This window comes from Mordavella massiliensis, assembly GCF_016901695.1.
In the GTDB taxonomy this organism is placed as follows: domain Bacteria; phylum Bacillota; class Clostridia; order Lachnospirales; family Lachnospiraceae; genus Claveliimonas; species Claveliimonas massiliensis_A.
The window spans coordinates 1-55,902 of the sequence record NZ_JACJKS010000014.1 but is presented as its reverse complement, the minus strand read 5'-3'; the positions used below and the strand labels follow the sequence as shown (position 1 = coordinate 55,902).

Sequence of the window (55,902 nt, the reverse complement as noted above, 5' to 3'; positions counted from 1 at the left end):
GGGCTGCTTTTTGTGGGGTATCTTTTTTCCTTGCCATAAAATAAACCTCCAAACTGGTAAGTCTATCTTACATCAGTTTGAAGGTTTACACAAACTTTGGGATACTCCCGTATCCCAGCCTATTAAAAAAGGGCAAAAGGAAACCAGAGGTTTTATTCCTCTGGCTCTTTTGCCTTACATAGACCGCTGACAGTTGCTTCAACTACGGATAGCTCTTTATCGTTTAGTTTGTCGAGTTCTGCGTCTAAGCGTCTGCGGACGGAACTTTTTTTGACCTCATTATCTGGGAATATGTATTCATCAACCGATACACCGAACATTGTTACAAGCTGAATAAACACCTCCAGACTTGGCTTTTGTCCCTCATTTTCAATCGCTTGAAGATGTCTTGGGTCATAATCTACAATACGAGCAAGCTCATCTCTGGTCATACCTTTAGCTGTTCGAACTTTCTTGATTGCCTGCCCTATCGGTGTAAAATCGAAGTCAAAATCGTTATTTCTTTCGTCCATAAGCTCACCACCTTGTACCGATATAATACTTCTATTATATTTTACAGAAATGAGAGTTCTTATTGAACGGTTTGAAATCTCTTGTTGTAGGATATAAAATCTCCGTTTGCAAGTGATTAAAGTTCATATTTACATAGTTGATATTGATAATTTGAATGGATATAATTTATAATACATACCACAAGTATAAAAATAACACACACAAACCGTATGGTTGGTGTGTTCAAAAACGCTCATAATATTGCTATAATATGAATGATACAGAGAAAGGGACTTAATGATGAAAATTAAATTAGCAGAAAACATAAAAAAATTACGCAAAAATCATTCTCTGACCCAAGAGCAATTTGCGGAAACATTGGGTGTCACAGTTGGTGCAGTTTATAAATGGGAGGCTGGATTATCTACACCAGAAATTAAGTTGATTGTGGAAATTGCAGATTTATTTGAAGTTTCTATAGATGCACTTTTGGGATATGAGCAACAAAAAGACAACATTGATACCCGAATTGAAAATATGAAACAATATATGTTAGAAAAGAATTTCAGAGAAGCTGAATTGGAAGCACAAAAAGCTCTGAAGAAATATCCTAATAATTTCGCCGTTGTATATTCAAGTGCATATATGTATCAACTCAAATTTATGGAAGAAAAAAGTGAAAATGCAATGGAACAATCTAATGAGCTATTTCATAAGTCAATTTCACTCTTATACCAAAATACCGAAAAGAGTATTAATGAAGCGTCAATTTTAAATCGTATAGCTGAAAATTATTTAATTGGTGGAAAAATAGAAAAAGCGTTGGAATGTTTAAAACAGAATAATATTTGTGGAATTAACAATAGCTTGATTGGTTTTATCTATGCGTATAAGTTAAAACAACCTCAAGAAGCAAAACCGTTTCTTATAAGGTCTTTTGTGGATATTATAAACGCTGTAATACACACCGTTGCAGGACTTGCATATATGTATGCAGAGTTAGATGATGAAGCGAGTATTGAAGCCACTTTGTGGTTAAACGATTTCTTGGACAGCATTAAGACAAATAATAATGATATAATCCTTACTGACAAAATAAAAGCTGCTGTTTTGGCACAATATGCAGTTTGGAACGCTGTTTTCGGGCATCTTGATGTGTCAAAAGAATATATCACTAAGGCTTATTTTTTGGCAAAGCAATTTGATACTGCACCAATATATAGTGTACAAGGTATTAAATTTTTTAAAGAAGAAAATATAAGTGCAACTGTATATGACGGTATAGGAAAGACAGCTATGGAAACCGTAGAAAAAATAATTTTTGACGAAGAAACAGAAGCAACGCCGTATAAATATATTCAGAATATTTGGAAGGATTTAAAAAAGGATGAACTCAGATAAAAAAGCCTTTGGTAATAATACAGAAAAAATGAATACATTGATTAGGAAGTTATGTAAAAAAAGCAAGGTTATTGGAGCTAATATCGCATTATTCAACAATGAAACAATACTGTACGATTACAACTATGGTTATGCAAATAAAGAAGATAACTTAAAAAGCACAAATGAAAGCTTATATATGATAGGTTCAAACACAAAACTTTTAACAGCACTTAGTATTTTCAAATTGTTAGAGAATGGTGAGCTTTCATTAGATGATGATATAAAGAAATATATTCCAGAGTTTGAAATTCAATCAACCTTTGAATACGAAAAAATCACTATTGAAAATCTATTGATGCACAGGTCGGGATTGATTGCAGATTTGTACAATTTAATATTAGACCCGTCCAGAGATTATCACGAAGTTATAGATGAATTAAAAAATACATATTTGACTTTCATTCCAGGGCAAGTGTTTTCGTATTCAAATGTCGGGTACACCTTGTTAGGAATTATAATAGAAAGAATATCTGGGCTAAAATACGCTGAGTATATAAAAAGAATAATAGCACAACCGCTTGGTATCAATATTCACTTTCTAAAATGTGATGACGAAAAGAAATCTTTTGCTTCGTGTATGTCCTTAAATTACACCAAATATGGAGAGCCTGTTGAAGAACTAACTACTACAATGTTACCAGCAGGGTCAAATACTTATATGTCTATAAATGACTTTGTTAAGTTAGGTCAGCTTTTTTTGAATAAAGATATAATTCTAAAAAAATCGACTTTTGAATTAATGGAAAAATTAAATGTTCCAGAACAAATTGATAATGATTTGTTTAATGTGGGATATGGCTTAATACACAATAATTATAATTTTGATAAAGCTGTTGGGAAAGTTTTGGGTCACGGTGGTGATACAATTTTTCATCATTCGGTTTTTAACTATATTCCAAGTTTGAATATTGGTATTGTTGCTGTTACAAACAGCGAACAGGGTGCAGCTCTATCAAAAACATTAGCATTAACTATTTTTACCGAGTATTTAAAATCTAAAGGATATGATACAAATTTCTCTGTTGAGCATAAACCTGCTAACATAAATTGCGAAAAATATATCGGAAAATATGTAACAGGAGTAGGTCTGTTAGAAATTGATAAAAACAACAAAGGAGAATTGATTTCGACTGTATCAAAATATCCTGTTAAGTTAATACCGTGCGAAGATGAATTTCTTCAGTGCTATCCTAATAAATGGATTTTAAAATTACCATCCGTTAAAAAAGCGATTAAAGGCATTAGAATAAAAGGTATCAACTATTTCAATAATGAAGTTTTAATTATTGAACAAACATCTTCAAACAACAAAACACTAAACATACTGGGGTGTAGGTATTCTGAAACGCTAATACCAAATACTTTTAAGAACGCCTGCGGTTATTATGAAGTTACCAATATAAAAAGAGAATATATAGACTGTAAAATTTTGTTGAGCGTTGAAGATGATATTTTAAAATTAGAATTTGGTTTGCGTGATTTAAAGATAGTATTTTGTTTAACAGTTATTGACGATAATACCGCTGTTACACAAGGCATAGGAAAATATGCAAAAGAAATAGTCCAAATAAGTAAAGACAAAGACGATGTTTATTTGGCTTATAACGGATTGAACTGTAAAAGAGTAAAGTAGGAAAATATTATGACGAATAAAACAGAATGGATACTTTGTCCCATTTGTAATAGTAAAACTCGTAACAAAATTAGAGATGATACAGTGTTGAAAAACTATCCTCTCTACTGCCCCAAATGCAAACAGGAAAGCTTAATTGAAGTAAGTAACCTAAAAATTACAGTCATCAAAGAGCCAGATGCGAAGACACAGAGCCGATGAACTTGTGAGATACCTCACAGCTCATCGGTTTTTTTCTTTAACATTGAATTGGTCGCACAGCCCACCAAATAAAAAAAACGGTGCTTTGGTGGGCGGATTTGTCACGCCCAGATGAAAAATTAACTGCCCTCTAAACCCGTTTAAGGTTTGGAGGGATTTTTATGTGTTGGTCAAACACGACCACCACGCTGCTTATCAGAAGCAGCGGATACATATAGAGTGTCACACAGGAATGAGGATAATCTGTTAAAAAAATCCTTGCCTGCTCGTGGCACTCTTATACTCTCAAAGTAGATGCCATATTTCTATATAATAGTATTTGTATTTCTTATTTCCGCAAAGGTTCGAGTACCTTTGCGGTTTTTTGTTTGTCGCTTTCTGTCGGAATACAGGATAAAGCGGTTTCTGGCGTTGGTTGCCGTAGCCCACCTCAATCTGAATTTTCTCAAAGAAATTCAGATTGGAGGTAAAGATTATGGCTTACAACAAAGCCAGAGAAGAAAAGAAATGGCGGCTCTGGAAAGAAGCCGAAGAAAAACAGTTGCGGAGTTTAGGGGTCAGCGAGGACACCATAGAACAGCTCCGTGTTCACGATTGGGCGATTTTCAATTCCGACAGGCGTTACTATCAGCGTATGCAGGAAACAGGTACATACCTTGATGAAGTCGCTACGGATACAACACCACCCGAAATAAAGACGGTTGATGATTTTCTGGATAATATCGAAAATCAACAGCTCTACCAAGTTTTGATTAAGGTGGACAGGCTTACTTTGCAGGCTGTTCTATTGCAGTTACAGGGGTATTCTGTTGCGGAGATTGCTTCGATGCTCGGTATGAAAGAATACACCGTTTACAAGCGATTAGGCAGGCTCAAAGAAAAAATTAAAAAACTTTTGGGATAGTGTCCAAAAAGGCACTTTCCCACGGGCTACAGGGTGAGAGGACAAACCTCTTACCCTGTTTTCCTTTGTGTGGCGAAACGGGGGGGCGTTCCTTGACAAGTGAATACCCATTCGCCAAATACATTCTCTTTGTGATTGTGATGAGCATAAGCGTGTGCAGCGATACGCCAAGACCTGCCCGACAAGCAGATTAGCGATGAAAGGTGGTGAGCGATAAATATCGACTGAAAATATCGGGTAGCTCCCGATTTCGCCATAACCCACAAAGAGGACAATGATACTCCCGTCCAGTCACAGTCCGAGCGTGATAAAACCGTCGCAGGCAATGAGGGCGGCTCTGTCAGACCGACAGTTGGGGTGGAACTCCCGTGGTGTCAGTTAGCTGCTGACCGTTTGGCGACTTCCCATAGCATTTCGGGGTGTCGAGGACAAATAGAGATGCTTCTATCATAAAGCCAAATACAAGGCGGTCTATTGAAACAGAGAATTGTTTATGCTCTCCCGACCTTAAAAACTTCCTTGTGTTTGGCTGATTACATAGGCAGAGCTTACCTGCTTATATCCAGATAGGAGGTCAAACTAATGGATAAAACAATTAAGCGTGGTGACATCTACTACGCAGACTTAAACCCTGTTGTCGGCTCGGAGCAAGGAGGAACACGACCTGTACTTGTTATCTCCAATGATATAGGAAACAAGCACAGTCCTACGGTCATTATTGCCGCCATAACAAGCCGTGTACGCAAAAAGAAGAAATTACCTACACACTTATATTTGGGGCAAATTGAGGGGCTTCCTGCGAACTCAATCATTCTCTTTGAGCAGTTACGCACGATTGATAAAAGCCGCTTGAAAGAACATCTCACACACCTTGATGAGCAGTATTTGAAATCGCTTGAATTTCCTCTCCTCATCAGTATCGGAGTTGAAAAAAGGAGGAGCTTATGAACTTTGGAGATATATATGCGTTAGTCTTAAAAGAATACCCAGACATTTTAACCGTTGATGAAATGAGCAAGGCTCTTGGTGTCAGCACAAAAACAGGTTATCAATTACTCCGTGAAAACAAAATAGAACACCTGAAGGTGGGCAGAGCGTACAAAGTACCAAAAGCCCATCTTCTTTCTTATTTGAGGTTAGGTCTGCGAAATGCGGAGAATTAAAGAATTTGCACATTCGACTTCTTTGGCTTAAATTGCTACAATGTATATGGTCAACAGCAGAAGTCGGTGCTACGCAAAGGAGGTTATATTTATGGTAGCAGGACATCTGCAAGAGAAAAAAGGCTATTTTTATATGGTTTTGAGCTATCCCGATGCTGCGGGAAAAAGAAAAACGAAATGGTTGCCGACAGGATTGCCTGTCAAGGGAAATAAAAAGAAAGCGGAAAAGATGCTGATGGAAACAAGGCAGACCTTTGTGCCTGAGTGCAAACCCATACAGGAAGATATGCTGTTTTCTGATTTTCTGCTTCAATGGTTGGAAATCGCAAAGCCGACCATCGCACTTACCACATACTCATCGTACTCAGGTATGGCAAAGAGCGTTATCATTCCGTATTTCAAGGAAAGAAAAATCACACTTTCCGAAATAAAGGCGACAGACATTCAGGCTTTTTATATGAAACAGTTGAAGCGAGTAAAAGCCAACACGGTTATCCACTACCATTCCGTTATCCATAGGGCTTTGAAATATGCCGTAAAGATTGACCTTATTTCTGTCAATCCTGCGGATAAAGTGGAACGACCTAAAGCTGATAAGTTTATCGGCAGCTTCTATGACAGCAACGAGGTACAGGCATTATTTGAAGCCGCCAAAGGAACGCTGATTGAAATACCGATTTTTCTTGGTGCGTTCTATGGATTGAGGCGAAGTGAAGCTCTGGGATTAAAATGGGACGCTATTGATTTTCAAAACAATACGATTACCATTAGACACACCGTTACTTCCTGCAACCTTGACGGCAAGCATATCCAGATAGCACAGGATACGACCAAAACCAAATCGAGTATGAGAACGCTGCCCCTTGTTCCTGCGTTCAAAGAGAAGCTGCTAAAGCTCAAGGAACAGCAGGAAGAATACAGGCGGGTATGCGGACGATGCTACAACAAAAAGTATTTGGAGTATATCTGCGTAGATGAGATGGGGACATTGATTTCTCCGCACTATCTCACAGCATCATTTCCAAAGCTGCTTGAAAAGAACAATTTGCGCCACATTCGTTTCCACGACCTGCGTCATAGTTGTGCTTCGCTGCTTCTTGCGAACGGTGTTCCTATGAAGCAGATACAGGAATGGCTCGGACACAGCGATTTTTCAACTACGGCAAATGTATATGCCCATTTGGATTACAATTCCAAGCTGTCATCGGCTGACGCAATGGTAAACGGTCTGAGTGGTGCATTAGAGGTTATTTCATAGCTTCTGCGGCGTATCGCTTTACTAAGGATACGCCAATTACATATCCAGAGTTCAAATCTCAGAAAATTTAGGAGAGAACTACCGATTTTCAGGAGAGAACTCACGGAAAAATCCCAAAGGTGCAGAAAAAAGAAAAAGCCTGCAAACGGCAAAAACCGCTTGCAGACTGAGTTTTCTGGCGGAGTGGGTGGGATTCGAACCCACGGTACCCGAAGGTACAACTGATTTCGAGTCAGTCCCGTTATGACCACTTCGATACCACTCCGTGTATTTATCTTCACATCAGCCCTCAAAAACACCTCGGAAAAAGGAGAGAACTGATGGAGAGAACTAAGGGATATTTACTTTTCAATGATAGCTGAAAAACCCCGTAAAATCAAGGTTTTTCAGAGGTGAGCTTCCAAAAAGGTCATTCGTTTTCGAGTCAGCCCCGTTACGGCCACTTCGGTACGTCTCCAGAAGATGCTGCTCCATGTCTTGCAGGAGAACAGCAACTGTAATTATAGCATGCTTTTCGGGAATAGGGAAGTTCTATTTTGACTTTTTGCGACGTCCGAAGAGGCCCCGCCTCTCCTTTCTCTCCTCCCGGCCGATGGCCAGAAGCTCGTCGTAGGCTTTCCGCATCTCCCGCTCCCTCTTTTCGCGGACCGGCTTGGGCGGGATGTTGGCGTACTTCGGGTAGTGCTCTTCCTCCTCCTCGGGAGCGGGCGCAGACGCCGGCTCAGGGAGACGGTATTTCTTGCGGCATGTATCGCACAGGCCGAACCTTGGGTCCTTTCTGCTGATTCTGAGTTCATTTCCACATCTGGGGCACTTCATGATTTTCCTCCTCATTCGATAAAGCTATGGCCATTGTACCACATTTCAGAAGAAATTTCACAAAAGAGACATGAAATCCTGCTATAATGAAGAAAAATCTATCCTCAGGAGGGATGCTTTGATGGAAAAAGTGAAGATACTGGTGGTCGATGATGAGAGCCGCATGCGCAAGCTGGTACGGGATTTCCTGGAGAGGGAAGGGTTTCAGGTGCTGGAGGCCGGCGACGGCATGGAGGCTATGGATATATTTTATGAGAACAGGGATCTGGCGCTCATCATACTGGACATCATGATGCCGAAGATGGACGGGTGGCAGGTGTGCCGGGAGGTGCGCCAGTCCTCCGAGGTGCCCATCATCATGCTCACGGCACGGGGCGAGGAGCGGGATGAGCTGCAGGGGTTCAGCCTGGGGGTGGACGAGTACATCTCCAAGCCGTTCAGCCCCAAGATCCTGGTGGCAAGGGTGGAGGCCATCCTGCGACGCACAAGCGACGCCCAGGGCGGTGAGAAGCTGGAGGCCGGCGGCATCGAGCTGGACAAGACGGCCCATATCGTGAAGCTGGACGGGGAGCCGGTGGAGCTCAGCTACAAGGAGTTTGAGCTTCTGGCCTACTTTATGGAGAACAGCGGCGTGGCCCTCTCCCGGGAGAAGATCCTCAATAATGTGTGGAATTACGACTATTTCGGCGATGCCAGGACGATCGACACCCATGTCAAGAAGCTGCGAAGCAAGCTGGGCGACAAGGGAAACTATATTAAGACCGTCTGGGGCATGGGCTACAAATTTGAGGTACAGGCATGAGACATTCGATCAAAAGACAGATGATCGCCGTGTTCATAGGGCTGATCGTGTGTATGCTCCTGCTGCTCCTGCTCTGCGTGGGATCCTGGCTGGAGCCCTACTACATCCGGGAGAAGGAGGAGAACTTCCGGGAGCTCTATGAGGAGATCGATGAGGTAGCCCGGAAGGGGAGCCTGACGGAGGATGAGATCGGGCAGATCAACCGCACGGCGGAGCGCTACAACTTCTACTACATCGTCTGGAACTTCGGCAGTGAGAAAGGCTTTTCCAACCTGCACGACAGCCAGATGCTCATGATGCAGCTCGCGGGGGTGCTCTTCAATAAGATCGACGGCCGCGTGATGGACCGCAACGACAGCTACCAGGTGGTGGAGTTCCGGGACAGCGGGCAGCAGGTGGACTACCTGGCCCTGTGGGGGACCGTGGGCGACGGGTACAATATTTTTATCCGCAGTCCTCTGGCCAGCATCCAGGAGACCCTTGTTTTGTTCTTCCGCTTTATCCTCATTGTCGGCCTTGCCATCATTGCGGGCGGCATTGTCTTTGTCCTGTACTTTTCCAGGCGGCTGACGCGGCCCCTGCAGGAGCTGGCGGCTTTGTCCGCGCGGATGGCGCATCTGGATTTTGACGCAAAGTACACGAGCGGCGGCAAGGGCGAGATCGGGATCCTGGGAGAGAACTTCAACGCTATGTCAGAGAAGCTGGAGAGCACCATCTCGGAGCTGAAGAACGCCAATTTCCGGCTGCAGCAGGATATCGAGAAGAAGGAGAAGATTGAGAAGATGCGCACGGATTTCATGGGCAACGTCTCCCATGAGCTGAAGACCCCCATCGCCCTCATACAGGGCTATGCGGAAGGGCTGAAGGAGGGAGTCAGCGACGATCCGGAGAGCCGGGAATTCTACTGCGACGTTATCATGGACGAGGCGGCGAAGATGAACCAGATGGTGAAGAACCTGATGACCCTCAACCAGCTGGAATTCGGGGATGAGAATGTGGAGTTCCAGCGCTTCGACCTGACGGAGCTGATCCGGGGCGTGCTCCAGAGCATGGAGATCCTGGCCCAGCAGAAGGAGGCGAAGGTGCAGTTCCCGGAGACGGAGCCTGTGTACGTGTGGGCGGATGAGTTCAAGGCCGAACAGGTGGTGCGCAACTATGTGAGCAATGCGTTCAATCATCTGGACGGGGACCGGGTGGTGGATGTGAAGATCCACGCCGCCGGGGACAAGGTGCGCGTGACGGTCTTCAATACCGGCCAGCCCATCCCGGAGGAGGACCTGCCCCACATTTGGGAGAAGTTTTATAAAGTGGACAAGGCCCACACGCGGGAATACGGGGGCAACGGCATCGGCCTGTCCATCGTCCGGGCCATCATGGAATCCTTCCACCAGCAGTACGGGGTGAAAAATTACGACAACGGCGTGGAATTCTGGTTTGAACTGGATGTGAGATAGAAAATATGGTAGACTGTCTTTATAATGCCGCGAGACGGCATGGCGGAAAGGAACCTGGGACAATGACAGCGATAATTGATTATGATGCGGGAAATATAAGGAGCGTGGAGAAGGCCATGCAGCACCTGAAAGAGCCGGTGAAGATCACCAGGGACCCGGGGGAGATCCTGGCGGCGGACCGTGTGATCCTGCCCGGCGTGGGCGCTTTCGGGGACGCCATGGAGAAGATCCGGCAGTACGGCCTGGAGGGTGTGATCCGTCAGGTCGTCGGGAAGGGGACGCCGTTCCTTGGCATCTGCCTGGGACTGCAGCTCCTCTTTGAGGAGAGCGAGGAGAGTCCCGGCGCGAAGGGACTTGGCATCCTGAAGGGACGGATCCGGAAGATCCCGGCCGGGGAGGGGCTTAAGATCCCCCACATGGGCTGGAACACGCTGGAGCTTCAGGGGGACGGCAGGCTGTTCAGGGGGATACCCGATGAGACATTCGTGTATTTCGTCCATTCCTATTACCTGGAGGCGGAGGACGAGGCAATTGTGAAGGCCTCGACCCGGTACGGTGTGCGGATCCATGCGTCGGTGGAGCAGGGCAATGTGTTTGCCTGCCAGTTCCATCCGGAGAAGAGCAGCGCCGCCGGGCTGGCCATGCTCAGAAATTTCGTGGAGATATAGACGGAGGGAGACAGACATGCATACAAAACGGATCATCCCCTGCCTGGACGTCACTGGCGGCAGGGTGGTAAAAGGCGTGAATTTTGTGGATCTTAAGGATGCGGGAGATCCGGTGGAGATCGGCAGGGCCTACGACGCGGCCGGGGCGGACGAGCTGGTGTTCCTGGACATCACAGCCTCCTCCGACAACAGGGCCACTGTGGCCGATATGGTCCGACGGGTGGCGGAGACCGTATTCATCCCCTTTACAGTGGGAGGCGGCATCCGCACGGTGGAGGACTTCCGGGCTCTCCTTCGGGAGGGGGCGGATAAGATCTCCATCAATTCCTCCGCGATCCAGACCCCCAGGCTCATCTCGGACGCGGCGGACAAGTTCGGCAGCCAGTGCGTGGTGGTCGCGATCGATGCCAAGAGAAGGCCTGACGGATCAGGCTGGAATATCTACAAGAACGGCGGCCGCGTCGATGTGGGGACGGACGCCCTGGAGTGGGCGGTGCAGGTGGAGAAGCTGGGCGCGGGCGAGATCCTGCTCACCAGCATGGACTGCGACGGGACCAAGGCGGGGTATGATCTGGAACTGACCCGCGCGGTGGCGGACGCGGTATCCATCCCGGTGATCGCCTCCGGCGGCGCCGGCACCCTGGAGCACTTCCGGGAGGCCCTCGCGGAGGGCGGCGCGGATGCGGCGCTGGCGGCGTCCCTGTTCCACTATAAGGAGCTGGAGATCCGGGAAGTCAAAGAGTATCTGAAACGCGCGGGCATCCCGGTGCGTCTGTAGCGCGGCAGAGCGCGCACAAAGGAGAAAAGGAGACAGGTTATGGCAGCGATTTCCAACGACTGGCTGGACGCTCTGAAGGGAGAGTTTAAAAAGCCTTACTATAAGCAGTTGTTTGAGACGGTGAAGAAAGAGTATGCGGCGCATCCGGTATTTCCCCCGTCGGAGGACATTTTCAACGCGTTTCACCTGACGCCCCTGAAGGACGTGAAGGTGGTCATCCTGGGGCAGGACCCCTATCACAATGTAGGACAGGCCCACGGGCTGTGCTTTTCCGTCAGGAAAGGCGTGCCGGTGCCTCCGTCCCTTGTGAATATCTACCAGGAGCTCCACGATGACCTGGGATGCCGGATCCCGGACCACGGCTATCTGGTAAAATGGGCGCAGCAGGGCGTGCTGATGCTCAATACAGTGCTTACGGTGCGGGCCCATCAGGCCAACTCCCACAGGGGCATTGGCTGGGAGGAGTTCACCGACGCGGCCATCCGGGCGGTGGATGCCCAGGACAGGCCCATTGTGTTCATCCTGTGGGGAGCGCCGGCTCAGCGCAAGAAGGGCATGCTCCACAACCCGCGGCACCTTGTGCTGGAGGCGCCGCATCCGAGCCCGCTGTCGGCCTACCGGGGCTTTTTCGGCAGCAGGCCCTTCAGCAGGGCGAACGCGTTTCTGGAGGCGAACGGGGTGTCCCCCATCGACTGGCAGATCGACTGACAAAAGGACAGAGAGAAGGAAGGCGGATGCCTTCTTTTTTTCGTACTGGCGAGATAGTACTTGACTTCTCCCCGCATTTGTGGTTATATTTAATTATGAACATATGAACAATTATTCATATATAACACTTGAAAGCAGGGAGGAACCAGTATGAAAGCGGAAATGCAGGAAAACAACTGCGCGTGCGGGTGCGGCCACAGCCATCATGAACATGCGGAACATCACGGACATGCGGAAGGCCACGGGCACGCGGAAGGCCACGGGCACGCGGATCACCACGGGCATGCGGATCACCAGGAGGAAGTCCGGCATACGGGGCATGAGTTTGACCACGTGTCCGGGAAGGCAGAGCAGAGAGTCTATATCCTGGAGGGGCTCGGGTGCGCCAACTGTGCGGCGAAGATGGAGCGGCAGATCCGCCAGCTCCCGGGCGTGGAGATGGCGACCATCACCTTTGCCACAAAGCAGCTCCGGGTGGCGGCAGCGCACCAGGAGGAGCTGCTGCCGAAGTTCCGCGAGATCTGCGCCTCCATCGAGGAGCAGGTGACTGTTGTGCCGAGGCGGGAGGCGCAGCCGGAGGCAGGTGAAAAGAAGGAGAGCGTCTTTCAGGAAAACAGGCAGGAGATCCTTGTGATCGCCGCGGGCGCGGTCCTCTTCGCCGCGGGCGTGGCCGCGGAGCATATGGGGGCCTCTTTCTGGCTTCCTGCCGTGTTCTATGTGACCGCCTACATCCTGCTTGGCCGGGAGATCGTGTGGACCGCGTTCCGGAATCTGGGGAAAGGACATGTGTTTGACGAGAACTTCCTCATGAGCGTGGCCACGCTGGCAGCCTTTGCCATCGGAGATCTCGCCGAGGCGGTGGGAGTCATGCTCTTTTACCGGGTGGGGGAGCTCTTTGAGGATATCGCTGTGGCGCGGAGCCGTTCCCAGATCATGGACGCAGTGGATATGCGCCCCGAGGTAGTCAGCCTTGCCGGGGAGGACGGGGTCCGTGTGATCCCGGCAAAGGAGGCGTCTGTCGGGGATATCCTCCTTGTGCGGCCCGGTGACAGGATCCCCCTTGACGGCGTGGTGACGGAGGGGGAGAGCCGTATCGACACGTCCCCGGTGACCGGCGAGCCGGTTCCGGTGGCGGTGCGGCCGGGATCCGCGGTGACCTCCGGCTGCGTAAATGAGCAGGGGGTACTGAAAATGCGGGTCGAAAAGCCGCTCAGTGAGTCCATGGTGACGAAGATCCTGGACTCTGTGGAGAACGCGGCGGCAAGCAAGCCTAAGATGGACCGCTTTATCACGCGGTTTGCCCGCGTGTACACGCCGGTTGTGGTGGCAGCCGCCGTCCTGACCGCCGTGGTGCCCTCCCTTGTGACTGGAAACTGGAGGGACTGGATCTACACGGCCATCACCTTCCTTGTCATAAGCTGCCCCTGCGCCCTTGTCCTGAGCGTGCCGCTGGCTTTCTTCTCGGGGATCGGCGCCGGGTCGAAGCGGGGGATCCTCTTTAAAGGAGGTCTTGCCATCGAGGCGCTCAAAGATGTACGCGCCGTTGTCATGGATAAGACGGGCACCATCACGAAAGGCGAGTTCCGGGTACAGAGGGTAAGCCCGTTCGGCGGGAGGACGGAGGAGGAACTGCTGGGCATCGCCGCCCGGTGCGAGATGTCCTCCACCCATCCCATTGCCGCCAGCATTGTGTCGGCTGCCAGGGAGAGGGGCCTGGATCCGGAGAGGCCCCAGAGCGTGGAGGAGATCTCCGGCAAAGGCATCCGCGCGGTCCTGGACGGCGTGCAGGTGCTGTGCGGCGGCAGGGCGCTTATGGAGGCATTTCAGATTGATACGGCGCCGTGCGGGGATGAGCCCCGGGGTACGGAGGTGCTCCTGGCTCTTGACGGCAGGCTGGCGGGGTGCATCGTGATCGCGGACTCCCTGAAGGAGGAGGCGAAGGAGGCTGTGGAGCAGATGCGGCGCCAGGGGCTGGAGACCGCCATCTTCACAGGCGACGGAGAGCAGAGCGCCAGGGCGGTGGCCGGCGCCGCAGGCATCGGGCAGGTGTACGCGCGGCTTCTGCCCCAGGATAAACTGGCGCGCCTGCAGACGGTGCGCCAGTCCTGCGGGCCGGTCCTGTTCGTGGGAGACGGGATCAACGACGCGCCGGTGCTGGCCGGGGCGGATGTGGGGGCCGCCATGGGAAGCGGCGCGGATGCGGCCATCGAAGCGGCGGACGTGGTCTTCATGACATCCAAGGTGACGGCGGTCCCGGAGGCGGTGTCCATTGCCAGGAAGACAGGCAGGATCGCCATGCAGAACGTGGTGTTTGCCCTGACGGTCAAGGCGCTTGTCATGGCGCTCGGCTTCCTGGGCATGGCCAACATGTGGATGGCGGTGTTTGCGGACACGGGCGTGGCCATGCTCTGCGTGCTGAACTCCATCCGGGCCCTGCGCGTGAAGAATTTACAAAAGTATTAAGTTTCCCGGATTTTCCTTCAAACAGTTGAAATGCCGGGGGTAATTTGGCATAATTAAAAAGATGAACTGATATTCATATGTACGGATGCTGACTTCAGAAAGGGTGATGGGCGATGAGAAAGACAGAAGCGGAATGCTGCGACGCAGTGGAGACACACACAGACGTCATCCGTGAAGTGAGGGGCAGGATGCCGGAGGAGACGACGATCCGGGAGCTGGCGGACTTCTACAAAGTGTTCGGGGACGCCACCCGTGTCAGGATCCTCTGCGTGCTTCTGCGGGCGGAGATGTGCGTCTGCGATCTGGCGGAACTGCTCGGCATGACCCAGTCTGCGATCTCCCATCAGCTCCGGATCCTGAAGCAGATGAAGCTGGTGAAGAACCGGAGGGAAGGCAAGACCGTCTTCTATTCGCTGGCGGACGATCATATCCAGACGATCATCAGCCAGGGCATGGAACATATCAGTGAATAGAACGTAGGAGAAACAAGAGGGCGGATACGATGGCGAAGGAAATCAAGATACAGGCGGGAATACTGGCTGCTGCTGCGGCGCTCTATATCGCCGCGGTCATTTTATCAGGGCAGGTCATGCTGGGGAATGAAGCGCGGTTCTTCCTTTTTCTTGCCGTGTATCTGGTCGCCGCGTTCGAGTCCCTCCGGGCCATCCGGACGGGCCTTATGAACAGGAAGCTGGAGAAGGAGCACCTGCTCATGGTGATCGCCACCGTGGGAGCCCTGGCGGTGGGGCATTACGCGGAGGCGGTGGCGGCGATGCTGCTCTTCCAGATCGGCTGTATCCTGGAGGCGGTATCCGTGGACAGGACGAAGCGGACCATCGCGAAGTTTATCGATATACGCCCTGCGTTTGCCACAAGGAAAGAGGAGTCAGGCGAGGTGCAGGTGGAGCCGTCCCAGCTCGAAGTGGGGGACATCATCGTGATCAAGCCGGGCGAGCGGGTTCCGGTGGACGCGGTGATCGTGAGCGGCAACACGAGCCTGGACACCAAGGCCCTTACCGGCGAGGCCATGCCGGACAGCGTAGGCCCCGGAAGCAGGATCTACAGCGGCAGCATCAACATGACCGGCGTTGTGGAGGCGGAAGTGAAGAAGCTGTACCGGGACTCTACCGTATCACGCGTCATGGAGCTGGTGGAGGGGGCTCAGAACCAGAAGGCTCAAAGCGAGGGGTTCGTGCGACGGTTCACCCGGATCTATACGCCGGTGGCCGTGCTGGCGGCTCTTATCATCATGATCTTCCCGCCCCTGTTCATAACGGGGAGCGGCTGGGATACCTGGATCTACCGCGGCATGATCGTCCTCATTGCTGCCTGCCCGACGGGCCTCATCCTTTCCGTGCCCATCGCGTTCCTCGGCGGCATCGCCTCGGCGGCCCGGCAGGGGATCGTGGTAAAGGGCGGCAATTATCTGGAAATGCTGGCAAAGGTGGATACCTTTGTGTTTGACAAGACGGGAACACTGACGGAGGGCGTCTTCTCCGTGACGCGGGTGCGCCCGGAGGGGATAGAGCGGGCCGAGCTTCTGGAGATCACGGCCCATGTGGAGAGCTACTCCAACCACCCCATCGCCCAGTCGCTCATGAGCGCCTACGGCGGGGAGTATGACGCTTCCAGGGTGGAGAATGTGGAGGAGCTTCCCGGATACGGGATCAGCGCCGACTACAGGGGCCGGCGCGTACATATCGGCAATCTGCGCATGATGGAGCAGCAGGGCCTTTCCGTGGAGCAGGTCAGGAGCATCGGGACGGTCATCTACGTAGCCCTGGAGGACAGGTATGCGGGCTACATCGTGATCGAGGACAGCATCCGGCACAATGCCAGATGGACGATGAAGATGCTCCGGGAGCGGTACAACGCGGTCCTTGTCATGCTCACAGGCGACAGCCGCGCCGCCGGCAACGCGGTAGCGCGGGAGCTGCAGATGGACTACGCCTACACGGAGCTCATGCCGGAGGACAAGCTGACCCAGATGGAAGAATTCATGCAGTACCAGTATGAGGCGGAGCGCGTGGCCTGCGTGGGCGACGGCATCAACGACGCCCCCGTGCTGGCGCGGGCGGATGTGGGTATCGCCATGGGAGCCCTCGGATCGGACGCGGCCATCGAGGCGGCCGACATCGTTCTTATGGAGGATGAGATCTCCAGGGTCGTGGATGCCGTGCGCATTGCAAAGGAGACTGTGCGGGTGGTGAGCCAGAATATCAATTTTGCGCTCATCATGAAGTTCGTCGTCCTGATCCTGGCAGCGGCAGGCTACATTACCATGTGGGAGTCGGTGTTCACGGACGTGGGCGTCATGATCATCTCTGTCATCAACGCGGCGGGCGTTGTGAAATACTCGGCATAAATCGGAGGAGTATGGATATGAAAAGATATACAGGAAAACTGACAGCGGTCGTTCTGGCCGCTTTCATGCTTACAGGATGCGGATCCCATCTGCTGGAGGACGGGACGGAGCTTCTCAGGGAGGGCAGCTATGAGGAGGCGGCCGCCGTATTCCAGGAGGCTGCAGACGAGGATGCAAAGGACCCGGAGGCCTGGAGGGGCCTGGGGCTTGCCCGCTGGGAGCAGGAAGACTACGAGGGGGCGCTGGAGGCTTTCCAGAGCGTTCTGGACAATGACGGCAAGAAGACCGGAGAGCTCTACAATCTGATGGGCAACTGCGCCATGCGGCTTAACAGGCCGACGGAGGCGCTGAACTATTACAGCCTGGGCATCGCGTCAGAGGATGTGAGCGAGGCTATGCTGCAGGAGATGCGGTTCAACGAGATCGCGGCCTACGAGATGACAGGGGATATGGAGAGCGCGAAGGCAAAGCTCGCCCAGTATACGGCGGACTATCCGGACGATGAGAAGGCGGCAAAGGAGGCGGCGTTCCTGGAGACAAGATAAAGGAGACCTGGCGGATGTTTGAGACAGCGCAGAAAAAAGAGCGTGTCATCCTGGCCGGCGTGAGCCTGGCGGACGGGGATGACGCGGAAAAATCCCTGGATGAACTGGAAGACCTGGCGGATACGGCAGGCGCTGTGTGCGTGGGCAGGATCCTGCAGAAGCGGGAGGGGCTGCACCCGGCCACCTACCTCGGGAAAGGGAAGATCCGGGAGCTGAAGGACCTGATCTGGGAGACGGAGGCGGACGGCGTCATCTGCGACGACGAACTCTCCCCGGCGCAGATCGGCAACCTGCGGGACGAGCTGGATGTGAAGATCATGGACAGGACGCTCCTGATCCTGGACATCTTCGCGGCCAGGGCTTCCACAAGCGAGGGAAAGATCCAGGTGGAGCTGGCCCAGTTAAAATACAGGCAGTCCCGCCTCACCGGGTTTGGCACATCCCTGTCCCGCCTGGGAGGCGGGATCGGCACGAGGGGGCCGGGGGAGAAGAAGCTGGAGATGGACCGGCGTCTGATCAAGGGCCGGATCAGCCAGCTTGCGCGGGAGCTGAAGGAGGTCAAGCGGCACCGGCAGCTCACCCGGGAGTCCAGGGCGAAGAGCAGGATCCCGGTGGCAGCCATCGTGGGCTATACCAACGCGGGGAAATCCACCCTTCTCAACCGTCTGACGGACGCGGGGATCCTGGCGGAGGACAAGCTGTTTGCGACGCTCGACCCGACGACCAGGAGCATGAGGCTGCCGGGAGGCCAGGAAGTGCTGCTGACAGACACGGTCGGTTTTATCCGCAAGCTGCCCCATCATCTCATCGAGGCATTCCGCAGTACGCTGGAGGAGGCGGCCTATGCGGATCTTCTTCTCCATGTGGTGGACGCTTCGTCCCCGCAGATGGACGAGCAGATGCACGTGGTGTATGAGACGCTGGGAGAGCTGGGCGCGGCGGACAAGCCGGTCATCACGGTCTTTAACAAGAAGGACCGGTTTGAGGGCGACTACATGCCCCGGGATTTCCGGGCGGAGCGCACAGTCTTTCTCTCCGCGGCGACAGGGGAGGGGATGGAACAGCTCCCGGTCTGCCTGGAGGAGATCCTCCGGCAGCAGAAGAAGGAGATCGAGAGGCTCTGTCCCTACAGCGACGCCTGGATGGTCCAACTGATCCGCAAATACGGGGAGCTGGAGCAGGAGGAGTACAGGCAGGACGGGATCTATGTCAGAGGTTATGTGCCGGCGGCGGTCTATGGGAAGATCATGGGCGGCCCGCCAGGAGGGAGATAAGAGATGGCGCTGAAATTTGTGTTCGGGGGCTCCGGTTCCGGCAAGTCCCGCTATATATATGAGAAGATCATACAGGAGGCCGGGGAACATCCCGGCCTTTCCTATCTAGTGCTCGTCCCGGAGCAGTTTACCATGCAGACGCAGAAGGACCTGGTGATGATGAGCGGCAGGAAGGGGATCATGAATATCGACGTCCTGAGCTTTGTGCGGCTGGCCCACCGGATCTTCGAGGAGACGGGACAGGGGACGTATCCTGTCCTGGATGACGAGGGCAAGAATCTGGTGCTCCGCAGGATCGGAGGCTCCTTGTCCGGGCAGCTTTCCGTGCTGCGGGGAAACATGCACAGGCTCGGCTATGTCAGCGAGGTGAAGTCTGTCCTTTCCGAGTTCATGCAGTACGATGTGGGGGAGGAGGAGATCAGGCGGGTCATCCGCGGGGAGCGGGAGGGCTCCTACCTCTCCTGCAAACTGCAGGACATCCTCCTTCTCTACCAGGGCTTCCAGACCTATCTGCAAGAGAAATACATCACGAAGGAGGAACTCCTGGATGTGCTCGCGAAGATCGCCCCAAAGTCTGAGCTCCTGCGAAGGAGCACGGTGATCCTGGACGGCTACACCGGCTTTACCCCGGTGCAGAACCGGCTTCTCGGGGAGCTCATGACAGTCTGCCGGGACGTGGTCGTGACAGTGACTATAGACGGGAGGGAGAACCCCTATGCGTACACGCATCCGTGCCAACTGTTCGCCATGAGCAAGAAAGCGGTCTCCTCCCTGACGGAAGCGGCCCGGGACCGTGGCGTGCCGGTGGAGGAGCTGGCCTTCCTGCGCCCGCAGACAGCCCCCAGATACAGGGACAGCCGGGCCCTGGCTTTTCTGGAGCAGAACCTGTTCAGAGGCGGGAGGCCGTCCTTTGAGGAGGAGCAGGAGGCGGTGGAGCTTCGCGTGGCGCCGGACCCGGAGGCAGAAGCTGAGGCTGCGGCGCAGCGGGTCCGGGCCCTCGTCCGGAAGGAAGGGCTGCGCTACCGGGACATCGGCGTGATTGCAAGCGACATGTCTGTCTACGGCAGTTACCTGAAGCGCGCCTTCGCCCGCTATGACATCCCTGTCTTCCTGGATCAGAAAAGAAGCATCCTTCTGAATTCTTTTGTGGAGTACATCCGGAGTCTCCTTGCCATGGCGGAGGAGGGATTCACATGCGACAGCGTGTTCCGCTTCCTGCGGTCCGGCTATGCCCCGTTCCCGCGGGGGGATCTGGAGGAGCTGGAGAACTACTGCCTGGCCCTCGGCATCCGCGGCTACCGGAAGTGGCAGCAGCGGTGGGTGCGCCGCACGGCGGGCGCAGCGGCGGAGGATCTGGAGAAGCTCAACCACATGCGGGTCGCCTTTGTGGAGCGTCTGGAGCCCCTCCTTTTTGTGCTGCGGCAGCGCAGGAAAACGGTCCGGGACATCACGGAAGCCCTCTATGATTTCCTGGCCGGAGGCGGGATGCAGCTTGCGCTGAAACAGAAGGAAGAGGCGTTTCAGGAGAAGGGCGAGCATGCGCTGGCCCGGGAGTACGCGCAGATCTACGGCATCGTCATCGGACTGTTCGACAAGTTCGTGGAGCTTTTGGGGGAGGAGCAGGTGTCCCTGAAGGAATACTGCGAGCTTCTGGATGCGGGGCTTGCGGAGGCGAAAGTCGGCGTCATCCCGCCGGGCATCGACCAGGTGGTGGCGGGCGATATGCAGCGGACAAGACTCAAAGATGTGAAGGCCCTCCTGTTTGTGGGGGCGAACGACACCTTCCTGCCGGGCTCCCTTCTGCGGACCGGTCTTCTCACCGAGCGGGACGTGAGGGCCTTTGAGCGGGAGAAGATCGCCCTGACGCCCGGCAGCCGGGAGCAGGCTTACATACAGAAATACTACCTCTATCTCAATCTCACCAAGCCGTCCCGGAAGCTGTGCGTGTTCTACAGCCGCCTGTCGCTGGACGGGAAGAGCCTGCGCCCCTCCTACCTTGTGCAGGAGATACGGAGGCTGTTCCCCGGGATCCCGGTGACGGACGAGGAGGCGCGCCCGCTTGCCAAGCGGGAGATCACCGGCAGGACGGGGATGGCTGAGCTGATCGAGGGGCTGCGGATGCAAAGTGAGCGGGCGGGCGGCGCCTGGATGGAGCTGTACACCTGGTATAAGAAGGATCCCCGCTGGGCGGACCGGATCGCAGCCGCCCTGGAGGCCACCTTCTACGAGAGACCCAAAGACGCCGTCACCCGGGAGGCTGCGCGCCGGTTGTACGGGGAGGACCCGCTGGAGAGCATCTCCAGGATGGAGAAGTTCTCAGCCTGTGCGTTTGCACATTTCCTCCAGTACGGCCTGCGCCTCAGAGAGCGGGAGACCTACGAGTTCCGCGCGGTGGATATGGGGAATGTCTTTCACAGCGCCATCGAGCGGTATTCGAGGAAGGCGTCCGCCGCCCCGGGCGGCTGGACCGGGCTTTCCGGCGGGGAGCAGGCCCGGCTGTGTAAGCAGAGCGTGGAGGAGGCTGTGGCGGACTACGGCAACAGCGTGCTCTACAGCTCTGCCCGGAATACATGGCTCATCAGCCGGATCCGGCGCATGATGGAGCGGACGGTGTGGGCGCTGACGGAGCAGCTCAGGGCCGGGGATTTCCAGCCCGAGTCCTACGAGCTCACCTTCCGCGCCGGCAAGATCGACCGGGTGGACACCTGCGTGGACGGCGGCCGGGTGTATGTGAAGGTCATCGACTACAAGACCGGACAGACGTCGTTCGACCTGTCCCTCCTCTACGGCGGTCTGCAGATGCAGCTTCTTGTGTACATGGAGGAGGCGCTGCGAATCACGAAGGAGAGGCATCCGGACAAGGAGGCGGTCCCGGCCGGCGTCTTTTACTATCAGATCCAGGATCCTTTCACGGAGCCGGCTAAAGATGAGGCGGCGCAGCAGGAGACCCTCCTGAAAAAGCTGCGGCCGGACGGCATGGCTTCCCTGGAGGGGGATGCGCTGCGCCACCTGGAGCACCGGGCGGCGGGGGAATCGCTGGCAGTTCCCGTGGCGTTTAAGAAGGACGGCAGCCTGACAGCCAGATCCAGCGCTGTCTCCGGGGAGACATTCCGCATGCTGGGAAGTTTTGCCAGGGAGAAGGCGGGGCAGATCCACGAAAGGATCGCCTCCGGCGAGGCGGATGTCCGTCCGTACCGGTACGGGGGGCGCACGGGGTGCGATTACTGTACGTACAGGCATATCTGCGGGTTTGACAGCACCCTGCCCGGATACAGCTGGCGCCAGGTGGATAAGATGAAGCAGGAGGATGCGCTGGAGCGGATCCGGCGCAGCGTGGAGCAGGAAGGAGGAGAGGAGCGGTCATGAGCGTCGCGTGGACAGAAGAACAAAAAAGCGTCATGGAACTGAAGGACCGCAGCATCCTTGTGTCTGCGGCTGCGGGATCCGGCAAGACGGCGGTCCTGGTGGAGCGCATCATCGGCATGCTGACCCGGGATGCGGACCCGGTCGGTGTGGACGAGCTCCTCATCGTCACATTCACGGAGGCGGCCGCGGCGGAGATGAAGGAGCGGATCCGGGCGGCCATTGAGAAGAGGGCCATGGAGGAACCGGACAATGAACATCTCCGGCAGCAGGAGACCCTCATCCACACGGCTGCGATCACAACGATCCACAGTTTCTGCCTCTCTGTCATCCGGGAGAACTTCCACAGGATCGATCTGGATCCCTCCTTCCGCATCGGGGAGGAGGGGGAGATGAAGCTGCTGCGAAGAGACGCGCTGGAGGAGCTCCTGGAAGAAAAGTACGGGGAGGGGGACAGCCGCTTCCTTGCCTTTGCGGAGAGCTATGCGCCGGGAAAGAGCGACCGCGCCCTGGAGGATGTGATCCTTAAGATGTACGAATTTTCCAGCAGTTGCCCGGACCCGGAGGCGTGGCTTGCGGACTGCTGCCGGGCCTACCGTGCGGACAGCGTGGAGGCCCTCGAGAAGACGCCCTTTTTTGCTTTTGTGCAGGAGGAGGTGCGTCTCGCTGCGCAGACAGCCAGGCGGCTGGCCGGCCGGGCGGAGGCCCTGTGCCGGCAGCCGGACGGCCCCTACATGTACGAGGAGACGCTGGAGGCGGACCTGAAGAATGCAGAGCGTTTTGAGAAGGCCCGCACCTTCCGGGAGTACTGGCAGGCGGCGCAGGAGATCTCCTGGAAGAGGCTGGCTCCCAACCGGGATCAGACTGTCTTCCCAAAGAAGGCGGAGCAGGTCAAAAAGATCCGGGAAGAGATAAAAGCAGCCCTGGCAGTCCCGGCCGGCCAGTATTTCGGGCAGAGCGGGGAGGAGCTTCTTGCAGAGCTGGCCCGGTGCGCCCCCATGATGGAGGAACTGGCGGATCTGACGCTTGCTTTTGCGCGCAGGTTCGCGCAGAAGAAGCGGGGGCGGAACGTGATCGATTACGCGGACATGGAGCGGTTCGCCCTGCAGATCCTGACGGAGAAGACGCCGGACGGGCTGCGGCCGTCCGCCTGCGCCGGGGTGTACCAGGACCAGTACCGGGAGGTCATGATCGACGAGTACCAGGACAGCAACCTGATCCAGGAGGCGGTCCTTACCAGTGTGTCCCGGATCTGGCAGGGGCGGAACAATCTGTTTATGGTGGGGGATGTGAAGCAGAGCATCTACCGGTTCCGCCTTGCCAGGCCCGAGCTCTTTATGGGGAAATTCCACAGCTACCGGATCTATGAGGGCCCGGGGACGGACAGCCCCACCCAGCGGATCGACCTGTCCAGGAATTTCCGGAGCCGCAGCGAGGTGCTTGACAGCGTCAACGCCCTCTTCCGGAAGATCATGATCCCGGAGCTGGGCGGCATCACCTATGACGACAGGGCGGCCCTCTATCCGGGCGCGTCCTATCCGGCGTGTGCGGGGGATGAGACGGAGCTGCTGCTCGTGGACACAGAGCCGGATGAGGAGCTGGAGGAACTGGCGGGAGAGAAGATCTCCGCCAGAAAGCTGGAGGCCCGGGCGGTGGCGGACCGGATCCGCCGGCTTATGCGGGAGCAGATGGTGACGGACAGACAGACCGGGCAGCTTCGGCCGGTGCGCTATGGGGACATCGTCATTCTTACAAGAAGCGTCAGGGGCTGGAGCGAGGTGTTCATGGAGGTGCTCCGGGAGGAGGGGATCCCTGCCTTTGCCGGGACGAAGGAGGGCTATTTTGAGACGAGGGAGATCGGCGTGCTCCTGGATTACTTCCGGGTGCTTCAGAATGAAAAGCAGGATATCCCGCTGACGGCAGTCCTCTCCTCCTGGTTTGGGCGCATGACCGACGAGGAGCTGGCACAGATCCGCGGCGCCTGCCCGGACGGGGCTTTCCACAAAGCGGTGGAGCGCTACCGGACTGATGGCGGGGACGAGCGCCTGCGCAGAAAGCTGGCCGCCTGCCTGGACCGGATGGAGTACTACCGGCAGAAGGCGTCGTGCACGGCGATCCATGAGCTGCTCTGGGAGATCCTGGACGATACGGGATATGGCGATTACGTGGCGGCTCTTCCCGGCGGGGAGCAGCGGAGGGCCAATGTGGATATGCTGGCCCGGAAGGCCATGGAGTTTGAGAGCACCAGCTACCAGGGGCTTTTCAACTTTGTCCGCTACATAGAGCAGCTCAGGAAATATGACGTGGATTACGGGGAGGCTTCCCAGAGTGGTGAAAATGCGGACGCGGTGCGCATCATGAGCATCCACAGGAGCAAGGGGCTGGAGTTCCCCGTGGTGATCGCGGCCGGCATGGGCAAGCGGTTCAACACCCAGGACACAAAGGGAAGCGTCCTGGTGCACGCCTCCCTGGGCGTGGGTCTGGACAGCGTCGACCTGGAGCGGAGGACGAAGGAACCCTCCTTTTACCGGCAGGTTATCCAGAGAAAGGAGAAGCTGGAGAACCTGGGCGAGGAGCTGCGCATCCTGTACGTGGCCATGACGCGGGCGAAAGAGAAGCTGATCCTGACCGGCACGCTGAAGGATCCGGCAAAAAAGCTGGAGGCGTCTGCTTCCCGGGACGGCGGGAGCGGCCCGCTCTCCTTCGGGGAGCTGTCCGGCGCATCCGGCTGCCTGGACTGGATCCTTCCGGCGGCTGCCGGGGATCCCTCGTTCGTGATCTGCCTGGCAGATCTTGAAAAACTCGTGCAGAGCCAGACTCTGGAGGAAGCGCAGGGGCGCTTTGTCAGAAAGGCGTTGGAGGACTGGGATACGGGGAAAGTCTACGATCCAAAGATGCGTAAGAACCTGGAAGAACAGGCCGGCTATGCGTATCCCTGGCCGGATCCGGAGGGGAGACGGCTGAAATTCACGGTGTCGGAGCTGAAGAAGAGGCAGTACCTGAGAGAGCTTGCACTGGAGGAGCCGGGGGAGGCCGGCGAGACGCCCTTTGAGGAGCCCGATGTGATCCCTCTCCTGCCCCGTTTCCGGGCCGGGGAGGCGGAGCTTACCGGCGCTTCCAGGGGCAGCGCCTACCACCGCGTGATGGAGCTCCTCGATCTTACCGCGGCGTATGATGCGGACAGCCTTGCCGGGGCCATTGCGGCGATGGAGGGCAGGGGGCAGATCGACCGGGCCATGGCGGCCTGCGTCCGCCCTGCGGACATCCTCGCGTTCGTCCGGTCCGGAAGCGGGCAGAGGATGCGGGAGGCGGCAAAGAGGGGCCTTCTGTTCCGGGAGCAGCCCTTTGTCATCGGCGTGGACATGCGCGATGTTTACCCGGACTGCGGGGACAGTGAGGACGACCGGATCCTCGTGCAGGGGATCATAGACGTCTGGTTTGAGGAGGAGGACGGCCTTGTCGTGCTGGACTACAAGACGGACCAGGTCAGGACGGCGCATCAGCTCACGGAGAAGTACCACGCGCAGTTGGACTACTATGCCAGGGCGCTGGAGCAGCTTCTTAAAAAGCCGGTGAAGGAGAAGATCATCTACTCCTTCACGCTGGGGGAGGAGATCGTGCTGCCCCGGTGACGTGCGGATATGCAGGAAACGTGAAAAAAAGATCCATGACAGCTTTTGGCAGCGGTCATGGATTTTTTATATAATATTTATTGACAAACAATATTATACAGCATATAATATGGCCAAAGAAATAGTATTGGAGCAGAGGAAGTGATGCTATGGTATTCAATACCGGCGCCGCTCTCCTTGACGCGATCGTCCTGGCGGTCGTGTCGGGTGAGAAGAACGGCACATACGGATACAAGATCACCCAGGATGTGCGAAGAGCCATCGAGGTGTCAGAATCCACCCTGTACCCGGTGCTCCGCAGGCTGCAGAAGGACGAGTGCCTGGAGGTGTACGACATGCAGTACGACGGGAGGAACCGGCGCTACTACAGGATCACGCCGCGGGGCGAGGCGCAGTTGAACCTGTACCGGTCCGAATGGAAGAAATATGCAGAGAAGATCAGCGCATTATTTGAGGGAGGTGTTCTTTCATGAACCGCATACAGTTTATGGCCGCTCTGGAGGCTCTTCTGCAGGACGTGCCGGAGGAGGAGCGCAGGGAGGCCCTGCAGTATTACAACGACTACTTTGACGAGGCCGGGCCGGCCAGGGAGGAGGAGATCATCCGGGAACTGGGAACTCCTGGGAGGGTGGCGGCTGAGATCAAAGCCGGCCTGGAAGGAAGGGCCGGCGAGGCCGGTGAGTTCCGGGAGACGGGGTACACGGACGCCCGCTTTGAGCGCAGGGAGGCTCCCGCGCGGCAGGGCTGCGCCGGGGAAGACGGCGGGAAACCGCAGTCCGGCCGGGGCGCGAAGATCCTGCTGATCGTGCTCATCCTCCTGGTGGGATTTCCCATCATCTTCCCCCTGTCCCTGGCGGCGCTGTGCCTGCTTGCCGGGCTTGCCATAGCGGCAGTGGGGGTGTTCGCCGCCTTCCTGATCGCCGCCGTGGCCATGGCGGTGTGCGGCATTGCCGTCTTCGCCGTCGGCCTGGTCACGCTGGTGGCGGACCTGCCGGCAGGGCTCATGGTGGTGGGATGCGGCCTGCTCCTTACTGCGGCCGGCGCAGTCTTTACCGTAGCGGCGGTCAGGCTGTGCATCATCGTTCTGCCGGGGATGTTCCGGTTCTGCGTGGAACTTCTGAGGCGCCCGTTTCACAGAAGAAAGGCGGTGGCATAGATGAAGAGAGGATGGAAAATATTCTGGATCACCTGCGGCGCAGTGGCCGGCACAGGCGCAGCCTGCATGCTCTGCGGCGCGGCCATGGGGGCGACGCTGCACGCGGCGAAGACCTATTTCCCGGACTGGATCGGGCCGGGCCGGGAAGGCGCGGCTGTGTATGAACACGGCGACGGACCGTCGGAAACAGAGACGGACGGGGTGTACCGGGACATCCGGTCCCTGCACCTTGAGACAGAAGGGCTCAGCGTCCAGATCCTGGCAGGAGAGGACGGGAAGGTCACAGTCCGGACGGAGGATGTGGATCCGGACCTGGAGCTGGAAGTAAAGGAGGAAGAGGGGGAACTGCGTGTGGAGACAATGGCGGAGCATCTCCCCTTAAGGCTCAACAGCCGGGGCCATCTTGGCAATGTGTGGATCTATCTGCCGCCGGCAGCCGCCCTTGAGAAGGCGGACCTCACAGTGGGTGTCGGCGAGCTCTATGTGGAGGAGATACAGGCAGAGGAGCTGGACCTGGAAGTGGGGACAGGATCTGCCGAAGTGGACCGGTTTACAGCCGGTGATCTGGACGTGGAGGTGGGCGTCGGCGCGGCCACGCTGGAGGGCGTGACGAGGCGGGACGCGGACCTGTCCTGCGATCTGGGCAGCCTTGCCTACACCGACGCGGGCCGGATGGAGGACTTCAACTACGAGCTGGACTGCGGCGTGGGGGAACTGCGGCTGGACGGCGATAAGTATTCCGGGATCGATGTAGAGAAGTACATCGACAACCGGGCGGACAAGACGATGCACATTAGCTGCGACGTGGGAAGCGCGGACATCCGGTTTGCCGGACAACAGACTGTATTTAAATAAGAAAGAGAAGGAGGAGCATCATGGATACAAAGAGACTTTACCGTTCGAGAAAAGAGCGCATGATCTGCGGTGTGTGCGGGGGTGTGGCGGAGTATTTCGGCATCGACCCGACGCTGGTGCGGCTCGGATTCGTCCTGTTCCTGTTCGCGGGAGGCAGCGGCTTTCTGGCCTACCTGATCGCGGCCATCATCATCCCCGACGATCCGCGGCAGGACGGGGCTGTATAAAATGCCGGAGTCTGTCCATACTCTCTGATAACAGCAGTTTTAGCAGAAAGGGGCAGACAGATGGGCAGGAAGCAGGAGAAAAAGACAGATCTTACACAGCTTACAGAGGAGGAAAAACTGAAATACGAGATCGCGCAGGAACTGGGTCTTCTTGACAGGGTCATGGAGCAGGGGTGGAAGTCCCTCTCTTCCAAGGAGACAGGCCGCATCGGCGGCCTGATCGCCAGGAAGAGGCGGGAAGACGCCCAAAAATGACAAAACTGTTACGAATGTTACGAAGTATGAAGATTTAGTGTCAGAGGTTGAAAAGAAAAAGTCGTTTTGCTATAATCGAACAGCTAGAAAAAACAGCAGGTGATGAGCAATGAACGGGAAGATTCAGGTACTGAACATTGGCATAGACGACTGCACAGCCAAGGAGGCCATGAAGCAGACAGTGGCGTATATGGAGACGGAACCGGTCAATGTGATCGAGCTGGTCACCGTGGACACCCTCATGTATGCTTCGGGGGATCCTGCCCTGCGCGAGAATATAGAGAAGAGTGACCTGGTGCTGGCCGGGGAGAAGGAGATCCTGGAGAGCGCGGACCAGGGCGGCAGGCACAGGATCCAGGAGATCGAGCAGCGGACCTACCTGAAGATGGTCCTGCGGTATCTCCACAAGAACCACCTGCGCGTGTTCCTTCTGGTGGAGACGGACGAGGAGGCAGAGGCCTTCTACCGGTACCTGGAGGAGGAGTACAGCGGGATCCAGATCGCGGGTATGGCGAGAGTCTCGCCGGTGGACGCGGCGGACGAGCTTGTCGTCAACGCGGTGAACGGCGCGGAGACGGACTGCGTCATTGCGGCCATGTCCGCCCCGGTGCAGGAGGAGTTCATCGCCCGGAACCGCATGCTTCTGAACGCGCGGCTGTGGCTGGGCGTGGGGAAGAGCGAGAACCCGGTCTACAGGAGCCGCGGCGGCATTGAGAAGATCGTGCAGTTCATAAACCACAGGCTGTTCCGGCACGAAGTGGAGAAGACGAAGAAAAAGGAGCTGGAGACAGCGTCCCTGAACTGACGGGCTGTCGGCATTTTGCATAGTCCGTATCCGGGAAAAATCAACAAAATACAGGCAGGAAATTGAGGAAATTAACAAAAAATGTGTGATTTCCTCTTTCTTTTTTTGTGGATTTATATTAGTATAGAAAACAGTAATATGCAAACAGAGGCAAATGTGCGTTCATACATTGTGTAAAATGCATATTGAAATAATCGGAGGAGATGGATTATGATATCTAATCAAATACTGCAAAATACCATTGACGGTCTGAAAGCTATTACCAGGATTGACCTGTGTGTGATGGACACGGACGGGAAGTCTCTTGCAAGCACATTTGCCGAACAGGAGAACTACGAGTCCTCCGTGCTCTCCTTTGTGGAGTCGCCGGCGGACAGCCAGGTGATACAGGGCTATCAGTTCTTTAAGATATTTGACGAGCACCAGCTTGAGTACATCCTCCTGGCCAACGGCGGGAGCGATGACGTCTATATGGTCGGGAAGGTCGCGGCCTTCCAGATCCAGACGCTTCTGACTGCTTACAAGGAGCGGTTTGACAAGGATAATTTCATTAAGAACCTGCTGCTTGACAATCTGCTTCTGGTGGATATTTATAACCGTGCCAAGAAATTGCATATTGACACGGAGGTCAGACGTGTTATCTTTATAGTGGAGACGGCCCGGGAGAAAGACAGCGGCATGCTGGATCATGTGCGGGCGCTCCTCGGCAGCAAGACGAAAGATTTTGTCACGGCGGTCGATGAGAAGGATATCATCATCGTGAAGGAGCTCGGTCCGTCCGACGGCCATGCGGAGCTGGAGAAGACGGCGACGGGCATCCTGGAGCTTCTGCGGGATGAGGAAGAGGATGATATCCGCATCGCATACGGCACAGTCGTGAATGACATCAAGGAGGTGTCCAAGTCATACAAGGAGGCGAAGCTCGCGCTGGATGTGGGCCGGATCTTCTTTGACGACAGAAAGGTCATCGCGTTCAGCACGCTCGGCATCGGGCGCCTGATCTACCAGCTTCCTATTCCGCTGTGCAAGATGTTTATCCGGGAGATTTTTGAGGGGAAATCGCCGGACGAGTTCGACGAGGAGACGCTGACCACGATCAACAAGTTCTTTGAGAACAGCCTGAACGTGTCGGAGACATCCCGCCAGCTCTACATCCACCGCAATACGCTCGTCTACAGGCTGGATAAGCTGCAGAAGAGCACAGGCCTTGACCTGCGTGTGTTTGAGGACGCCATCACGTTCAAGATCGCGCTGATGGTTGTGAAGTACATGAAATACATGGAATCACAGGAGTATTGATAATTAGGAGGAAACTATGATTGAACTGAACGAAGTAACGAAAGAATACTCGAAAGGGGTTGCCGCCCTCAACGGTGTCAACCTGAAGATCGAGCAGGGCGAGTTTGTCTTCATCGTCGGAGACAGCGGATCCGGCAAGTCAACGCTGATCCGCCTGATCATGAAGGAACTGGAACCGACTTCCGGTACGATCGTCGTGAACGGGCAGAATCTGGAGAGGCTGAAGCACAGGCAGATCCCCATGTACAGAAGGGGGATCGGTGTTGTGTTCCAGGATTTCCGTCTTCTGAAGGACCGCAATATATATGAGAATATTGCATTCGCACAGCGCGTCGTGGAGACGCCTGCAAGGATCATCAAGAAGAAAGTGCCTGCGGCCCTTTCTCTGGTGGGTCTTGCCCAGAAATACAAATCCTATCCGAAGGAGCTCTCCGGAGGCGAGCAGCAGAGGGTGGCCATCGCAAGAGCGATCGTCAACGAGCCTGCGATCCTTCTGGCGGACGAGCCGACCGGCAACCTGGATCCGACCAATTCATGGGAGATCATGAAGCTTCTTGAGGAGGCGAACGAGAGGGGAACGACCGTCCTGGTAGTAACGCACAACCAGGAGATCGTAAACGAGATGAGAAAACGAGTTGTGACAATGAAGAAGGGAGTCATTGTCAGCGACGAGCAAAAAGGTGGGTATAATAATGAGAATTAGTACAGTCGGTTACTCGACAAAACAGGGGTTTAAAAACATTGCCCGGAACAAGCTGTTCTCTTTCGCGTCCATTGCGACCATGTCAGCTTGTATTTTCGTGTTCGGGCTTTTCTTTGCGATCGTGATGAACTTTAACTATATCGTGCAGAAGGCCGAGGAGAGCGTGGCGATCACCGTGTTCTTCGAGGAGGACCTTCCCCAGTCCCAGGTGGACGAGATCGGGGAGGAACTGGCTAACTGCGAGGGTGTGCTGGACGTAGAGTATGTGTCTGCGGACCAGGCGTGGGATTCCTTCCAGGACGAGTACTTCGGGGAGGACTCTTCCCTGGCGGAGGGCTTTAAGGACGACAACCCGCTGGCCAATTCCGACAACTACTCCGTGTACATGGAGGATGTCGCCCAGCAGGATGATGTGGTGAGCTTTGCGGAGAGCCTGGACGGCGTGCGCAAGGTCAACAAGTCGGATGTAGTCGCCGACACGCTCAGCAGCGTCAACCGGCTGATCACCTATGTCTCCATCGCCATCATCGCCATTCTTCTGGCAGTGTCGATCTTCCTGATCAGCAACACCGTTACCATGGGTATCACGGTGCGCCGGGAGGAGATCGCGATCATGAAGTACATCGGAGCCAAGGACGGGTTTGTCCGGGCGCCCTTCGTGATCGAGGGTATCGTCATCGGTCTGATCGGTGCGGTCATTCCGCTTGCCCTGTTATATTTTATGTATGGGAAGGCGGTTTCATACATCCTGCAGAGATTTAATCTGCTGAACAACATCCTGGACTTCCTGCCGGTGACAGAAGTCTACAGAACGCTTCTTCCGGTGGGGCTGGCGCTCGGCGTCGGCATCGGATTTGTGGGAAGTTTCTTTACGATCCGTAAACACTTGAAAGTATAAGCAAAATGTATTATAATAACTAAGATAGATCTGTTGTCTGTACGACAGGAGATATGTAACACGTCAACAGAGCAAAAGGGGAAAAAAGGGGCACAAAAGGGAGAGAACTATGTGTAAGAAAAGAATTGTCAGTGTGTTGTTAGCGGGAGCACTCACGGCGGGCATGGGACTGCAGGTAAACATGCAGGTGCAGGCGGACGATCTGCAGGATGCCCAGAACAAGGCGAGTCAGCAGCAGGATCAGATCGACGCCGCGCAGGCGGAGAAAGATAAGCTGCTGGAGGAGCTGGACGGCATTGTCAGCGACATGGAGAAGACGAAGAAGGACATCGAGGCAAAGCAGGAGGAGATTGCCAGGAAGGCAGATGAGCTGGACGCCGCCCGCGTCGACGAGAACAACCAGTACAACAGCATGAAGCTGCGTATCCAGTACATGTACGAGAACGGGAACGGACAGTTCATTGAGACGTTGCTCGAGTCGCAGAGTATTGCGGAGTTCCTGAGCAATGCCGAATACATCAGCCAGATATCCGAGTATGACAGGAACATGCTCGTGGAATTCCAGAATATCGTGGCGCAGGTGGAAGACCAGCAGGAGGAGCTGGAAGCGGAGAACGCGGAGCTGGAGAAGCTGCAGACAGACCTGCAGAACCAGCAGACAGAGCTTGAGGGGCTTATCTCCAGCAAGAGCGAGGAGATCGCGGGACTTGAGTCCGAGCTCAGCGCGACCAACGCCAAGATCGCCGAGCTGAAGGCGGCCGCGGAGGAGCAGGCAAGGATGCAGCGTGAAGCTGCGGCCCTGCAGAGCAGCGCGGGCGGCGGTTCGGGTTCCGGAAGCGGAACCGGCGGTGGCGGAAACTATACGCAGGGACCGTCTTATACGGAATCATCCGGTGGCGGCCAGCTTCAGAATCCGTGTCCTTCTGCCTACATCAGCAGTGAGTTCGGCGGACGTCAGTCGCCGGGCGGCATTGGAAGTACGAACCACAAGGGACGCGATTACGCGGCGTCAGCCGGGTCTGCGATCTATGCGGCAGCTTCCGGTACAGTGACGACGGTAGGATATACAAGCGTCAGAGGCAATTATGTGATCATCAATCACGGCGGCGGCCTGGCTACCCTGTATCAGCACTGCAGTGCGATCTTTGTGAGCCAGGGGCAGTCGGTAGGCGCCGGCACGAACATTGCGGCTGTCGGTTCCACAGGCGCATCCACCGGCCCGCATCTCCACTTCGAGGTGCATGTCAACGGCATGCCGGTTGATCCGAGACTGTATCTGTAAAAGAGAGACAGGAACTTTATACATGAAGAGACATATTTTTTTAAAGGGGGCGCTTACAGGCGCCCTCATTGTATTGCTGGCGGCAGGACTTGCATCCTGCGGCCTGCTGAAAAGTGAAGAGAGCAGGAAGATGGAACTTCTGGAGAGCCTCATCGACCGGTACTACATCGGGGAAGCGGACGCGGAAGACCTCACGGAGGGCGTCTACAAGGGCTACATCGAGGGACTGGGGGATCCCTACTCCGCCTATTATGATGAGGAGGAGACAGCCCGGATGGCGGAGAGCCTCTCCGGCGAGTTCGGCGGCGTGGGCGCGCTTATGAGCCAGGACCGGGAGACGGGCGTGATCACGGTGCTGCAGGTGTACGAGGATTCGCCGGCGCAGAAGGCCGGCATGCAGGACGGGGATGTGCTCTACAAGGTGGACGGCGAGGACGTGTCCGGCCGGGAGCTCACGGAGGTGGTGAACCTGGTCAAGGGGGAGAAGGGCACGGATGTGACGCTCACCCTGCTGCGGGGCGACGCGGGGGATGAGATCGAACTGACAGTCACCCGGGATACGATAGAGGACCAGACAGTCACGTATGAGATGAAGGAAGCGGGCGTCGGCTATATCCGGGTCGCGGAGTTCGACACGGTGACCTATGAGCAGTACAAGGAGGCGCTGGAAGATCTGGAGGCGCAGGGAATGGAGAAACTCGTCATAGACCTGCGCAGCAATCCGGGCGGGAACCTGGAGACGGTCTGCGATATGCTGGACCTGATGCTGCCGGAGGGGCTGATCGTCTACACGGAGGATAAAGACGGCCGGCGGGAGGAGTACACCTCCGATGCGGAGCATCAGTTTGACAAGCCGCTGGCGGTTCTTGTGGACGGGTACAGCGCCAGCGCTTCTGAGATCTTTGCGGGCGCCATACAGGATTACGGCCTGGGACAGATCGTGGGGACCCGGTCCTACGGAAAGGGCGTGGTGCAGAGCATCTTTGACCTGAAGGACGGCACGAGCGTGAAGCTCACCATCGCGGAATACTTTACGCCCAGGGGGCGGAGCATCGACGGGGAGGGGATCACCCCGGATGTGGAAGTGGAATACGTATATGACGAGGCGGATCCCCAGGCGGACAACCAGCTTGAGAAAGCGCTGGAAGTGCTGACGCAGCAATAGAGGATATGCGGAAAAAGTACAGGAGCGGAACATGGATGGAACGGGAAATTACCCGTTCCATTTCTTTTTGGGGTATGCTAGAATAAAACAGAGTATGGAATGATTCCGCCTTCCCTGTGAGGAGGCAGAAAGGACGCAGACTATGACAATCTTAATCAAGAACGGGCATGTGCTCGACCCGGAGACGGGGTTGGACGGCAGATGCGACGTGCTGATCGACGGGGACCGCATCACAGAGGTGGCAAAGCGGATCGAGACAGAGTGCGACCGCGTCATCGACGCACAGGGCTGCTATGTGATGCCGGGGCTCATCGACCTGCATGTGCACCTGCGGGATCCGGGACTGGAATACAAGGAGACGCTGGCCACCGGCGGGCGCGCGGCCGTGCGGGGCGGCGTGACCACGGTGTGCGCCATGCCGAATACGAAGCCTGTCATCGACAACGGCGTAAAGGTGCGGGAGGTCATGGAGAGGGCCAAGCGGGAATCCCTCGCCAACGTGATCCAGTTGGGAGCTGTGACCCGCGGACAGCAGGGCGAGGAGCTGGCGGACATAGGCGGCATGGCGGAGAACGGCTGCCGGGCCATCAGCGAGGACGGCAAATCCGTGATGAACGCCTCCCTGTACCGGAAGGGCATGAAGGCGGCGAAGAAGGAAGGACTGGCCGTGTTCGCCCACTGTGAGGATATCACCATGGTGGAGGGCGGCGTGATGAACGCGGACGACAAGGCGGACGAGCTGGGCCTTAAGGGGATCACCAACGCGGTGGAGGATGTGATCGTGGCCCGGGATATCCTTCTGGCGAAGGAGACGGGCGTCCGGCTTCACCTGTGCCACTGCTCCACGGCGGACAGCGCGCGGATGCTGGCCATCGCAAAGGCGGACGGCCTGCCTGTGACCGGGGAGGTGTGCCCTCACCACTTCATCCTCTCCACAGATGACATCACAGAGGATGACGGCAATTTCAAGATGAACCCGCCCCTTCGCAGCCGCGCGGATGTGGAGGCGCTGCGGGAGGCGCTGAAGACGGATGTGGTGGACGTCATTGCCACGGACCACGCGCCCCACGCGGAGGCGGAGAAGAACCGCTCCATGAAGCTGGCGGCCTTCGGGATCGTGGGACTGGAGACATCCGCGGCCCTCACTTACACGGAGCTGGTGGAGAAGGGCGTGCTCACCCCCATGCAGATGGCGGCGAAGATGAGCTGCAATCCGGCCCGGATCCTGGGCCTTTCGGACAGGGGATCCGTATCCGCCGGCAAGATCGCGGATGTGATGATCTTTGATCCGGCGAAGGAGTACGTGATCGACAAGCGCACATTTTTATCAAAAGGGAAAAATACGCCCTTCCACGGCCGGAAGGTAAAAGGCGAGGTGCGCTGCACCATCGTGGGCGGGCGGATCGTATACGAAGGAGGAAAGACCATTGATCAATAAACTTGTAGAGAATATCAAAAAGACGGGAGCGCCCATTGTGGTGGGACTGGATCCCATGCTTGGCTACATCCCGGAGCATATACAGAAGAGAGCCTTCGCAGAGTGCGGGGAGACGCTGGAGGGAGCCGCGGAGGCCATCTGGCAGTTCAACAAAGAGATCGTGGACAAGACGTACGATCTGATCCCGGCTGTGAAGCCCCAGATCGCCATGTACGAGCAGTTCGGCATCCCGGGACTTGCGGCCTTCAAAAAGACGGTGGACTACTGCAGGGAGAAGGGGCTTGTCGTGATCGGCGACATCAAGAGGGGGGACATCGGCTCCACCTCCGCCGCTTACGCCACAGGGCATATCGGCAGGGTGCAGGTGGGCGGCAACACCTACGCCCCCTTTGACGAGGATTTCGTGACAGTCAATCCCTATCTGGGGTCCGACGGCGTGAAGCCCTTTATCGACGTGTGCAGGCAGGAGCACAAAGGCCTGTTCATCCTGGTGAAGACATCCAACCCCTCCAGCGGGGAGTTCCAGGACCGTCTGGTGGACGGACGCCCCCTGTATGAGCTGGTGGGCGAGAAGGTCAACGAGTGGGGCCAGACGTGCATGGGAGACGACTACAGCTACGTGGGCGCCGTTGTGGGCGCCACCTACCCGGAGATGGGAAAGGTGCTGAGAAAGATCATGCCAAAAGCTTACATCCTGGTGCCGGGCTACGGCGCGCAGGGCGGACAGGGCAAGGACCTGGTGCACTTTTTCAATGAGGACGGGCTGGGAGCCATCGTGAACTCCTCCCGCGGCATCATCGCCGCCTGGAAGCAGGAGAAATACGCATCCTTCGGCGCGGAGGCCTTCGGCGACGCGTCCAGGGCTGCGGTGGAGGATATGGTCGCTGACATCGCAGGCGCCCTCGCAAACCGGTAAATACAGCGTACAGGAGCAGGAGAGAGAAGATGACAAGGAAAAAAGAACAGGTACGGGTGCTCTCCCAGGAACAGCTTGCGGCGGGCATCTTCAGCATGTGGATCGCCACGGAAGCCGCCGGGGAGGCGAGGCCCGGGCAGTTTATCTCCATGTATACAAATGACGGGACAAAACTTCTGCCACGCCCCATCAGCATCTGCGAGATCGACCGGGAGGCCGGCGCCCTGCGGGTCGTCTACCGGGTGACGGGCAGAAATACGGGGACAGAGCAGTTCTCTCAGATGAAGGCGGGGGATGCCCTGCCCATCGTGGGGCCTCTTGGCAACGGCTTCCCGCTGGAGAGGGCGGCCGGTAAGCGGGCTTTTCTCATGGGAGGCGGGATCGGCGTGCCCCCCATCCTGGAGCTGGCTAAAGAGCTTGATTGTGGCAAGAAGCAGATCATTGCCGGCTACCGGGACAGCCAGACCTTCCTGCGGGAAGAATTTGAGGAGAACGGCGAACTCTATATCTCCACGGAAGACGGGAGCGCGGGCGTGAAGGGAAATGTCCTGGACGCAGTGCGCGAATACGGGCTGGAGGCGGACATCATCTATGCCTGCGGCCCCACACCCATGCTGCGGGCCATCAAGGCTTACGCCCAGGAGCATGACATCGAGTGCTACATCTCCCTGGAGGAGCGGATGGCGTGCGGTATCGGCGCCTGCCTCGGCTGCGTGTGCCAGACAAAGGAGAAGGACGCCCACAGCAATGTGAACAATAAGCGGATCTGCAAGGACGGTCCGGTCTTCCTGGCAACGGAGGTGGAAATCTGATGGATATGAGAGTGAAGATCGCAGGTGTGGAGTGGAAGAACCCGGTGACGGTAGCTTCCGGTACCTTTGGCTCCGGCGAGGAATTCTCGGAGTTTGTAGATTTAAACCGGCTGGGCGCCGTGACCACAAAAGGCGTGGCGAACGTGCCCTGGCCCGGCAACCCGACGCCCCGGGTGGCGGAGGTGTACGGCGGCATGATGAATGCCATCGGCCTGCAGAATCCAGGCATTGAGCTGTTCTGCAAAAGGGACATCCCCTATTTGCAGCAGTTTGACACAAAGATCATCGTGAACGTGTGCGGCCATGCCCCGGAGGAGTATCTGGCGGTGGTGGAGCGGCTTCAGGAGGAGCCTGTTGACATGCTTGAGATCAACATCTCCTGCCCCAACGTGAACGCGGGATTCCTGGCTTTCGGGCAGGATGCCCGGCATGTGGAGGAGCTGACAGGGCAGATCAAACGGATCGCGGAGCAGCCGGTGATCATGAAGCTGACGCCCAATGTGACGGACATCACCGAGATCGCGAAGGCGGCTGAGGCCGGCGGCGCAGACGCCATTTCCCTGATCAACACCCTGACGGGCATGAAGATCGATATCCACAGGCGGACCTTTGCCCTGGCCAACAAGACCGGCGGCGTGTCCGGCCCGGCGGTCCACCCCATCGCGGTGCGCATGGTCTACCAGGCGGCCCAGGCGGTACAGATCCCCATCATCGGCATGGGCGGCATCGCCACGGCGGAGGACGCAATCGAGATGCTTCTGGCCGGCGCGTCGGCCGTGTCCGTCGGAACAGCCAACTTCCACAACCCGACGGCCGCTCTCGATGTGGTGGACGGCATTGCGGAGTATATGAGACAATATGGCGTGAAAGATGTCCGGGAACTGATCGGCGGGGTCCGCTAGCGGCGGGGGACAGCCGGGCAGAACCTGATAAAAATGAAGAGGGAGCCCATGAAGCCATTTCTGACTTGCGGGGCTCCCTCTAAAAAGTAATAGCCGGAGGGAAACAGGTTATGGAAGAGAAGATCATCAGAAGTGCCATCCAGGCACATGCGAGCAAAAAAAGTTTCCAGTTTGCGTTTCGGGAAGAGCTGAAGACCAAACAGATTGACAACGCGGTCCGGTCGTATGCGAAAGGAGTCGCGGCAGAGGAGGTCATAGCCATCCTTGATGAAACCATGCTCTCGAACGGGAAGAAAGGGTATCTTGTCACGGAGAAGGGAATCTATTCCAGCACGATGTTTAACAAAAAAAGCAATCCTCTTCCGCTGGATCACATGGTGTCCGTTGAAGTGGAGGAGTCGGATTGTATCGTGACCTATGAGGACGGGACAAAGAGGAACTTTTTCTTTAGTATTCACAAGGAATTTCCGGGAATTTTAAAAGCAATCCTGGAAAGCGGGACACAGAATGTGTGCGGACCGGAAAAACCGGCAGATGAACCTAAGCCGGCAGAACAGCCTAAGCCGGCAGAACCGCCTAAGCTGGCAGAACCGCCGGAGGAAGTGGAACAGGAAGTGCCCGCCGGGCCGGAAGAGGAGGAGAAAAAGTATAAGATTGCTGTCGTGGGAGAGGCAGGCAGCGGCAGACATACGCTTGTGGAGCGCCTGTCAGAGAGCGGAGAGCTTTCCGATGATATTTCCCTGCTCCTCTTTGAAGATCCGCTGGAACTGTTCCGTTATCTGGAAGAACCGGGCGCTTGTCTGGACGGCTACATAGGCGTCTGCGATGCTGAAACGGGCACATCAGATGAACTGACAGATGCGATCCGGATCATGAGTGGGAAACAGACTCCTCTTTCCGCATTGTTTTTCAATAAACGGGATCTGATCCCGGATGACGAAATGTTTCTTCTGTCAGCGCAGATGACGCTGGGAGATATGGAAGATATGGGATTCGAAGGCTTTTATCAGCCGGAAAAAGTAGAAATCCTGCTGGGACGTCTGTTTTCATTGCCAGTCTATATAGGCAGTGCGGTGGATGTCAGGGCGAATGATCTGGAACCGGAATTTGGAAACGCAGTCCGGGAATTAGTACAGGGATTAAATGCCCATGAGGGGGTTCTGCCTGACGGAGAAATGGAACCGGTATCGCTGGAGGAACTGATTTTAAGATATAAAGGCTAAATGACTTCGATCCGGGCGCCGAAATGGGATCATGAGGCGGATGAAAGCGCGAAATTGCTGAATTGAAAAACCCTATCCTATATGGTAAAATTGTAAAGAATATGAAGAGAAATTTATTGTAAAATATGCGGAGGTTTGAGATATGGAGCAGTATAAGCAGGAATTTATCAGGTTTATGGTGGACAGCGACGTGCTGAAGTTCGGAGAGTTTACGCTGAAGAGCGGGAGGAAATCCCCGTTTTTCATGAACGCAGGCGCCTATGTGACGGGCTCCCAGTTAAAGAAGCTGGGCGAGTACTACGCGAAAGCCATCCATGCAAAATACGGGGATGATTTTGACGTGCTCTTCGGTCCCGCCTACAAGGGGATCCCGCTTGCAGTGGTGACAGCCATCGCCTACAGCGAGCTCTACGGGAAGGAGATCCGCTACTGCTCGGACCGCAAGGAGGAGAAGGACCACGGCGCGGACAAGGGGAGCTTCCTGGGCAGCAGTTTGAAAGACGGGGACCGGGTCATCATGATCGAGGATGTGACCACCTCCGGCAAGTCTATGGAAGAGACGGTGCCCAAGGTGAGAGGGGCTGCGGATGTGACGATCGTGGGCCTGATGGTATCCCTGGACCGCATGGAAGTCGGCAAGGGCGGTCAGAAGAAAGCGCTCGACGAGGTCCGTGACCTGTACGGGTTTGAGACGGCGGCCATTGTGACCATGGAAGAGGTCGTGGAGTGCCTCTGGAACAAAGCATTTGACGGAAAGGTCATCATCGATGATACATTAAAAGCGGCCATCGATGCATACTATGAACAGTACGGCGCAAAATAGGAGGGATTGCTATGAATGAGAAGGCATACAGATCCATGGCGTTCGCCGGGACGGGCAATATCGCCATCGGCATTGTGATGATCGTGGTGGGTGTCGTGACCGGGATCCTGGCGATCATCAGCGGGGCCAGGCTCCTGAAGGAGAAGAACGGCCTCATGTTTTAGAGAAAGCGGCCTTTTTTGCGGGCCGGACGGAGGAGTAGAAGACAGATCTTGAGTTATAAAAAAGGCAGGGGTATACGTATACTGGGGAAAATCCTCTTTATCCTGTATATGGCGTTTATCGTGTATTTTCTGCTGTTTTCCGATCTCTACGGGCGCACCGGGCCTGCGGACGAGTACCACTACAATCTGGTCCTGTTCCGGGAGATCAGGCGGTTCTGGGTGTACAGGGAACAGCTCGGCAGCTTTGCCGTGTTCTCCAACCTGTTCGGGAACGTCCTGATCTTTATGCCCTTCGGTTTTTTCCTGCCTATGGCGAGCAGGTACAGGAGTTTTGCCGCGGCGGTGCTGTACAGCTTCTCCCTGAGCCTGGGGGTGGAGACCTTCCAGCTCCTGACAAGGGTCGGCAGCTTCGATGTGGACGACCTGTTCCTGAACACCGTAGGAGGAGCGGCGGGATACATTGTATTTATCATCTGTGCGGCGGTAAGGAGACATCATGTTGCTGAGAAGACTAAGAGAAGCCATTGAGGAGATGGCGCAGAGACATAAGAAGAAAAAGGCGGAAAAGGAAAAAATGAAACGGCGGAGCCGCAAATACGGGCAGGCGCAGCTTAAGCACTCCAGGAGGGGCATGCGCTCCACATTCCTGGGGGTGTGCTGCCTGTTCCTTCTCGTGCTTGCTTTTTCCGCTTCCTACATATCCAGAGGAGACGTGGGCCTTCTCATCGGCTTTGTGGGGCTGTTTGCCCTCGCGCTGGCGGTGGCCGGACTTAAGAACGCCGTGCAGGGCTTTAAGGAGCGGGAGAAGAATTATCTGACTTGCAAAGTGGGAGCGGCGCTGAACGGCGTGCTCCTTGCGGGGCTGGCCGCGATCTTTTTAAGGGGGCTTTTTTAGATGACAGAACTGACACAAGAACGATATGAACTGGCGATAGGGAGGATTTCGCAGATCCCGGAGGAGACGGCGGCAGGGGAGAAGTTCCGGCCGTATTTCCGGCGGACTGCGGAATTTCTTCTTTTACTGGACGCCTTTTATGACTGCGTTGTCTCGGGCAGGTACCGGATCCTTTCCCTGGAGGAGCTGCAGGACTGGAACAGCCGGCTTTACGGCGACATCCTGCCGGGTGCGTACGAGGAGAGCTACGCGGATCCGGCGTATGCGGCCCGCTGCCTCGGCGGGGAGTACGGGCAGATCCTGAGCTTCCTGTATGCGGAGATGCGGGCCGGCATTCCCTGTGCGGCGGAGGGCCGGGCGGAGTATCTCGTGATCCTCTTTGAACTTTTTATTGAGGTCTACAACTGCTTTGAGGCGGAGGAGGAGCCCCAGATCCGCACGCTGCGGGAGATCGTCTACTGGTATGCCAGCGACTACTGCGATGTGTTTGCGGCAGACCGGATCCGGGAGCAGATCGACCCGGCGGAGCGGTTTGCCATGGACATCGTCGAGGGGTGCGACCTTGCGGATCCCCGGTATCTCTATTATTTCGGGGAATATGTGAGCGAAAATGAGCTGGGTACGGCCGCGTACCTCGCCTCCCTGCCGGAGGAGACGATCCGGAAGATGGCGGACGTGTACACGGAAGGATACCGGACCGGCTTTGTGAACACAGGGAAAGACCTGGCGAAGAAGGGAACGGTGAACATCCGGTACGTGCTCGGATTTGAGCGGGTCGTGAGGGCGGCGGCCGCGAACTTCCGGAAGATGGGGCTTGAGCCCGTTCTTTACCGGGCGGCGGCAGGCGTGCTGGCGAAAAAAGGGGCCGGCCGCGTGGGATACCATGGCGGCATCCCCAACATGCAGTATGACTACGACCACCGGAACGACCAGGCGCTCTTCCTGGACAAGCGGTTCATCGAGAGAAAGCTGGAAGTCATGCGCACGACCTATGAGAGGAATAAGGAGCTGGCCCGGGCGATGGCCGGACCGGCGGTGATGGAGACCTTCGGGGAGCAGCCGTTTGCGCCGCAGCCCAAACCGGAGGCGCCCGCCCTGACTGCGAAGCAGGAGGAACTGCAGCTTCTCTACGACAGCCGCGCTTCCCAGATGACGAACGAGTACATTCCCGGGGATGAGAGGAGCTTCACGATCATCGCCTGGCCGGTGCCCCAGATCGGGGAGGACTACCGGGAGATCTTCGATGAGGTCATCCGCATCAACACGCTGGATGCAGAGCAGTACGGGCAGGTGCAGCAGACCCTGATCGACGCCCTGGACCAGGGCGAGTACGTGCGGATCCTGGGGGCCAACGGCAACCGGACGGACATGAAGGTGCAGTTGTACCGGCTGAAGGATCCCGGGAAAGAGACGATCTTTGAGAACTGCGTGGCGGATGTCAACATCCCCGTGGGGGAAGTCTTTACTTCCCCGGTGCTGGAAGGCACCTGCGGCACCCTGCACGTGAGCTGCGTGTATCTGAACGGACTGCAGTTCAGGGATCTGGAGCTGACGTTTGCAGACGGCATGATCACCGGCTACCGGTGCGGGAATTTTGCGGACGAGGAGGAGGGGAGGAAATACATCTATGACAACATTCTTTTCCGCCATGAGACGCTTCCCCTGGGCGAGTTTGCCATCGGCACCAACACCACGGCCTATGTGACCGCCAGGAAATACGGGATCGCCGGGAAGATGCCCATCCTCATCGCGGAGAAGACGGGCCCCCACTTTGCCGTGGGAGACACCTGCTACAGTTGGGCCGAGGACATCCGGGTGTACAACCCCGACGGCAAGGAGATCGTAGCCAGGGACAACGCTGTGTCTGCCCGGCGCAGGGAGGATGTGTCGAAGGCCTATTTCCACTGCCACACGGATATCACGATCCCCTACGAGGAGCTGGGGCGGATCGCTGTCGTGACGGGGGACGGGCGGGAGATCCCGCTCATAAGCGGCGGGGAATTTGTGCTTCCGGGCACGGAGATTTTGAATGAACCATTGAAAAATGCAAATAAATAAGCTATGATTTATCTGCAATGCTTATAAATGATAGCGGAAAGGATGGAAACTATGCCAAAAGTAGGAATTGTAATGGGCAGCGACTCTGACATGAAGGTCATGAGCAAGGCTGCGGATATGCTGGAAAAGCTGGGGATCGAGTATGAGATGACGATCATCTCCGCCCACAGGGAGCCGGATGTGTTCTTTGACTATGCGAAGAGCGCGGAGGAGAAAGATTTCAAAGTGATCATTGCGGGAGCAGGCATGGCAGCCCATCTGCCGGGCATGTGCGCCGCTATTTTCCCGATGCCTGTCATCGGCGTACCCATGTCCGGAAAGAACCTGGCGGGAGAGGACGCCCTCTTCTCCATCGTGCAGATGCCGCCGGGAATCCCGGTGGCGACCGTGGCTATCGACGGGGGCATGAATGCGGCGATCCTGGCTGCGAAGATCCTGGCCACATCGGACGCGGCGCTCCTTGAGAGACTGAAAGCCTACACACAGGAGATGAAGGAGACGGTGCAGGCCAAGGCGAAGAAGCTGGACGAGTTGGGATATAAAGAGTACATGAAGCAGATGTAAGGAGAAAACATATGGATTACAAGAATGCGGGTGTGGATATCGAGGCGGGTTACAGATCCGTGGAACTGATGAAAGAGCATGTGAAGAAGACCATGCGCCCCGAGGTGCTGGGTGGTCTGGGAGGTTTTTCCGGCGCGTTTTCCTTAAGTAAGATCAAGGAGATGGAGGACCCGGTGCTCCTGTCCGGAACGGACGGCTGCGGCACGAAGGTGAAGCTGGCTATGATCCTGGACAAACACGACACCATCGGCATCGACGCGGTGGCCATGTGCGTGAACGACATTGCCTGCGCGGGAGGCGAGCCCTTGTTTTTCCTGGATTACATTGCCTGCGGCAAGAACTATCCGGAGAAGATCGCCGCGATCGTAAAAGGCGTGGCGGAGGGGTGCCTCCAGTCTGACGCGGCCCTCATCGGAGGCGAGACGGCGGAGCATCCGGGCATGATGGACGAGGACGAGTACGACCTGGCCGGTTTTGCGGTGGGTGTGTGCGACAGGAAGGATATGATCACCGGGGAGGACCTGGCGGCGGGCGATGTGCTCATCGGCATGGCGTCCACCGGCGTGCACAGCAACGGATTTTCCCTTGTGCGCAAGGTGTTCGAGATGACCAGGCAGTCCCTGGATACGTACTATGACGAGCTGGGGAAGACGCTTGGGGAGGCGCTCCTTGCGCCCACGCGCATCTATGTAAAGGCATTAAAGAGCGTGAAAGAGGCGGGTGTCAGAGTGAAGGCCTGCAGCCACATCACAGGCGGCGGCTTCTACGAGAACGTGCCCCGCATGCTGAAGGATGGAACCCACGCTGTCATCGAGAAGGACAGCTATCCGGTGCCGCCCGTTTTTGACATGCTGGCAAAGAAGGGCGATGTGGCGGAGCAGATGATGTACAATACATTCAATATGGGCATCGGCATGGTGGTGGCCGTAGACCCGAAGGATGTGGACGCAGCCATGGAGGCCATGCGCGCGGCAGGGGATACGCCCTATGTGATCGGGCGCATTGAGGCCGGAGAAAAAGGAGTTACATTATGCTAAAGATACTGGTCCTTGTGTCAGGCGGCGGGACGAACCTGCAGGCCATTCTGGACGCGGTGGACGACGGCACGGTCACGAACGCGGAAGTGGCTGCCGTCATCAGCAACAATAAGAACGCCTACGCCCTCACGCGGGCGAGGGACCACGGCGTGGATGCGCAGTGCATCTCCCCGAAGGATTTCCCGGACCGGGAGACGTTCAATGAGAAGTTCCTGGAAGCGGTGGACGCCATTGCACCGGATATCATTGTGCTGGCCGGCTTCCTTGTGGTCATCCCGGCGGAGATGATCGCCCGGTACCGAAACCGGATCATCAACATCCACCCGTCCCTGATCCCTGCCTTCTGCGGGACGGGATACTACGGGCTGAAGGTCCATGAAGCGGCCCTGGCGCGCGGCGTCAAGGTGGTGGGAGCCACCGTGCATTTTGTAGACGAGGGGACGGACACCGGCCCCATCATCCTCCAGAAAGCGGTTGAGGTGCAGGAGGGCGACACGCCGGAGATCCTGCAGCGGCGGGTGATGGAACAGGCCGAGTGGAAGATCCTTCCAAGAGCCATTGATCTCATCGCCAACGGCAGGGTTGCCGTGGAGGAGAACAAGGTGAAGATCAAAGAGGAGGAACAGCGATGAATGTACTGATCGTAGGAAGCGGCGGACGGGAGCACGCCATTGCGTACTGTGTGGCGAAGAGCCAGAAAGCAGATAAGATATACTGCACACCGGGCAACGCGGGGATCGCGCAGTTCGCTCAGTGCGAGCCCATCGGCGCCATGGAGTTTGACCGGATCGTGGCCTTCGCGAAGGAGAAGGACATAGACCTTGTCATCGTAGGTATGGACGATCCCCTTGTGGGCGGCCTTGTGGATGAGCTGGAGGCGGCGGGCATCCGCACCTTCGGGCCGAGAAAAAATGCGGCGATCCTGGAGGGTTCCAAGGCGTTCTCCAAGGATCTGATGAAAAAGTACAATATCCCCACAGCGGCCTATGAGAATTTTGACGACCCGGATAAGGCTGTGCAGTATCTGAAGACAGAGGCGAAATTCCCCATCGTCCTCAAGGCGGACGGACTGGCGCTGGGGAAGGGCGTTCTCATCTGCAACACCCTGGAGGAGGCCGAGGAGGGCGTGAAGACCATCATGCTGGACAAGAAGTTCGGCGCCTCCGGCAACACGATGGTGGTGGAGGAATTCATGACAGGCCGGGAAGTGTCGGTCCTTTCCTTTGTGGACGGAAATATCGTGAAGACCATGACCAGCGCCCAGGATCACAAGCGGGCCGGGGACGGCGATACCGGGCTCAACACGGGCGGCATGGGCACGTTTTCGCCCAGCCCCTTCTACACAGAAGAGATAGATGCGTACTGCCAGAAATATATTTTCCAGCCCACTGTGGATGCCATGAAAGCGGAGGGGCGCCCCTTTAAGGGCGTGATCTTCTTCGGCCTCATGCTGACGGCGGACGGCCCCAAGGTGCTGGAGTACAACGCAAGGTTCGGCGACCCGGAAGCCCAGGTGGTGCTGCCCCGGATGAAGAACGATATCCTTGAAGTGGTGGAGGCCTGCATCGACGGCACGCTGGATCAGATTGACCTGCAGTTCGAGGACAATGCCGCGGTCTGCGTTGTGCTGGCGTCCGAGGGATACCCGGTCTCCTACGAGAAGGGACTTCCCATCACAGGGCTTGACGAGTTTGAGAAGCACGAGGGCTACTACTGCTTCCATGCGGGAACAAAGCTGGCGGACGGCCGGATCGTCACAAACGGCGGCCGGGTGCTGGGCATCACGGCCAAGGGAAAGGATCTCAAAGAGGCCAGGGCCAACGCTTATGCGGCTACGGAGTGGGTGCAGTTTGACAACAAGTACATGCGCCATGACATCGGCAAAGCCATTGACGAGGCGTAGAGAAGTTGCAGGAGTAGATGCAAAAGACACAATAACACACCAGTAATGTTAATTCCGGACGTAACACTTTTTAAAAGTGTTACGTCCGGAATTGCATTTCCGCGATTAATAATTGCCCAATTCGCCGAGATATCTGTCGATTTTCTTGAGTCTCTTCTCAATTCCCTTTGCCTTGTGGCTCAGTGTCTCGAGGATGGCCTCGGCTACGAACTGGGGGCCTACCATACAGTTGAAGAAAGCGTTGCTGTCCACCGGTACGGTGAAGAGGACGGTGGCGTACTCCGCGAGGAGCGCGCTTGGCTTGTCGGTGACGACGATGATCTTTGCACCGGCTTCCCGCGCCATGCGGGCGCAGATCTTATCCTCGGAGGAATACCGGGGGAAGCTGAACATGATGAGGCAGTCGTCTTTTGAAATGTTGCACAGGTGGTCCACCGGGCTGATGGCGGAGGAGCTTGTCGTCTCCACGTTGGGAACCATGTGCTTCAGATAGAGAAGAAAATAGTCCCCGAGGGAGGAATTGCCGCGGGAGGCGGTGATGTACTTGTGCCGGCTGGCAAGGATGATGTCCGCCGTCTCCTCGAAGGCCTCCGGCCGGTTGGAAGTGAGCGCGTTCTCCAGGTTCTTGGCGGCGTTCTTTAAGTGCCTGTTTATATACTCTGCGGAGCTGGTGAGCTGCGCCCGCTTGGCAATCCTCTGGGAGGGGATCGTGATGGAGCTGGAGATGCTCAGTACCTTGTCCTGGTAATCTCTGCGCAGGCTCTTCTGGAAATCCATAAATCCGCTAAATCCGAGGGAACGGCTGAAACGGATGACAGATGATTCGCTGACCCCCAGCTTGAGGGCGATCTCCGTGGATGTCATGAAACAGGCGTCGGCAGAGTTGTCCAGGATATACTGGGCGATCATTTTCTGCGTCTTGGTGAGAGGCGTTTTATTGATAAGTTCTCTTAATTCTTTCATACTCGATTCCTCCGGGGAACTATCCCCAACTGTTTTCCTGTTACTAAGATTTAACCACAAAATGTGGAAATAAGCAAGTCAATTGTATAGACAAATGAATGAAAATGCACAAATAAAAAGTTTCGTGAAAAAAATAACTTTTATTGAATATGATGAAATGGTGTGATATCATGTTTTTAGAAACAAATGAATAATATTCTTCAAAACAAAAAAGTTTTGAAAAATATTTTTCATCCAGACAAAACCGTACGAAAAGGCATCACGCCAAAACAGAAAACAGGAGGTAGAGAAAGTTGAAAGTAGGATGCGTAAAAGAAATCAAAAACAATGAGTTCCGTGTAGGTATGACACCTGACAGTGTGAAGAGCTATGTGGCTGCGGGCCATGAGGTTTACATTGAGAAGGGCGCGGGCGCAGGATCCGGTTTCCCGGACGCTGAGTACGAGGCTGCCGGTGCGAAGATGATCGATACAGCCAAGGAAGTATGGGATACAGTTGAGATGATGATCAAAGTAAAAGAGCCTCTTCCGGAGGAGTATCCGTTATTCCATGAGGGGCTGATCCTCTATACATACCTGCATCTTGCGGCTGACAAGCCGCAGACAGACGCGCTCCTCAACGGCAAGGTAAAGGGCGTTGCGTACGAGACGCTGTTTGATCCGAGACAGGGCGGCCTTCCGCTCCTTGCTCCCATGAGCCAGATCGCCGGCCGCCTGAGTATTCAGGAAGGCGCGAAATATCTGGAGCAGACATTCGGCGGGGAGGGCGTTCTCCTGGCAGGCGTTCCCGGCACACCGAAGGCCAACATCGTGATCCTGGGCGGCGGTAATGTAGGAACCAACGCCTGCAAGATCGCAGTGGGCATGGGCGCGAACGTAACGATCCTGGATATCAGCCTTCCGAGACTGGCTTATCTGGACGACATTTTCGGAGCCCGCATCCAGACGCTCGTATCCAACGACGCGAACATTGAGAAGGCAGTCAAAGAGGCGGACCTCGTGATCGGCTGCGTACTGATCCCCGGAAAAGCCGCTCCCAAGATCTTCAAGAAGAAATACTTAAAAGAGATGAAACCGGGCGCTGTATTCGTAGACGTTGCTGTTGACCAGGGCGGCTGCGGCGAGACAACAAAGGTGACCTACCACGACGATCCGATCTTCATCGAGGACGGCATTGTTCACTACTGCGTAGGAAATATGCCTGGCGCAGTTCCGAGGACATCCACCATCGCCCTGACGAACGCGACTCTCTCCTACGGACTGCAGATCGCGAACAAGGGCCTTGAGAAGGCGTGCGCGGACAACGAGGTGATCTACTCCGCCATCAACACATACGACGGAAAACTGACCTGCAAGAACGTGGCAGACAGCTTTGACTGCTATGAGTACACAGACATCCGGGAGATCTGCAAGTAAGAGATCAGGATATAAGTTCACAGCTTTTTAAAGGAGGGCGCCCTGTGCCGTACGGCAGGGGCGCCCTCTGAATGTGCGGCAGAAAAACATTTGCAGAAATCGCTACCTGTGTTACTATATCAGAGATGTCAGTTGTCTGGATTGTTTTAAAGGAGTGAAAGATATGGTTGAGATCAACAGGGAACTCTGTATCGGCTGCGGGGCCTGCGTGCGTGACTGCCCGGGCGGCGCGCTGGAAGTTGCAGATAAGAAAGCACAGTATATAAGGAAATGCATCCAGTGCGGGCACTGCGTGGCAGTCTGTCCGACAGGCGCTGTGTCCATTCCGGAGTATGCCATGGACGAAGTGGAAGAGTATGATCAGGACAGTTTTCGTGTGGATCCGGAACATCTGCTCCGGGCCATCAAATTCAGGAGGAGCATCCGCAACTTCAAAAGCACGCCGGTTGAGACGGAAAAGCTGGAGCGCATCCTGAACGCCGGACGCTACGCCCCGACAGCGAAAAACACGCAGGGAAGCAGGTTCGTCCTCATCCGGGACGAGCTGGAAGCGTTCAAGGAACTGTTCTGGCAGGAGCTGCCCGGTCTCCTTGAGGAGATGAAAGAGGAGGCGCCCCTCTATGAGCGGGTGTTCCGGGGCTTTTACGAAAAGCATGAGAAGGATCCGAAGGAGGACACCTTTTTCTTCAATGCCACTTCCTTCCTTGTGATCACGTCCCGGGATCCCCTGGACGGCGGGATCGCGGCCGCAAATATCGAGGCCATGGCAGCGGCTGAGGGAGCGGGCGCCCTGTTCAGCGGGTACACGAAGGCGGTTGTGGAAAGAAGCGACGCCCTCAGGGACTGGCTTGGCATTGGCAGGCGGAGTGTGACCTGCTGCATGCTCCTCGGGTACCCGGCAGTCTCCTACAGGCGGACTGCGCCGAGAAAAGCGGGAAATATTGTGATCCGGTAGCGCTTCTTTTACTTGCGCGGTCTGTGCAATGTGTGCTAAGGTATATATAACACCAGAAAAAGGACGCTTGTCTGCGAGAAGGGGATACTATGCTGATAGAGATTGATTTTAACAGTGACGAGGCTATCTATATGCAGGTGCGCAACCAGATCATTCTGGGGATCGCCACCGCACAGATCCGGGAGGGGGATCCGCTTCCGTCCGTCCGCCAGATGGCCCAGACAGTGGGGATCAACATGCACACAGTCAACAAGGCGTACAGCCTGCTGCGGCAGGAGGGGTTTATCCAACTGGACCGCAGGAAGGGCGCGGTCGTAGCCCTCGACGTGGACAAGATCAAGGCGGCGGAGGAGATGAAGGAGCAGCTCCGCATCGTGCTGGCCCGGGGCTGCTGCAGGGATATATCCAGAGATGAAGTGCACGCGCTGGTAGATGAGATCTTTGATGAGTACGCATAGAGGAGAAAGATCCGGTCTGCGCGGAAATACGGAGAAAGGAGCAAAGAAAAGCGGAAGTTCCGCTTTTCTCTATTTCATATGAACTACACGGAACAGGCAAAAGAAGTTTTAAAAATAGCGAAGAAGACGGCAAGGGAGCTCCGGCACCCCTATATCGGGACGGAGCATCTCCTTGTGGGCCTGAAGCGGGTCTACACCGGCGTGGCGGGACAGGTGCTTGCCATGAACGGCGCGGGGGAGGAGAATATCCTGAAGATCATGGATGAACTCGTCTCCCCGGGCGGGGAGGTCCCTGCGCAGCAGGATCCGCAGATGAGCCCCCGCCTGGAGTATATCCTGGAGGAGGCGCAGGAGGAGGCTGTCCGCCTCCGCTCGGACGAGGTCGGGACGGAGCACATGCTCCTTGCCATTCTGCGGGATGTGGACTGCGTGGCTGCCAGGATCCTGCTGACGCTGAACATCAGCCTGCAGAAGCTCTGCCAGGATATCCTGGCCAGCACCGGAAATGATGCCAGGGAATATATGGAAGATATGCAGGGAGAGGGGAAACCGAGAAGTTCCGTCCTGGAGCAGTACGGGACCGACCTGACGCAGCAGGCGGCAGAGGGGAAACTGGACCCGGTGATCGGCCGGGAGAAAGAGATCAGCCGGCTGATGCAGATCTTAAGCCGCAGGACAAAGAACAATCCCTGCCTGGTTGGCGAGCCGGGCGTGGGCAAGACAGCCGTGCTGGAGGGGCTGGCCCAGCGGATCGCCGGCGGTCTTGTGCCGGAAGCCATGAAGAACCGCCGCATCGTCACCATGGATCTCGCGGGCATGATCGCCGGGTCCAAGTACCGGGGCGAGTTCGAGGAGCGCATGAAGCGGCTCATCCAGGAGGTGACGGCGGCGGGAAATGTGATCCTTTTCCTGGACGAGGTGCACACGATCATCGGGGCCGGCGGCGCAGAGGGCGCCATGGATGCCTCCAACATCCTCAAGCCCTCCCTCGCCAGAGGGGAACTGCAGCTCATCGGCGCCACCACCATTGTGGAGTACCGCAAATACATTGAAAAGGATGCTGCCCTGGAGAGACGTTTCCAGCCCGTTGCAGTGGAGGAGCCGACAAAAGAGGAGTGCCTTGCCATTCTGCGGGGCCTTAAGGAGCGGTATGAAGCGCACCACCATGTGGCCATCCGCGAGGAGGCGCTGGAGTCGGCGGTCGCCCTGTCGGAGCGCTACATCAGCGACCGGTTCCTGCCAGACAAGGCAATCGACGTGCTGGATGAAGCCTGCGCAAAGGTAAGCCTTAGAGGGTTCCGCGTGCCGGAAACGATAGAGGAGATGGAGCGGCTCATCAGCCGTCTGGACCGCGACCGGGAGGACGCCATCCGGGCCGGCGATATACAGGAGGCGTCCCTTCTCAACCGGGAGCAGCAGGAAGCAAGGGAGAAGCTGGAGCAGCAGAAGAAGCGGTTTCAGAAGAAAAACGCGCGCCGGCAGGTGTGCGTGACAGCGGACGACATCGCAGGCGTCGTGTCCGAGTGGACGAAGATCCCGGTGCAGCGCCTTGCCGAGTCTGAGACGGCCCGCCTGAAAAACCTGGAAAAGACGCTCCACAGGCGTGTGATCGGACAGGAGGAGGCTGTGACGGCCGTGGCAAAAGCTGTGCGGCGGGGGCGCGTGGGCCTCAAAGATCCGGCCCGCCCCATCGGGTCCTTCCTCTTCCTGGGACCTACCGGCGTGGGGAAGACCGAACTGTCCAAAGCGCTGGCGGAAGCTCTCTTTGGGGATGAGGAGTCCATGATCCGGGTGGATATGTCCGAGTATATGGAGAAGCACAGCGTCTCCAAGATGATCGGCTCCCCGCCGGGGTATGTGGGCCACGAGGACGGCGGACAACTGAGCGAGCAGGTGAGAAGGCATCCGTATTCGGTGGTGCTCTTTGACGAGATCGAGAAGGCGCATCCGGACGTGTTCAACATCCTGCTGCAGGTGCTGGATGACGGGCATATCACAGACTCCCAGGGCAGAAAGGTGGACTTCCGCAACACGGTGATCATCATGACATCCAACGCCGGCGCCCAGGCCATCATTGACCCCAAGAAGCTGGGGTTTGTGACAAAGGAAGATGAAGCCGGCGACTACAAGCGGATGAAGTCCAATGTCATGAATGAGGTGAAACTTCTGTTCCGGCCCGAGTTCCTGAACCGGATTGACGAGATCATTGTCTTCCATGCCCTGAACGGCGAAAACATGAAGAAGATCGTAAGCATGATGTGCAGGGAGGTGTGCAGCCGGGCCAGGGAGCAGCTTGACATCACGCTCCGGGTGCGGGACTCCGTGAAGAAATATATCGTGGAGACCGGCACGGACCGCAAGTACGGTGCGCGGCCGCTCCGGCGCGCAGTCCAGAACATGCTGGAGGACAAGCTGGCGGAGGCGGTGCTTTCGGGTTCCATAAAAAGGGGACAGACGGTGGAAGCCGGGCTTTCTAAAAAAGAAATTAAATTTACTGTAAAGACTACAAATTAAAATTTTTTTGAGATATAATGTGGATACAAAAGAAGAACCATCAGGAGGACATGAGACATGGCAGTAGTAAAAGAGCTGTTGCGCGCAGAAAGTGACGGGACGCTGAGCTTTGGCGATTACACACTGGACGCCAAGACAAAGCTGGACGGCTTTGAGTTCCAGGGAGACATCTATAAGGTAAAGACATTCGCGGAGATCACCAAGCTGGAAAAGAACGGTATGTTCGTGTACGAGTCTGTCCCGGGAACCGCGGTGGAGAATTTTAAAGCAGAAGGCGGCGAGGTTTCCTTTAAAGTATCTGCACCGAGGGATGTACAGTTCACTCTTGAGCTGGAGGCGGACAGCGAGTATGTCGTCTACATGGATGACGTGAACGTGGGCGACATGAAGACGAACCTGAGCGGCAAGCTGAGTGTCAGCGCGGAGCTGGAGGAAGGAAAGAGCATCCGGATCAGGATTGTTGAGAAATAGGACATCCCTGCCGGTATAAGCGGCGCGGAACATACACAGACACAGGACAGGCTGCGGGGGAAAGACCGCAGCCTGTTTGACGGACAGAGGCGTAGACGGATAGGAGAATGAGCGTGGCAAAAGTGAAGAAGAGTGTTTTCTTCTGCCAGAACTGCGGGCACGAAGAGAGCAAATGGCTGGGCCAGTGCCCGGTGTGCAGACAGTGGAATACATTTGTGGAAGAGAAGGTAGCCCCGTCCCCGGCCGGTTCCCAGACAAAGCGCAGGCAGGAGGCGGAGGCGGTGCCCCTCTCCAGCGTGCGCACAGACAGCGACGAGCGGACGCAGACAGGGATCGGGGAACTGGACCGTGTCCTGGGGGGCGGCATTGTGCCGGGCTCCCTTGTGCTTGTGGGCGGTGATCCGGGCATCGGAAAGTCGACCCTGCTTCTGCAGGTGTGCCAGAGGCTGGCGGCAAGACACGAAAAGATCCTCTACATATCCGGTGAGGAGTCCCTCCGGCAGATCCGGCTCAGGGCAGACCGTATGGGGGCGTTTACCGATGAGCTTCTGCTTCTTTGCGAGACGAACATTGAGGCGATCCGCGGCGCCATCGAGAAGCAGCGCCCGGCCCTGGCAGTGATAGATTCGATCCAGACCATGTACAGCGAGGAGGTGTCCTCCGCGCCGGGAAGCGTCTCCCAGGTCCGGGAGGCGACCAACGTGTTCATGCAGATCGCAAAAGGGCTTGGCATTTCCATCTTTATTGTAGGACATGTGACAAAAGAAGGGACGGTGGCCGGTCCGAGGGTGCTGGAACATATGGTGGATACGGTCCTCTACTTTGAGGGAGACAGGCATGCCTCCTACCGGATCCTGCGGGGTGTTAAAAACCGGTTTGGCTCCACCAATGAGATCGGCGTCTTTGAGATGAGGCAGGACGGACTCAGAGAGGTTGCCAATCCGTCTGAGTTCATGCTGAGCGGGAGACCTGAAAATGCGTCCGGCTCTGTGGTAGCCTGTTCCATGGAGGGGACGCGCCCCATCCTGCTGGAGATCCAGGCCCTTGTCTGCCGCAGCAGTTTCGGCATGCCCCGGCGGACGGCAGCGGGGACGGACTACAACCGGGTCAACCTTCTCATGGCAGTGCTGGAAAAAAGGCTGGGCCTGCCCCTGTCCAACTACGACGCCTACGTGAATATAGCGGGCGGGATCCGTATCAATGAGCCGGCAGTGGACCTGGGGATCGTGATGGCCCTTGCGTCCAGCTATAAAAACCGGCCGGTCCCGGAAGACATGCTCGTCTTTGGGGAAGTGGGCTTAAGCGGCGAAGTGCGCGCCGTCAGTATGCCGGAGCAGCGGGTGTCCGAGGCGAAAAAGCTCGGTTTCAGGACATGCGTTGTGCCGGCTGTATCCGTGGACGCGGTGAAGAATATCCGGGGGATCCAGGTCATTGGGGTCCGCTCCCTGAACGAGGCGATCAGTTTACTGTAAGCCGGAGATCCAATGGGCAGATATACCTCTGCAGAACCGAATGAGACGTGCAAAATTGTGTATATTATATAAATAAAATAAAAAATAAAAATAACATTGACAATTTCGTTTTGCCTGTGCTATTATATCAAAGCTGTCGCGAGCGACAGCAAACAAAATGAAAAAACTTGTTGACAAACCGAAAGCGGCATGATAAACTGTAGAAGTTGTCGCTGAGAGGCGGAAACAACGAAGAACCTTGATAACTGAACAATAGACAACGACCCTGAAAATTTCTAAGAGAAATATTCAGAACGGAAATCGGATCGA

Annotated in this window: 53 protein-coding genes and 1 tRNA gene; 50 read left to right on the top strand and 4 right to left on the bottom strand. The window is 55.9% G+C overall.

Annotation, left to right across the window (positions count from 1 at the left end; all coding sequences use genetic code 11):
* Positions 1-152: 152 nt before the first annotated feature.
* A complete protein-coding gene (locus H6A20_RS09890; RefSeq protein WP_204906962.1) occupies positions 153-512 on the bottom strand; it encodes a helix-turn-helix transcriptional regulator in 360 nt (119 codons plus the stop codon).
* 280 nt (positions 513-792) lie between these two features.
* Between H6A20_RS09890 and H6A20_RS09885 the strand changes: the two genes are divergently transcribed.
* The 7 genes from H6A20_RS09885 to H6A20_RS09855 all read left to right on the top strand — a co-directional run bounded on the left by H6A20_RS09885 (position 793) and on the right by H6A20_RS09855 (position 7,094).
* Complete coding sequence (locus H6A20_RS09885; RefSeq protein WP_204906961.1) at positions 793-1,893, top strand: helix-turn-helix domain-containing protein; 1,101 nt, start codon at positions 793-795, stop codon at positions 1,891-1,893.
* On the top strand, positions 1,880-3,568 hold the full coding sequence (locus H6A20_RS09880; RefSeq protein ID WP_204906960.1) for a serine hydrolase domain-containing protein: 1,689 nt from the start codon (positions 1,880-1,882) through the stop codon (positions 3,566-3,568). The genes H6A20_RS09885 and H6A20_RS09880 overlap by 14 nt, the downstream gene beginning before the upstream one ends.
* A gap of 9 nt (positions 3,569-3,577) precedes the next feature.
* Positions 3,578-3,769, top strand: coding sequence for a cysteine-rich KTR domain-containing protein (locus H6A20_RS09875; protein WP_204906959.1), 192 nt, complete (start codon positions 3,578-3,580; stop codon positions 3,767-3,769).
* Between the two features lie 475 nt (positions 3,770-4,244).
* A complete protein-coding gene (locus H6A20_RS09870) occupies positions 4,245-4,673 on the top strand; it encodes an RNA polymerase sigma factor (protein WP_204906958.1) in 429 nt (142 codons plus the stop codon).
* 582 nt (positions 4,674-5,255) lie between these two features.
* Complete coding sequence (locus tag H6A20_RS09865; RefSeq protein ID WP_117705380.1) at positions 5,256-5,621, top strand: type II toxin-antitoxin system PemK/MazF family toxin; 366 nt, start codon at positions 5,256-5,258, stop codon at positions 5,619-5,621.
* A complete protein-coding gene (locus tag H6A20_RS09860; protein WP_087375964.1) occupies positions 5,618-5,836 on the top strand; it encodes a helix-turn-helix domain-containing protein in 219 nt (72 codons plus the stop codon). The genes H6A20_RS09865 and H6A20_RS09860 overlap by 4 nt, the downstream gene beginning before the upstream one ends.
* 91 nt (positions 5,837-5,927) lie before the next feature.
* Entirely contained in the window at positions 5,928-7,094 is a 1,167-nt protein-coding gene (locus tag H6A20_RS09855; protein ID WP_204906957.1) for a tyrosine-type recombinase/integrase, read from the top strand.
* A gap of 176 nt (positions 7,095-7,270) precedes the next feature.
* Here H6A20_RS09855 and H6A20_RS09850 read toward each other — a convergent pair.
* Positions 7,271-7,359: transfer RNA gene (locus H6A20_RS09850), tRNA-Ser, on the bottom strand.
* A 266-nt stretch (positions 7,360-7,625) separates the two neighbouring features.
* Complete coding sequence (locus H6A20_RS09845) at positions 7,626-7,913, bottom strand: hypothetical protein (RefSeq protein ID WP_204906956.1); 288 nt, start codon at positions 7,911-7,913, stop codon at positions 7,626-7,628.
* A gap of 121 nt (positions 7,914-8,034) precedes the next feature.
* On the opposite strand from H6A20_RS09845, the gene H6A20_RS09840 reads away from it, so the two are divergent.
* The 37 genes from H6A20_RS09840 (at position 8,035) to purD (ending at position 47,345) form a co-directional block, all read left to right on the top strand.
* A complete protein-coding gene (locus tag H6A20_RS09840) occupies positions 8,035-8,715 on the top strand; it encodes a response regulator transcription factor (RefSeq protein ID WP_204906955.1) in 681 nt (226 codons plus the stop codon).
* Positions 8,712-10,169, top strand: a complete 1,458-nt coding sequence (locus tag H6A20_RS09835) for a sensor histidine kinase (protein WP_204906954.1) — start codon at positions 8,712-8,714, stop codon at positions 10,167-10,169. Before H6A20_RS09840 ends, H6A20_RS09835 begins: the two co-directional genes overlap by 4 nt.
* Positions 10,170-10,231: 62 nt before the next feature.
* Positions 10,232-10,837 (top strand): imidazole glycerol phosphate synthase subunit HisH, encoded by a 606-nt coding sequence (gene hisH / locus H6A20_RS09830; protein ID WP_204906953.1) that lies wholly within the window; start codon positions 10,232-10,234, stop codon positions 10,835-10,837.
* Positions 10,838-10,853: 16 nt separating this feature from the next.
* A complete protein-coding gene (gene hisF, locus H6A20_RS09825; protein WP_204906952.1) occupies positions 10,854-11,615 on the top strand; it encodes an imidazole glycerol phosphate synthase subunit HisF in 762 nt (253 codons plus the stop codon).
* A 39-nt stretch (positions 11,616-11,654) separates the two neighbouring features.
* On the top strand, positions 11,655-12,323 hold the full coding sequence (locus tag H6A20_RS09820) for a uracil-DNA glycosylase (protein ID WP_204906951.1): 669 nt from the start codon (positions 11,655-11,657) through the stop codon (positions 12,321-12,323).
* Positions 12,324-12,473: 150 nt separating this feature from the next.
* Positions 12,474-14,786 (top strand): heavy metal translocating P-type ATPase, encoded by a 2,313-nt coding sequence (locus H6A20_RS09815; RefSeq protein ID WP_243426198.1) that lies wholly within the window; start codon positions 12,474-12,476, stop codon positions 14,784-14,786.
* A 113-nt stretch (positions 14,787-14,899) separates the two neighbouring features.
* A complete protein-coding gene (locus tag H6A20_RS09810; RefSeq protein ID WP_204906950.1) occupies positions 14,900-15,259 on the top strand; it encodes an ArsR/SmtB family transcription factor in 360 nt (119 codons plus the stop codon).
* A 29-nt stretch (positions 15,260-15,288) separates the two neighbouring features.
* Positions 15,289-17,151, top strand: a complete 1,863-nt coding sequence (locus H6A20_RS09805; protein ID WP_204906949.1) for a heavy metal translocating P-type ATPase — start codon at positions 15,289-15,291, stop codon at positions 17,149-17,151.
* 17 nt (positions 17,152-17,168) lie between these two features.
* Positions 17,169-17,696, top strand: coding sequence for a tetratricopeptide repeat protein (locus H6A20_RS09800; protein WP_204906948.1), 528 nt, complete (start codon positions 17,169-17,171; stop codon positions 17,694-17,696).
* 14 nt (positions 17,697-17,710) lie between these two features.
* A complete protein-coding gene (gene hflX, locus H6A20_RS09795; RefSeq protein ID WP_204906947.1) occupies positions 17,711-18,970 on the top strand; it encodes a GTPase HflX in 1,260 nt (419 codons plus the stop codon).
* 3 nt (positions 18,971-18,973) lie between these two features.
* Positions 18,974-22,336 (top strand): PD-(D/E)XK nuclease family protein, encoded by a 3,363-nt coding sequence (locus H6A20_RS09790; RefSeq protein WP_204906946.1) that lies wholly within the window; start codon positions 18,974-18,976, stop codon positions 22,334-22,336.
* On the top strand, positions 22,333-25,965 hold the full coding sequence (gene addA, locus H6A20_RS09785) for a helicase-exonuclease AddAB subunit AddA (RefSeq protein ID WP_204906945.1): 3,633 nt from the start codon (positions 22,333-22,335) through the stop codon (positions 25,963-25,965). Before H6A20_RS09790 ends, addA begins: the two co-directional genes overlap by 4 nt.
* A gap of 149 nt (positions 25,966-26,114) precedes the next feature.
* Positions 26,115-26,438: a PadR family transcriptional regulator gene (locus H6A20_RS09780; protein WP_204906944.1), complete on the top strand. Its 324-nt coding sequence runs from the start codon at positions 26,115-26,117 to the stop codon at positions 26,436-26,438.
* Positions 26,435-27,121, top strand: coding sequence for a DUF1700 domain-containing protein (locus H6A20_RS09775; RefSeq protein WP_204906943.1), 687 nt, complete (start codon positions 26,435-26,437; stop codon positions 27,119-27,121). The genes H6A20_RS09780 and H6A20_RS09775 overlap by 4 nt, the downstream gene beginning before the upstream one ends.
* Positions 27,122-27,976 (top strand): DUF4097 family beta strand repeat-containing protein, encoded by an 855-nt coding sequence (locus H6A20_RS09770; protein WP_204906942.1) that lies wholly within the window; start codon positions 27,122-27,124, stop codon positions 27,974-27,976.
* Between the two features lie 20 nt (positions 27,977-27,996).
* The gene (locus H6A20_RS09765) at positions 27,997-28,203 is read left to right on the top strand and encodes a PspC domain-containing protein (RefSeq protein WP_204906941.1); all 207 of its coding nucleotides are present in this window, start codon (positions 27,997-27,999) and stop codon (positions 28,201-28,203) included.
* Between the two features lie 60 nt (positions 28,204-28,263).
* Positions 28,264-28,458, top strand: a complete 195-nt coding sequence (locus tag H6A20_RS09760; RefSeq protein WP_204906940.1) for an alpha/beta-type small acid-soluble spore protein — start codon at positions 28,264-28,266, stop codon at positions 28,456-28,458.
* Between the two features lie 109 nt (positions 28,459-28,567).
* Positions 28,568-29,263: a WecB/TagA/CpsF family glycosyltransferase gene (locus H6A20_RS09755; RefSeq protein ID WP_204906939.1), complete on the top strand. Its 696-nt coding sequence runs from the start codon at positions 28,568-28,570 to the stop codon at positions 29,261-29,263.
* Positions 29,264-29,473: 210 nt separating this feature from the next.
* A complete protein-coding gene (locus H6A20_RS09750) occupies positions 29,474-30,562 on the top strand; it encodes a PucR family transcriptional regulator (protein WP_204906938.1) in 1,089 nt (362 codons plus the stop codon).
* Between the two features lie 16 nt (positions 30,563-30,578).
* Positions 30,579-31,265 carry a cell division ATP-binding protein FtsE gene (ftsE, locus tag H6A20_RS09745; protein WP_204906937.1) on the top strand — a complete coding sequence of 229 codons (687 nt, stop codon included), beginning with the start codon at positions 30,579-30,581 and terminating at the stop codon, positions 31,263-31,265.
* Positions 31,255-32,163, top strand: coding sequence for a permease-like cell division protein FtsX (gene ftsX / locus H6A20_RS09740; protein ID WP_204906936.1), 909 nt, complete (start codon positions 31,255-31,257; stop codon positions 32,161-32,163). The genes ftsE and ftsX overlap by 11 nt, the downstream gene beginning before the upstream one ends.
* A 109-nt stretch (positions 32,164-32,272) precedes the next feature.
* The gene (locus tag H6A20_RS09735; RefSeq protein ID WP_204906935.1) at positions 32,273-33,445 is read left to right on the top strand and encodes a murein hydrolase activator EnvC family protein; all 1,173 of its coding nucleotides are present in this window, start codon (positions 32,273-32,275) and stop codon (positions 33,443-33,445) included.
* Between the two features lie 22 nt (positions 33,446-33,467).
* A complete protein-coding gene (locus tag H6A20_RS09730; protein ID WP_204906934.1) occupies positions 33,468-34,610 on the top strand; it encodes a S41 family peptidase in 1,143 nt (380 codons plus the stop codon).
* Positions 34,611-34,752: 142 nt separating this feature from the next.
* Positions 34,753-36,048: a dihydroorotase gene (locus tag H6A20_RS09725; protein WP_204906933.1), complete on the top strand. Its 1,296-nt coding sequence runs from the start codon at positions 34,753-34,755 to the stop codon at positions 36,046-36,048.
* Positions 36,038-36,964, top strand: coding sequence for an orotidine-5'-phosphate decarboxylase (pyrF, locus tag H6A20_RS09720; protein WP_204906932.1), 927 nt, complete (start codon positions 36,038-36,040; stop codon positions 36,962-36,964). Before H6A20_RS09725 ends, pyrF begins: the two co-directional genes overlap by 11 nt.
* A gap of 29 nt (positions 36,965-36,993) precedes the next feature.
* Positions 36,994-37,776 carry a dihydroorotate dehydrogenase electron transfer subunit gene (locus tag H6A20_RS09715; RefSeq protein WP_204906931.1) on the top strand — a complete coding sequence of 261 codons (783 nt, stop codon included), beginning with the start codon at positions 36,994-36,996 and terminating at the stop codon, positions 37,774-37,776.
* Positions 37,776-38,678 (top strand): dihydroorotate dehydrogenase, encoded by a 903-nt coding sequence (locus tag H6A20_RS09710; RefSeq protein ID WP_204906930.1) that lies wholly within the window; start codon positions 37,776-37,778, stop codon positions 38,676-38,678. The genes H6A20_RS09715 and H6A20_RS09710 overlap by 1 nt, the downstream gene beginning before the upstream one ends.
* Before the next feature lie 110 nt (positions 38,679-38,788).
* Positions 38,789-39,901, top strand: coding sequence for a hypothetical protein (locus H6A20_RS09705; RefSeq protein WP_204906929.1), 1,113 nt, complete (start codon positions 38,789-38,791; stop codon positions 39,899-39,901).
* A 142-nt stretch (positions 39,902-40,043) separates the two neighbouring features.
* Positions 40,044-40,724: an orotate phosphoribosyltransferase gene (gene pyrE, locus H6A20_RS09700; protein ID WP_204906928.1), complete on the top strand. Its 681-nt coding sequence runs from the start codon at positions 40,044-40,046 to the stop codon at positions 40,722-40,724.
* A gap of 11 nt (positions 40,725-40,735) precedes the next feature.
* Positions 40,736-40,888 (top strand): hypothetical protein, encoded by a 153-nt coding sequence (locus H6A20_RS09695; protein ID WP_204906927.1) that lies wholly within the window; start codon positions 40,736-40,738, stop codon positions 40,886-40,888.
* A 48-nt stretch (positions 40,889-40,936) separates the two neighbouring features.
* Positions 40,937-41,416 carry a VanZ family protein gene (locus H6A20_RS09690; RefSeq protein ID WP_243426197.1) on the top strand — a complete coding sequence of 160 codons (480 nt, stop codon included), beginning with the start codon at positions 40,937-40,939 and terminating at the stop codon, positions 41,414-41,416.
* Entirely contained in the window at positions 41,388-41,783 is a 396-nt protein-coding gene (locus H6A20_RS09685; protein ID WP_204906926.1) for a DUF6142 family protein, read from the top strand. The genes H6A20_RS09690 and H6A20_RS09685 overlap by 29 nt, the downstream gene beginning before the upstream one ends.
* Complete coding sequence (locus tag H6A20_RS09680) at positions 41,784-43,841, top strand: aminopeptidase (protein ID WP_204906925.1); 2,058 nt, start codon at positions 41,784-41,786, stop codon at positions 43,839-43,841.
* Positions 43,842-43,892: 51 nt separating this feature from the next.
* The gene (gene purE, locus H6A20_RS09675; protein ID WP_204906924.1) at positions 43,893-44,405 is read left to right on the top strand and encodes a 5-(carboxyamino)imidazole ribonucleotide mutase; all 513 of its coding nucleotides are present in this window, start codon (positions 43,893-43,895) and stop codon (positions 44,403-44,405) included.
* Positions 44,406-44,416: 11 nt separating this feature from the next.
* Complete coding sequence (gene purM, locus H6A20_RS09670; protein ID WP_204906923.1) at positions 44,417-45,442, top strand: phosphoribosylformylglycinamidine cyclo-ligase; 1,026 nt, start codon at positions 44,417-44,419, stop codon at positions 45,440-45,442.
* Positions 45,436-46,074, top strand: a complete 639-nt coding sequence (gene purN, locus H6A20_RS09665) for a phosphoribosylglycinamide formyltransferase (protein ID WP_204906922.1) — start codon at positions 45,436-45,438, stop codon at positions 46,072-46,074. The genes purM and purN overlap by 7 nt, the downstream gene beginning before the upstream one ends.
* A complete protein-coding gene (gene purD / locus H6A20_RS09660) occupies positions 46,071-47,345 on the top strand; it encodes a phosphoribosylamine--glycine ligase (RefSeq protein ID WP_204906921.1) in 1,275 nt (424 codons plus the stop codon). Before purN ends, purD begins: the two co-directional genes overlap by 4 nt.
* 105 nt (positions 47,346-47,450) lie before the next feature.
* On the opposite strand, the gene H6A20_RS09655 is transcribed toward purD, so the two are convergent.
* Positions 47,451-48,308 carry a MurR/RpiR family transcriptional regulator gene (locus tag H6A20_RS09655; protein ID WP_204906920.1) on the bottom strand — a complete coding sequence of 286 codons (858 nt, stop codon included), beginning with the start codon at positions 48,306-48,308 and terminating at the stop codon, positions 47,451-47,453.
* 293 nt (positions 48,309-48,601) lie between these two features.
* On the opposite strand from H6A20_RS09655, the gene ald reads away from it, so the two are divergent.
* From ald to radA, 6 genes are all read left to right on the top strand, one after another.
* Complete coding sequence (gene ald, locus H6A20_RS09650) at positions 48,602-49,723, top strand: alanine dehydrogenase (protein WP_204906919.1); 1,122 nt, start codon at positions 48,602-48,604, stop codon at positions 49,721-49,723.
* 163 nt (positions 49,724-49,886) lie between these two features.
* Positions 49,887-50,678, top strand: coding sequence for a nitroreductase family protein (locus H6A20_RS09645; RefSeq protein ID WP_204906918.1), 792 nt, complete (start codon positions 49,887-49,889; stop codon positions 50,676-50,678).
* An 89-nt stretch (positions 50,679-50,767) separates the two neighbouring features.
* Complete coding sequence (locus H6A20_RS09640) at positions 50,768-51,136, top strand: GntR family transcriptional regulator (protein ID WP_204906917.1); 369 nt, start codon at positions 50,768-50,770, stop codon at positions 51,134-51,136.
* 78 nt (positions 51,137-51,214) lie between these two features.
* Entirely contained in the window at positions 51,215-53,650 is a 2,436-nt protein-coding gene (locus tag H6A20_RS09635; protein ID WP_204906916.1) for an ATP-dependent Clp protease ATP-binding subunit, read from the top strand.
* A gap of 57 nt (positions 53,651-53,707) precedes the next feature.
* Positions 53,708-54,121, top strand: coding sequence for an endosialidase (locus H6A20_RS09630; protein ID WP_204906915.1), 414 nt, complete (start codon positions 53,708-53,710; stop codon positions 54,119-54,121).
* 113 nt (positions 54,122-54,234) lie between these two features.
* Positions 54,235-55,593 carry a DNA repair protein RadA gene (gene radA / locus H6A20_RS09625; protein WP_204906914.1) on the top strand — a complete coding sequence of 453 codons (1,359 nt, stop codon included), beginning with the start codon at positions 54,235-54,237 and terminating at the stop codon, positions 55,591-55,593.
* The last annotated feature ends 309 nt before the right edge of the window (positions 55,594-55,902 follow it).

Coding starts and splice junctions, on each gene's coding strand:
- H6A20_RS09890 (WP_204906962.1), bottom strand. CDS start 512: ATGGACGAAAGAAATAACGATTTTGACTTCGATTTTACACCGATAGGG.
- H6A20_RS09885 (WP_204906961.1), top strand. CDS start 793: ATGAAAATTAAATTAGCAGAAAACATAAAAAAATTACGCAAAAATCAT.
- H6A20_RS09880 (WP_204906960.1), top strand. CDS start 1,880: ATGAACTCAGATAAAAAAGCCTTTGGTAATAATACAGAAAAAATGAAT.
- H6A20_RS09875 (WP_204906959.1), top strand. CDS start 3,578: ATGACGAATAAAACAGAATGGATACTTTGTCCCATTTGTAATAGTAAA.
- H6A20_RS09870 (WP_204906958.1), top strand. CDS start 4,245: ATGGCTTACAACAAAGCCAGAGAAGAAAAGAAATGGCGGCTCTGGAAA.
- H6A20_RS09865 (WP_117705380.1), top strand. CDS start 5,256: ATGGATAAAACAATTAAGCGTGGTGACATCTACTACGCAGACTTAAAC.
- H6A20_RS09860 (WP_087375964.1), top strand. CDS start 5,618: ATGAACTTTGGAGATATATATGCGTTAGTCTTAAAAGAATACCCAGAC.
- H6A20_RS09855 (WP_204906957.1), top strand. CDS start 5,928: ATGGTAGCAGGACATCTGCAAGAGAAAAAAGGCTATTTTTATATGGTT.
- H6A20_RS09845 (WP_204906956.1), bottom strand. CDS start 7,913: ATGAAGTGCCCCAGATGTGGAAATGAACTCAGAATCAGCAGAAAGGAC.
- H6A20_RS09840 (WP_204906955.1), top strand. CDS start 8,035: ATGGAAAAAGTGAAGATACTGGTGGTCGATGATGAGAGCCGCATGCGC.
- H6A20_RS09835 (WP_204906954.1), top strand. CDS start 8,712: ATGAGACATTCGATCAAAAGACAGATGATCGCCGTGTTCATAGGGCTG.
- hisH (WP_204906953.1), top strand. CDS start 10,232: ATGACAGCGATAATTGATTATGATGCGGGAAATATAAGGAGCGTGGAG.
- hisF (WP_204906952.1), top strand. CDS start 10,854: ATGCATACAAAACGGATCATCCCCTGCCTGGACGTCACTGGCGGCAGG.
- H6A20_RS09820 (WP_204906951.1), top strand. CDS start 11,655: ATGGCAGCGATTTCCAACGACTGGCTGGACGCTCTGAAGGGAGAGTTT.
- H6A20_RS09815 (WP_243426198.1), top strand. CDS start 12,474: ATGAAAGCGGAAATGCAGGAAAACAACTGCGCGTGCGGGTGCGGCCAC.
- H6A20_RS09810 (WP_204906950.1), top strand. CDS start 14,900: ATGAGAAAGACAGAAGCGGAATGCTGCGACGCAGTGGAGACACACACA.
- H6A20_RS09805 (WP_204906949.1), top strand. CDS start 15,289: ATGGCGAAGGAAATCAAGATACAGGCGGGAATACTGGCTGCTGCTGCG.
- H6A20_RS09800 (WP_204906948.1), top strand. CDS start 17,169: ATGAAAAGATATACAGGAAAACTGACAGCGGTCGTTCTGGCCGCTTTC.
- hflX (WP_204906947.1), top strand. CDS start 17,711: ATGTTTGAGACAGCGCAGAAAAAAGAGCGTGTCATCCTGGCCGGCGTG.
- H6A20_RS09790 (WP_204906946.1), top strand. CDS start 18,974: ATGGCGCTGAAATTTGTGTTCGGGGGCTCCGGTTCCGGCAAGTCCCGC.
- addA (WP_204906945.1), top strand. CDS start 22,333: ATGAGCGTCGCGTGGACAGAAGAACAAAAAAGCGTCATGGAACTGAAG.
- H6A20_RS09780 (WP_204906944.1), top strand. CDS start 26,115: ATGGTATTCAATACCGGCGCCGCTCTCCTTGACGCGATCGTCCTGGCG.
- H6A20_RS09775 (WP_204906943.1), top strand. CDS start 26,435: ATGAACCGCATACAGTTTATGGCCGCTCTGGAGGCTCTTCTGCAGGAC.
- H6A20_RS09770 (WP_204906942.1), top strand. CDS start 27,122: ATGAAGAGAGGATGGAAAATATTCTGGATCACCTGCGGCGCAGTGGCC.
- H6A20_RS09765 (WP_204906941.1), top strand. CDS start 27,997: ATGGATACAAAGAGACTTTACCGTTCGAGAAAAGAGCGCATGATCTGC.
- H6A20_RS09760 (WP_204906940.1), top strand. CDS start 28,264: ATGGGCAGGAAGCAGGAGAAAAAGACAGATCTTACACAGCTTACAGAG.
- H6A20_RS09755 (WP_204906939.1), top strand. CDS start 28,568: ATGAACGGGAAGATTCAGGTACTGAACATTGGCATAGACGACTGCACA.
- H6A20_RS09750 (WP_204906938.1), top strand. CDS start 29,474: ATGATATCTAATCAAATACTGCAAAATACCATTGACGGTCTGAAAGCT.
- ftsE (WP_204906937.1), top strand. CDS start 30,579: ATGATTGAACTGAACGAAGTAACGAAAGAATACTCGAAAGGGGTTGCC.
- ftsX (WP_204906936.1), top strand. CDS start 31,255: ATGAGAATTAGTACAGTCGGTTACTCGACAAAACAGGGGTTTAAAAAC.
- H6A20_RS09735 (WP_204906935.1), top strand. CDS start 32,273: ATGTGTAAGAAAAGAATTGTCAGTGTGTTGTTAGCGGGAGCACTCACG.
- H6A20_RS09730 (WP_204906934.1), top strand. CDS start 33,468: ATGAAGAGACATATTTTTTTAAAGGGGGCGCTTACAGGCGCCCTCATT.
- H6A20_RS09725 (WP_204906933.1), top strand. CDS start 34,753: ATGACAATCTTAATCAAGAACGGGCATGTGCTCGACCCGGAGACGGGG.
- H6A20_RS09715 (WP_204906931.1), top strand. CDS start 36,994: ATGACAAGGAAAAAAGAACAGGTACGGGTGCTCTCCCAGGAACAGCTT.
- H6A20_RS09710 (WP_204906930.1), top strand. CDS start 37,776: ATGGATATGAGAGTGAAGATCGCAGGTGTGGAGTGGAAGAACCCGGTG.
- H6A20_RS09705 (WP_204906929.1), top strand. CDS start 38,789: ATGGAAGAGAAGATCATCAGAAGTGCCATCCAGGCACATGCGAGCAAA.
- pyrE (WP_204906928.1), top strand. CDS start 40,044: ATGGAGCAGTATAAGCAGGAATTTATCAGGTTTATGGTGGACAGCGAC.
- H6A20_RS09695 (WP_204906927.1), top strand. CDS start 40,736: ATGAATGAGAAGGCATACAGATCCATGGCGTTCGCCGGGACGGGCAAT.
- H6A20_RS09680 (WP_204906925.1), top strand. CDS start 41,784: ATGACAGAACTGACACAAGAACGATATGAACTGGCGATAGGGAGGATT.
- purE (WP_204906924.1), top strand. CDS start 43,893: ATGCCAAAAGTAGGAATTGTAATGGGCAGCGACTCTGACATGAAGGTC.
- purM (WP_204906923.1), top strand. CDS start 44,417: ATGGATTACAAGAATGCGGGTGTGGATATCGAGGCGGGTTACAGATCC.
- purN (WP_204906922.1), top strand. CDS start 45,436: ATGCTAAAGATACTGGTCCTTGTGTCAGGCGGCGGGACGAACCTGCAG.
- purD (WP_204906921.1), top strand. CDS start 46,071: ATGAATGTACTGATCGTAGGAAGCGGCGGACGGGAGCACGCCATTGCG.
- H6A20_RS09655 (WP_204906920.1), bottom strand. CDS start 48,308: ATGAAAGAATTAAGAGAACTTATCAATAAAACGCCTCTCACCAAGACG.
- H6A20_RS09645 (WP_204906918.1), top strand. CDS start 49,887: ATGGTTGAGATCAACAGGGAACTCTGTATCGGCTGCGGGGCCTGCGTG.
- H6A20_RS09640 (WP_204906917.1), top strand. CDS start 50,768: ATGCTGATAGAGATTGATTTTAACAGTGACGAGGCTATCTATATGCAG.
- H6A20_RS09635 (WP_204906916.1), top strand. CDS start 51,215: ATGAACTACACGGAACAGGCAAAAGAAGTTTTAAAAATAGCGAAGAAG.
- H6A20_RS09630 (WP_204906915.1), top strand. CDS start 53,708: ATGGCAGTAGTAAAAGAGCTGTTGCGCGCAGAAAGTGACGGGACGCTG.